We start from the raw sequence: 57671 nt of genomic DNA, 5'->3' as shown, positions 1-57671 counted from the left end.
GCGAGAATCTCGTTCTCAGCCATGACCAGCAGGTCTTCGCCGTCAACTTTCACAGTGTTGCTGCCGGAGTAAGGGCCGAATACAACCTTGTCACCGACTTTAACGGCCAGAGCACGCACTTCACCGTTTTCCAGGGTTTTGCCTGGACCCGCAGCGACGATCACACCGTGGTTGGCTTTTTCAGCAGCCGAACCTGGCAGAACGATACCGCCAGCGGTTTTCTTTTCTTCTTCGCTACGACGGATTACGACGCGGTCGTGCAGAGGACGAAGCTTCATTGTCGATCTCTCCTAATTGTGTTTTTCATCGGCCGGTATCAATTCCGGCGGGTTAAATTCCGGCGGTGCCGGTCGCGGCTTGCTGGGCAAGACGCGGAAGTCTGTCTGGTGTCGCCACCAGAAACCTTGCGGTGACCGTTACATAAGGGCGCATAAGCTTATTACAAGGGGCCGCGGCGTAAATTTTTTGCGTGTGCCGACGGCTGAAAGCAACACGGCACCCTGAGGTGCCGTGCCAACTAAGCGGTTATTTGCTGTCGCGATGTTCGAACTCGCCTTCGATCACATCACCTTCACGCCCCAACGGCTGGCGCGGGGCCGGGCCGCCACGGGGTTGCAGGTCGTCGGCGAACGCACGCTGACGAATCGCGGCCTCTTCGGCACGCTGGCGCATCTTGCCGGCCAGCAGTTTGCGGGTGAACGGCAGCAGCATGACCAGGCCGACCACGTCGCTGATAAAACCCGGGAGGATCAACAGGCCGCCGGCCAATGCCATCATCAGGCCTTCGAGCATGGTCTGGGCGGGCAGTTCGCCACGGTTCAGGCTTTCACGAGCACGCAGCGCCGTGGCCAGGCCGGCGACGCGCAGCACCAGGACGCCGAGCATCGAGCCGAGAATGATCAGCAAAAGGGCCGGAAAAAAGCCGATCGCACTGCTGACTTGAACGAATACGAACAGCTCCAACACCGGGAACAGCAGAAAGAGCAACAAAAAAGGGCGCATCAAATGGTTCCTCAACGCAAGAATGCCTTGCCAGTCCACCTTAGATGACGTCGCCGTTTCGTGAATTCAAGCGTCAGCGGCTTCTTTTTTCGGCCAGATCTCGGCATGAGCCAATGAAACCAGGGCTTCGCGTACTTGTGTCGGCGTGTTGCAAGACTCCGCAAACGGCAACCAATATAAGGATTGGCCTATACGCAAGTGCATGCCTTCGCTGTCGATGCCGGCCAACTGGGCAGGCTCGGAGGTCGGCAAACCGGTGAGGTCGACGTAATGGGCAATGGCCTTGGTGTGATCGCTGTTCATGTGTTCGATCATGCTGCGCTCGGCCTTGCCCGCAAACGGGTTGGCCAAGGTCAACTGATCGACCCAGTGAATCGCGCCAAAACCGCCGATGTAACGGTGACGCACCGGCTTGAGTACCCAGAAGTCGAAATCGTGGGCCTTGTGGTAGTTGGCTGAGTCGGGGAAGTAGCGGTAATAACGCTCAGCCGCCGCCTCGATGGCAGCGCCCTCCTCCAGTTTTTCGGCTTCAGCCAGGTAGGTCAGGCGACCGACGGCCTGCACGTCATCCGCCTCGCGCTCACCCACCAGCAGCGAGCACTTGGGGTCTTTCTGCAGGTTGTGGGTGTGCTGGGCAATGCGGCTGATCAGGATCAGCGGGCGGCCCTGCTCGTCGAGGCAATAGGGCACGACCGAACCAAAAGGGAAGCCGGGCATGGCTTTGGACAGTGTGGAGAGAGCCCCACGGTATTCCTTGAGCAACAGCTCTCGGGCGTTCTTGGCAACCTGTGCGCTCAACGTATGACTCCTCGGATAATCAGCCGCCCATGGCCTATGGTGCCTATGGGAATGAATCTCAACGCAAGGTAATCATTATCGGCAAAGGTTGCCAAGCAGGTTTTGTTCGGCCGTGTTACCAGGCCACGCCGAAGCCTGCGGTGTAGCGGGTCTTGCTCAGGCTGCTGTCGGAGTCGCCACTGATGATGTCGCGCTCGGCCTTGAGGTTGAGCGAAGCCCACTCGGTGACTTTGTAGCGCAGGCCCATTTCTGCATCCAACGAATACTCCGCCGGCCCGCCGATAGGCTTGCCCACTTCGCCGTTGGTGAAGAACTCGACGGTCTTGCCCACCAGGTAGCGGTTGTAATTCCACTTCATGGCCAGGGAATAGAAGTTGTCCTTGCCGCCGTCGGCGTATTCGTAGTCGGTGCGGTTGACCAGCGAGCCCAAGGAGAACGCGCCCAGCTCATCGTCCCAGAACTGATAGCCCGGGCCGGTACCGACGGTGCGCTGACGGGACAAGTCTTCAACCTTGTCGCGCTTGTAGGTCAAGCGGCCCTGCCAGAACCAGTGTTCGGTCAGGAAGCGGTCGAGGTCGTATTCCAGGGCCCAGTTGTCGGTGGTGGTGACATCGTCCTGGAACTCGCGGTTGTACTCGCCCTGCCCGGTGTGACGCCATTGGCCATGGCGGGCGGTGGTCTTGAAGTCGATGTCGTAGTCGTTGGTATCTTTGTCGGCGCGTTTATAGTCCAGCGCCATGTCCACGTTGCCTTTCCACACCAGGTCTTCAATCACAGGCTTGGGTTTGATGATCTGCTGGATGCTGGCCAATTCGACGGTCTTGGGCGCCTCGCCGTTGGCCAGCACCACCTTGCCGTCATCCGCCGCTTTCAGGGACTTGGCCTTCTCGCCGGTGTAGGCGTCCTGCTTGACCAGCAGCTCCTGGTCGCTCTCCAGGGTTTTCACCTGTTTCCAGTCCACCGGGATGGCGCCTGCATAATCGGTCTGGATCAGCAGCTTGCCACCGTCGAAGACCTTGATCTTGCCCGTCAGGCGGTCACCGTTCTTCAACCAGACGGTATCGGCGAGCAAGGGCGTGGAGGCGCTGAAAACAGCGAGGCACAGCAGGGTTCTGGACAACATAAGCGGATCGGGAGCTCAAGGTTGGCGAAAAAGGGCGATTATCGTGTTAGATAGCTAGGACTGACTCAAGGATTTATGTTGAGTTCAATTCTCATCAACACACTTACAGACCTTTCCTACAATTGTGCCGTCGGTATCAATGGATATGCCCACCGTGAATCAGCCCGCCGAAACCCCACAAAGCCCCGCCGAAATGCGCCGCACCGCGCTCTACCTGACCCTGGCCCAAGTGCCCGCAGGCTGCGTGGTGAGCTACGGCGAGCTGGCTCACTTGGCGGGCCTCGGCCGTGCCGCGCGTTGGGTGGGACGTACCCTGAGCCAGCTTCCCGAAGACACCAAGTTGCCCTGGCACCGCGTGCTGGGTGCCGGCGGTCGGATAAGTCTGCCGGTGGGCAGTGCCTCGGGTGACGAACAACGCGCGCGTTTGCGCGATGAAGGCGTCGCTGTCCGCAACAATCGCGTGGATATTCAGCGCCATGGCTGGCGCCCGGTAGAGCACAGCGGTTAGAGTGCGCGCTTTGTTTCCGCAAATCTGAGGCAGACTCCAGCCCATGCCCCGTAAAACCTGGCGCGCCGCGCTCGCCGCCTATGCCAGCCCCTCGACGTTAGTCCTGTTGTTGCTCGGCTTTGCCGCCGGCCTGCCTTACATGTTGGTGTTCTCGACGCTTTCAGTGTGGTTGCGTGAAGCCGGTGTGGCGCGCGAAACCATCGGCTATGCGAGCCTGATCGGTTTGGCATATGCCTTTAAATGGGTGTGGTCGCCGCTGCTCGATCAATGGCGCCTGCCGCTGCTCGGCAAACTCGGACGCCGTCGTTCCTGGCTGGTGCTGGCCCAGTCGCTGGTGATCCTCGGATTGATCGGCATGGGTTTTTGCGACCCGCAGAAACACTTGTCCTGGCTGATCGCTATCGCCGTCATCGTCGCCTTCGCGTCCGCGACCCAAGACATCGCGGTCGACGCCTATCGCCTGGAAATCGCCGACGACAGCCGCCAGGCTGCTCTGGCCGCCAGCTACATGTCCGGCTATCGCATTGCCGCCCTGCTGGCCACGGCGGGCGCACTGTTTTTTGCCGAAGGTTTCGGCTCCACCGGCTTCAACTATAAACACTCGGCCTGGACCGGCACCTATGTGCTATTCGGCGTACTGATGGTCCCGGCGCTGCTGACGACCCTGTTCATGCGCGAACCGAATGTGCCACTGCGCACCCAGTTGCAGGCCGGCCGCTACAGCTTCGTGCATCAACTTATGTCGGTGTTTGTGCTGATCGTGTTGCTGGTGTCGGTGCCGGCGATGTTCACCCAACTGTTCAACACCGATTTCGAAAGTGTGCTGTTCCATGGCATGAGCTTGTGGGACCTGCTGATGGAAGACCGCGCGTTCCTGCGTGCCATCCTCTATATCACCCTGACCTCCCTGTGCCTCTCGGCCATGGGTCGGCGTGGCCTGGCACCGGTGCTGACGCCGGTCAACGACTTTATCCTGCGCTACCGCTGGCAGGCGTTGCTGCTGCTGGGGCTGATCGCCACCTATCGCATGTCCGACACCGTGATGGGCGTGATGGCCAACGTGTTCTACATCGACCAGGGCTTCACCAAGGACCAGATCGCCGGGGTCAGCAAGATCTTCGGACTGATCATGACCCTGGTCGGCGCCGGCATGGGCGGCTTGCTGATCGTGCGTTTCGGCATCCTGCCGATCCTGTTCATCGGAGGCGTGGCCTCGGCCGGCACCAACCTGCTGTTCGTGATGCTCGCTGACATGGGCCCGGACCTGCAAATGCTGATCTTCACCATTTCCCTGGATAACTTCAGCTCAGGGCTGGCGACCTCGGCATTCGTGGCCTACCTTTCGAGCCTGACCAACCTGAAGTTCTCCGCCACCCAATATGCGTTGCTCAGCTCGATCATGCTGCTGTTGCCGCGCCTGATCGGTGGGTATTCGGGGGTGATGGTAGAGAAGTTCGGCTATCACAATTTCTTCCTGATCACCTGCATGCTGGGTGTGCCGACGCTGGTGCTCATTGCGTTGCATTGGTATCAGGAGAATCGGCGGGCTCGGTTGAATCCCTCCGAAGAAACGGATCCCTTGTAGGAGCGAGCTTGCTCGCGAAGAACTCACAGACGCCGCGTTCTCCCCGGTTTCCCACGTCATCGTTGACGATCTTCGCGAGCAAGCTCGCTCCTACAGCGCTCATGCCTGTACGCGAGCGACAACCGCCCGTACAATCCAGAGTCATTTCAAGTCCAAGCAACCGACAACGGCCTACCATGCGTACCAGTCAATATTTGCTCGCCACACAGAAAGAAACGCCTTCCGACGCGGTCGTGATCAGCCATCAGCTGATGCTGCGCGCCGGTATGATCCGCAAGCTGGCCTCCGGCCTGTACACCTGGCTGCCCATGGGCTTGAAGGTGATGCGCAAGGTCGAAGCCATCGTTCGTGAAGAAATGAACGCCGCCGGCTCTCTGGAAGTGTTGATGCCGAGCACCCAACCGGCTGAACTGTGGCAGGAATCCGGGCGCTGGGAAGAGTACGGCCCTGAGTTGCTGCGCTTCAAGGATCGTCATGGCCGCGATTTCTGCGCCGGCCCGACCCACGAAGAAGTGATCACCGACCTGATGCGCAACGAGCTGAGCAGCTACAAGCAGCTGCCGCTGAACCTGTATCAGATCCAGACCAAATTCCGTGACGAAATCCGCCCACGCTTCGGCTTGATGCGCGGCCGCGAATTCATCATGAAGGATGCGTACTCGTTCCACGCCGACCAGGCGTCGCTGCAGGTCACCTACGACCGTATGCACCAGGCCTACTGCAACGTGTTCACGCGCCTGGGCCTGAAATTCCGCCCGGTTGAAGCGGACAACGGCTCCATCGGCGGTGCCGGCTCCCACGAATTCCACGTACTGGCCGAGTCCGGCGAAGACGATATCGTGTTCAGCAACGGTTCCGACTACGCGGCGAACATCGAGAAAGCCGAAGCCGTGCCACGGGAAACTTCCCGCCCAGCGCCGGCTGAAGAGCTGCGCCTGGTGGATACGCCAGAGACCAAGACCATCGCGGCCCTGGTGGAAAAATTCAATCTGCCGATTGAGAAGACCATCAAGACCCTGATCGTGCGCGCCGAAGAAGAAGGCAAGCTGATGGCGCTGGTGATCCGTGGCGACCACGAACTCAACGAAATCAAGGCTGCCCAGCAACCTGGCGTGGCCAGCCCGCTGGTCATGGCCACCGACGCCGAACTGCGCGACGCCATTGGCGCCGGCGCCGGTTCGCTCGGCCCGCTGAACCTGCCGCTGCCGATCATCATCGACCGTTCGGTCGAGCTGATGAGCGACTTCGGCATCGGCGCGAACATCGACGACAAGCACTACTTCGGCGTGAACTGGGAGCGTGACCTGCCGGTTCCGACCGTGGCCGACCTGCGTAACGTGGTCGCCGGTGACCCGAGCCCGGATGGCAAGGGCACCCTGGAAATCAAGCGCGGCATCGAAGTCGGGCACATCTTCCAGCTGGGTAACAAGTACAGCCAGGCGATGAACTGCAAAGTACTGGGCGAGAACGGCAAGCCGGTAATCCTGGAAATGGGTTGCTACGGCATTGGCGTTTCCCGCGTGGTTGCCGCTGCCATCGAGCAGAACAACGACGCGAACGGCATCATCTGGAGCGACACTCTGGCGCCGTTCCAGATCGCCCTGGTGCCACTGCGTTATGAGACCGAGCAAGTACGCGAAGCCACCGACAAACTGTATGCCGACCTGACGGCCGCCGGTTTTGAAGTGTTGCTGGATGACCGGGACAAGAAAACCAGCCCGGGCATCAAGTTCGCCGACATGGAATTGATTGGCATCCCGCACCGGATCGTGGTCAGTGACCGCGGCCTGGCCGATGGCAATCTGGAATACAAGAGCCGGACCGAAGCCGAAGCCCAACCGTTGCCGGTGGCTGACGTGCTGTCTTTCCTTCAGGCGCGTATTCGTCGCTGAAAACCAGATCAAGAGAAGTCATGTTCAAGCGAAACACCAGAGCCCTGGGGGGCGCCGCCTTGTGCGGCGCCCTGCTGGTCAGCGGCTGCGCCAACCAGATGTCGCAACGCAGTGAGCACGAGGAGCGGGTCGAGCGTAAGTTGCTCGACCACAGCCTGCAGATCGACGTAGGCGAACCCAAAGTGCTGGAGCTGCCGCAACGCCGGGTGCGTATTCACGAACAGAAGACCTTCGAGGTCACCGAGTTCGAAGTCACCCGTCGTTACGATCGCTACACGCCCTATCAGCCCTGGCGCAAACTCTATGAGATGCCGTTGGGTGCCGTAGCCCTGGTGGCCGGCGCGGGCGCCAATGTGGTGAACGTATTCGCCCTTGGCAACCTGCCGACCAGTGTGACGCGTGACTGGCTGATCTATGGCGTGGACGGCCTCAATCCGTTCATGAACGTGCAGTCCCACGGCCGTGCGCAACAGAACCTGGCGGGTATCGATGAAGTCCAGCGCGACAAGCGCGTGGAGTATTCGAGCCTGCCCTGGAGCGAACGTCCGGTGCAGGTCACCGCCGGCAAGCAAGTCCACGAGTTGACCACCGACCGTAACGGCGTATTACGCCTGAACCTGTTGGACAGCCCGTTTGCCGAACAGGACCTGAACCGCGTCACGACCTTGAAGATCAGCGTGGAAGATGGCCAGGACGACGTGCATTCGGACTCCACGCTGGCGGTCAGCAGCACCTTGCGCAGCAAGTTGCTGGAAGCCCATGGCCTGATCTACGACGACCTGGAAGACGACGAAGTCAGCCAGTGGGTGCACCGGGTCAAGCGCTTGTCTGAACTGGGCCTGGAAGAGGAAGCCAGTGAGCTGGAGCAAAGCCTGATCGAACTGACCCGCAATGATCCCGAGTTGCAGCAGGAATTCCTGCAAGCGCTGACCAAGGATGCGGGGCGGTTGGTGGCGGATCCTGGAGCTCGCTGAACCTTGTAGGAGCGAGCTTGCTCGCGAAAAACGTCAACGATAACGCGAGCGTCCTGAATGAACGCGTTGCCGATGCGCTCTTCGCGAGCAAGCTCGCTCCTACAAAGGGGTAAATAACTCCAGCTGTTCATTGCCACCACTCAGGTCCAGCAACCGCACCCCAATCCCCAGCAACCGCACCGGCTTCCCACCCCGATTGAACGCCTGCGTCAGCAGTTGTTGATAACTCTCCAGATCCCGCCTTGCCCCCGCCTGCTCCAGGGTGGTCTGGGTAAAGTCATGAAATTTCACCTTAACGAATGGCTTGCCCGCCCGGTAACTGCTGTCGATGCGCGCCATGCGTCCGGCCAGGGTTTCCATCAGTTCGGGGAGTTTGGCCAGGCAACTTGAGAGATCCGGCAGGTCCACGTCGTAGGTATTTTCCACACTGATCGACTGCCGGCGACTGTCGTTCTGCACCACGCGGTCATCGATCCCACGAGCCAGGCTCCACAGTCGCTCGCCAAAACTGCCGAACTCGCGCACCAGCGCCAGCTTGTTCCACTCGCGCAACTGCAGGCAGTCTTCGATTCCCAGGCGCGCCAGTTTGTCGGCCGTCACTTTGCCCACACCGTGCAACTTGCTCACGCGCAGTTGCGAGACGAAGTCTTCAACCTGGTCCGGGGTGATCACAAACAATCCGTTGGGTTTTTTCCAATCGCTGGCGATCTTGGCCAGGAATTTGTTCGGCGCCACGCCGGCGGACACGGTGATGTGCAACTGGTTGGAGACACGCCGGCGAATATCCTGGGCAATGCGCGTGGCACTACCGCCGAAATGCGGGCTGTCGGACACGTCCAGATAGGCTTCATCCAGTGACAACGGCTCGATCAGATCGGTGTAGTCGCGAAAGATGGTCTGGATTTCCTTCGACGCTTCTTTATAAGCATCCATACGCGGCTTGACGATGGTCAGGTCCGGGCACAGCTTCAAGGCGTGGCGTGACGACATGGCCGAGCGCACGCCATAGGCCCGCGCCTCGTAGTTGCAGGTGGCGATCACCCCGCGCCGGTCCGCCGAGCCACCCACCGCCAGCGGTTTTTGCGCCAGGCTCGGGTCATCGCGCATCTCGATGGCGGCGTAGAAGCAATCACAGTCGACGTGGATGATTTTGCGCTGCGTCATATAAATGGGGGTGTGTACCTACGGGTGGCCAGTATCGCATTCACACCTGTATATAGCACCAGTAGTTTGATTCTTCCGCTTGAGCGGTAGGAAAAATCCCGGATGAATTTATTTTCTCAATCGAATTTGGCCTGCTGATAGAGCTGAAACCCTCGGCCAGACTGGGCTGGCGGGGTATCGAGAGGCCACCTTGGAGAGCTAACCGATTGAACCACAAGCGCTTTTCTTCGACTCACGGGTTGACACACCTGCGTTCCTCTGTAGAATGCCGACACACAGACGCGGGATGGAGCAGTCTGGTAGCTCGTCGGGCTCATAACCCGAAGGTCGTCGGTTCAAATCCGGCTCCCGCAACCAAACATCAAAAAAGGCTACTCGAAAGAGTGGCCTTTTTTGTGCGTGTCAGTTTTGTAGGGCTGGACCGAGTGAACTTCACTACGGGCTGCGGAGCAGCCCGGCGCGGGGCAAGCCCGCTCACTACAAAAACCTTTTCCAATCTGAAACTTAGGTTGCCTGAGCAGTTATTTGACCGATATATCTATTAACAGTTGACACCCCGCCGCTGGGCTGTAGAATGCCGCCCACAGACGCGGGATGGAGCAGTCTGGTAGCTCGTCGGGCTCATAACCCGAAGGTCGTCGGTTCAAATCCGGCTCCCGCAACCAAACATCAAAAAAGGCTACTCGAAAGAGTGGCCTTTTTTGTATCCGGTGAAAAAGTTCTTCTGAAACAATGGCATGGCATCTTTCATGAAACCGCTCGCGGTTTGTAGAGTCCATCTCATTGCAAGCTATGCTCAATGCTCAAGCGCTACCCTCTACGACCAATGGCCGCAGTCGCCGCACCCGGTGATACGCGTTAATATTTGTAATTATTTTGTCCATAGGGATTGGTAACTTGGCTGGATACCTCCATCCTGTCGCGCACAATCCACGAGGTGATTGATGCGCGCCAACTCGTCTGAACCACAAGACACTGTCACAGCAGAACAACCGATCACACCCACCCGTTTGCGTTGGCTGGATCTGGTGAGCAAGTACCGGCAACCCATCGGGCTGGCCGTCACTCTATTGTTGTTCGCCATCGCCCTGATCGCCTGCCGCCACCTGCTGTTGGAACTGGACCTCTACGCTCTCCACGATTCGATCCTGGAAGTGCCCAAGCCCGCCTTGCTGGGTGCGTTTGCGGCGGCCGTCGCCGGTTTCGTCATTCTATTGGGCTATGAATTTTCCGGCGCGCGCTACGCGGGCGTGAACCTGCCCGCCAAAACCCTGGCCCTCGGTGGCTTTACCGCCTTCGCCATCGGCAATGCGATTGGCCTGTCGATGCTCTCCGGTGGTTCGGTGCGTTACCGTTTATATGCACGCCATGGCATCGGGGCTTCGGAAGTCGCCCATATGACGGTGTTCGCCAGCCTGGCGCTCGGCACCGCACTGCCGCCACTGGCTGCATTGGCGACACTGAGCAACCTGCCCGCCGCATCGACCTACCTGCATTTGCCACAGGCGGTGCTGGGCGGTATTGCTGGCGCGGTGCTGCTGTTGTCGGCGGTGTTGTGCATCGGTATTTATCGCCGTCGCCTGCCGGAACAACCCTACCCGGATAACCTGCTGGTAAAAGCCGGTCGTCGTACCCTGCGCCTGCCGGGTCGCCGTCTGACCTTCCTGCAACTGATCATTACCGCGCTGGACGTGGCCGCTGCCGCCACTGTCCTTTATATGCTGCTGCCGGAAGCGCCGCCGTTCGGTCCCTTCCTGCTGGTATACCTGCTGGCCCTGGCCGCTGGCGTGCTCAGCCATGTGCCGGGCGGTGTGGGCGTATTCGAAGCGATCCTGCTGGCGGCCTTCGCCGACAAACTGGGGGCCGCGCCATTGGCCGCCGCCCTGCTGCTGTATCGCATGATCTACGTGGTGTTGCCGCTGCTGATCGCCTGCGTGTTCCTGCTGGTCAACGAAGCACAGCGCCTGTTCCAGACCCAGCAAAGCCTGCGGGTCGCCTCGGGGCTGGCCGCGCCAGTGCTGGCCGTGCTGGTTTTTTTGTCCGGCGTGGTCCTGCTGTTCTCTGGCGCCACGCCCGAAATCGACTCACGCCTGGAAAACATCGGCTTCCTGATTCCCCACCGCCTGATTGACGCGTCGCACTTTGGCGCCAGCCTGATCGGCGTGCTGTGCCTGTTGTTGGCCCAGGGCCTGCGCCGACGCTTGTCGGCGGCCTGGATGCTGACCATGGTGCTGCTGTTGGTCGGCGCCCTGCTTTCGCTGCTCAAGGGTTTCGACTGGGAAGAAGCCAGCCTGATGACCATGACCGCGATCCTGCTGGCGATCTTCCGACGCTCGTTTTATCGCGCCAGCCGCCTCACCGAACTGCCCTTCTCGCCGCTGTACCTGGTGGCCAGTGTCTGCGTGCTGGGTGCTTCGATCTGGTTATTGCTGTTCGCTTATCAAGACGTGCCTTACAGCCATCAGCTGTGGTGGCAGTTCACCCTGGACGCCAACGCCCCACGCGGCCTGCGTTCGCTGTTGGGTGCCGCTGTGGTGCTGGTGGTTGTGTCGCTGACCTGGCTGCTGCGCACCGCGCGCCCGGTGATCCACTTGCCAACGCCGGACGAACTGGAGCGCGCCAGCAAGATCCTGATGGCCTCGTCCCAGCCCGACGGAGGCCTGGCGCTTACCGGCGATAAAGCGCTGCTGTTCCACCCCAATGATGAAGCGTTCCTCATGTACGCCCGCCGCGGCCGCAGCCTGGTAGCCTTGTACGACCCGATTGGCCCGACCCAGCCACGGGCCGAGATGATCTGGCAGTTCCGTGACCTGTGCGACATTCACCATGCGCGCCCGGTGTTCTACCAGGTCCGCGCCGAGAACCTGCCGTACTACATGGACATCGGCCTCACCGCCATCAAGTTGGGCGAAGAAGCCCGTGTCGACCTGAAACGCTTTGACCTGGAAGCCAAGGGCAAAGAGATGAAGGACCTGCGCTACACCTGGAACCGCGGCTCGCGGGACGGCCTGTCCCTGGAGATCTGCGAGCCGGGCACCGCGCCGATGGACGAGCTCAAGGTAATCTCCGATGCCTGGCTGACCGGCAAGAATGTACGGGAAAAAGGCTTTTCCCTGGGACGTTTCAGCGACGACTACCTCAAGCACTTTCGCATTGCGATCATTCGCTTCGAAGGGCGCCCGGTGGCCTTCGCCAACCTACTCGAGACCTACAACCACGACCTGGCCAGTCTCGACCTGATGCGCGCCCACCCGGACGCGCCCAAGCTGACCATGGAGTTCATGATGGTCGGCCTGATTCAACACTATAAGAGTCACGGCTACGCCCGCTTCAGCCTCGGCATGGTGCCGTTGTCGGGCCTGCAACCACGACGCGGCGCCCCGTTGACCCAACGCCTGGGTTCGATGGTGTTCCGCCGTGGCGAGCAACTGTATAACTTCCAAGGTTTGCGCCGCTTCAAAGACAAGTTCCAGCCTGACTGGGAACCCCGTTACATGGCCGTGCCCGCAGGACTTGATCCGCTGGTGGCACTGGCCGATACCGCCGCCCTGATCGCGGGCGGCTTGACTGGATTGGTGAAACGCTGATGATTCGACGCTCCTGGCGGTATGTATTGGCCTTTGTAGTGCTGCTCGCCCTGGTCCTGGGTGGCGGCTATTGGTACTGGAACCGCCCTGCCCCGCAGCCGACCCTGGAGCAACTGCCCCAGGCCGATGGCTCGGTGATGACTCGGGTAACCCCGTACGGAACGCCGAAAGCCCGTGTGGCCGTGGCCGTGTTGCCCGATGAAATCCTGACCGACAGCCAACTGGTCGCCTTGAGCCAAGGCGGCAAGGCGCAGATTGTCCAGGTGATCCTGCCCAAGGACGACTGCAAGCTGCAGGAGCAAGCGCTGCAAAACGCCCTGGGCCAGCTCAAGGGCCCAACGACGCTGGTCAGCGGCATCGGCCCTGGCGCCGCCCTCGCCTGGCGCTGGTTGGCCACCCAGAACGACGACAAGGCCAACGCCATCTCCGTCGGCTTCGCCTTGGTGCAGGAAGGCTGCAAGGACCCGCTGCCGAAAACGGCCGCACACGGCAATTGGCTGGTGGCCTGGAATGACAACCCTGACGATGAAAGCGCCAGTTTCGTACGCGATACACCGCGCGCCACCACCAGCATCAGCGACTACGACATTCACTACCCGCAAGTGCTGAACAACGAGTTACGCAAGCAACTGGTGGGTTCGGACAACGGCGGCCTGGCGATTCCAGTGGTTGAGGTGCCGGCCGGCCAAGCGAAAGATACCGTCACCCTGTTCCTCTCCGGTGATGGTGGCTGGCGCGACCTGGACCGTGACGTGGCCGGCGAAATGGCCAAGATCGGCTATCCGGTGGTGGGTATCGATACCCTGCGTTACTACTGGCAGCACAAGACCCCGGAACAAAGCGCCAAGGACCTCACCGAGCTCATGCAGCACTACCGTCAGAAATGGGGCACCAAGCGCTTCGTACTGACCGGTTATTCGTTCGGTGCCGATGTATTGCCGGCGATCTACAACCGCCTGCCGGAAAACGAGCAGCAGCGCGTGGATGCGATCATCCTGTTGGCGTTCGCGCGCACCGGCAGCTTCGAAATCGAAGTGGAAGGCTGGTTGGGTAACGCTGGTAAAGAAGCCGCCACCGGCCCGGAAATGGCCAAGCTGCCACCTGAGAAAGTGGTGTGCATCTACGGAGCGGAAGAGGTCGACGAGAGCGGCTGCACGGATAAGACAGCCGTGGGTGAAGCGTTGAAGTTGCCAGGTGGGCATCACTTCGATGAGAACTACCCGGCGCTGGCCAAGCGGTTGGTGGATATCATCGTCAAACACCAAGCCAAAACCGAATAACCTGTAGGAGCGAGCTTGCTCGCGAAGAACGTCAACGATAACGCGGGCATCCTGGATGAACGCGTTGCCCTCAGGTTTTTCGCGAGCAAGCTCGCTCCTACTAGCGCACGGAGTTGATCGAGCCTAGCGCGGTTCGATGTGGGCAATCATCAGTTGCACCGTCTCATTCCCACGAAACTCGTTCACATCCAGCTTGTAGGCCAGCTCCACCCAACGCACGGTCGGGTTCGGCCAGACCTCACGATCCACTCCAAAGGCAATGCCATCGAGTTTCACTGACCCGCATTCAGTCTTGAGCACCACCTTCAGGTGCCGCTCACCCACCACGCGCTGCTCTACCAACTGGAATACACCGTGAAAGACCGGCTCGGGAAAGTGCTGCCCCCACGGCCCGGCATGTCGCAACGCGCGGGCCAGTTCCAGGTGAAACTCTTCCACCGCCAGGGTGCCGTCAGACAACAAGCGTCCCGTCAAATCTTCTTCACGCAGTTGTCGACGCACTTCAGCATCAAAGGCTTCGGCAAACAGCGGGAAGTTTTCTTCGGGTAATGTCAGCCCCGCCGCCATGGCGTGACCGCCGTATTTGGCGATCAGGTTGGGATGCTGGCTCGCAACCACTGCCAGCGCATCACGAATATGAAAACCCTGCACAGAGCGCCCTGAGCCCTTGAGCAAGCCATCCCCGGCGTCGGCAAAGGCGATGGTCGGGCGGAAGTAACGTTCTTTCATACGCGAAGCGAGAATCCCGATCACGCCCTGGTGCCATTCCGAGTCGAACAGGCACAAGCCGTAAGGCATCGACTCCACCGGCAAGTCCTTGAGCTGGGCCAGGGCCTCGCGCTGCATGCCTTGCTCGATGGATTTGCGATCCTGGTTCATGCCGTCCAGTTGCGCGGCCATTTCCCGCGCGGCGGCAACGTCGGTGGTGAGCAGGCATTCGATGCCCAGGCTCATATCATCCAGGCGACCCGCCGCGTTCAGGCGTGGCCCAAGGATAAATCCCAGATCGGTGGAGGTGATACGCGCGGCATCACGCTTGGCCACTTCCAGGATCGCCTTGATCCCTGGCCGCGCGCGACCGGCGCGGATACGCTCCAGGCCCTGATGCACCAGGATGCGGTTGTTGGCGTCCAGGGGCACTACGTCGGCGACGCTGCCCAGGGCAACCAGGTCGAGTAATTCACCAATGTTGGGTTGCGGCTTGTTGTCGTACCAGCCCAAGCTGCGCAGGCGCGCACGCAGTGCCATCAGCACGTAAAAGATCACACCCACGCCAGCCAGGGCCTTGCTCGGAAACTCACAGCCGGGCTGGTTCGGATTGACGATGGCATCCGCCGCCGGCAACTCATCACCAGGTAAGTGGTGGTCCGTCACCAGCACCTGCAACCCCGCCGCTTTCGCCGCCGCCACACCTTCGACGCTGGAAATGCCGTTGTCCACGGTGATCAGCAACTGCGGCTCGCGCTGCAGGGCGACAGCGACAATTTCCGGGGTCAGGCCGTAGCCGTACTCGAAACGGTTGGGCACGAGGTAATCGACATGGGCCGCACCGAGCAAACGCAGGCCCAGGGTGCCCACGGTGCTGGCGGTGGCGCCATCGGCGTCAAAGTCACCGACGATCAGGATGCGCTGGCGTTGCTCCAGGGCGGTCACCAGCAAGTCCACCGCCGCGTCGATTCCCTTGAGCTGCTGGTAGGGAATCAACCGCGCCAGGCTTTTATCCAGCTCAGCCTCGGACTGCACCCCGCGCGCGGCGTAGAGACGGGTCAACAGCGGTGGCAGTTCACCGAGAAACGGCAGGACGGCAGGTAACGGGCGAGGATCAATACGCATGGGAAGCAGGTGAATTCTCTTCAATAAACGGTAGGAGCGAGCTTGCTCGCGAAAATCGTTAACGATGACACGGATTGCCTGGATGAACGCGGCGCCCTCAGGTTCTTCGCGAGCGAGCTCGCTCCTACAGGTTCAACCGCGTTCGCCGACCAGCCATTGCAGTTGCACTTCATGCTGGCCACGGTCGTCGGTGACGAACATCGTGCCTTCGCTGATCATCACGTCCCACTTGATGACGCGGGGCATGTCCTTGGCCAGGGTCTCCAGGACTTCCTGGGGCACGGCGGCGATGTGTACGTTTTTCAGGTTATTCGCCACCGGCACCACCTTGCCTTCCCACACGCGCAAGCTGCCGTAGGCCAACAGGCTGGTGCGTTCGGTACGACGCGAGCACCAGGTGAGGCGGTCGGCATCGGGCTGGCCGACTTCGATCCAGTGCAAAACCCGATCATCCAGGCTTTTTTCCCACAGGGCTGGTTCGTCTACATCTGACAGGCCGCGCCCGAACGACAGCTGCTCGTTGTACCAGAGGGCATAGGCCAGCAGGCGCACAGTCATGCGCTCTTCCGTTTCCGACGGATGGCGGGCGATGGTCTGTTTAACGCTCTCGTACACCGAGCGATCGAGGTCGGTGAGGTTGAGTTCGAATTTGTAGGTCGTGGACGGCTGGGCCATGAACGGGCTTCTAGAGACAGGGAAAGGCGGCCAGTCTAACCGATGGCGAGGCTATTCAACGAATCCTGCGCTGCCCAGGGCTACTCGCCTATGTTAAAAGGCATCAAACCAATGCCCTGCGCAGACAAGGAACCTCATGTCGTTCAACGCCAAACCGCTTGCCGGACTGAAAGTCATCGAACTCGGCACCCTGATCGCCGGCCCGTTTGCCTCACGTATCTGCGCGGAGTTCGGCGCTGAGGTGATCAAGGTCGAATCGCCCGACGGCGGCGACCCGCTGCGCAAATGGCGCAAGTTGTACGAGGGCACATCGCTGTGGTGGTTCGTGCAGGCGCGTAACAAGCAGTCGCTGACACTGAACCTCAAGCACCCCGACGGCCTGGCCATCCTCAAGCAACTGCTGGCCGACGCTGACATCCTGATCGAGAATTTCCGCCCCGGCGTGCTGGAAAAACTCGGCCTGAGCTGGGACACCCTGCATGCCCTCAACCCCAAGCTGGTGATGGTACGTCTCTCCGGCTTTGGCCAGACCGGGCCGATGAAAGACCAGCCAGGGTTTGGCGCCGTGGGCGAATCCATGGGCGGCTTGCGCTACATCACCGGTTTTGAAGACCGCCCGCCGGTACGCACCGGCATTTCCATCGGCGACTCGATTGCCGCGTTGTGGGCAGTGATTGGTGCGTTGATGGCGCTGCGTCATCGCGAAGTCAACGGCGGGCAGGGCCAAGTGGTGGATGTGGCGCTGTACGAAGCCATCTTCGCCATGATGGAGAGCATGATCCCGGAATTCGACGTGTTCGGCTTTATTCGCGAACGCACCGGCAACATCATGCCCGGTATCACGCCGTCCTCGATCCACACCAGCGCCGACGGCAAGCATGTGCAGATCGGCGCCAACGGCGACGCGATCTTCAAGCGCTTCATGTCCGCCATCGGCCGCGAGGACCTGGCCAACGATCCTGCACTCGCCAGCAATGACGGTCGCGATAGCCGCCGTGATGAGCTGTACGGGGTGATTGATCGCTGGGTGAACTCGCTGCCGCTGGGTCAGGTGGTAGAGATCCTGAATAAGGCCGAAGTGCCCGCCAGCCGTATCTACAGTGCCGAAGACATGCTTGGCGACCCGCAATTCCTGGCCAGGGAGATGTTTCTCAAGGCCCAGCTTCCCGACGGCAAGGACTTCAAGATGCCGGGTATCGTGCCCAAGTTGTCGGACACACCGGGCAGCTGCGAATGGGTCGGACCGCAATTGGGTGAACATAACAGCGTGGTGCTGGGCGGACTGGGTTACGACGCTGCCGCCATTGTGCGTTTACGTGAGGAAGGCGCGATCTGATGGTTCGCAGGCTTGCTCAGCTTTGCCTCAGCGTCATGCTCGCCTGGGGCTCGACCGCCAACGCTGAAGACACGCTGGTCTGGTTATTGCGCGACTTGCCGCCACTGACCATTTTTGAAGGCCCAAGCAAAGGCCAGGGCGCGCTGGATCAATTGCTGCCGATACTCATTGAACGCCTGCCGGAATATCGGCACCAAGTGCTGCACGTCAATCGCGCACGCGGCATGCAAATGCTGCGTGAGCCTACGTTCACCTGTGACCCTTCATTGCTGTGGACGGCCGAACGGGCCAGGTACATCGCGTTTTCCAGCCAGGCATTTGTGGTCGCCAGCAATGGCGTGACGGTGCGGCGCAATCAGCAAGAAGCCATGGCGCCCTACATCACGCAAGGCCAGTTTGACCTGCAGGCGTTCCTCGATGCTCATAGGGCAAGGGTGGGTGCCGTCGCAGAGCGCAGCTACGGACCTGTCATCGATGAACGGCTCAAACATGCCGATGCGCACAAGCTCGCACTGCATTACGGCAATGATGCGCTGGGTAGCCTGTTGCAGATGCAGCGTCTGGGTAGATTGGAGGCGGTGCTGGGTTATTGGCCGGAAATCCGTTATCACGCGATGCAACAAGGCATCGCCTCGGACGATCTGGTCTTCTATCCCATCAAAGATTCGGCGCCCTATCAGCGCATCCATATTGGTTGCTCGGACACACCCCAAGGACGCCAGGCTATCGACCTAATCAATCAAGCACTGCACGATCTCCCCGTGGAGCAGGTACAGCAGTCGTATGCCTCATGGCTGGACCCGGTCATGCGCGAACAGTATCTGCGGGATAACCCAAGCTTTTTCCAGGATTCGCCGGAGCCGTGATAAATCGCGGGCAAAAAGAAACCCCGAAGAGTGGGGAGACACTTCGGGGTTAAACGTGGCCTACAAAGACCAGTACAACAAGGCACAAACACCGGAGCACAATGTTTGCTCTTGCTGTTACGAAATCTGACCGGCCACGTTGTAGGAAGTTTCCACAGTTAAACAATTCTTCATGCGGCGGTGGCGTTACGGGTCTGGGCTGCGTTGCGCAAGGCCGCGATGACCGAGGGCTCCAGGCGTCCTTCAGCGATTTTAATGTCGCGTAGCAGACAGTCCACCACATCCACCAGCACGCGTTTGTCCATCAATTGGGCGCGGTCGACTTCACGTTCGACCACGATGGCGCCAGCAGGATTCTTCACGGTTACCAGGCACTCGTCCTGCACACCAGAGGTGGTCAGCGTAACCTGATAAGGGCTCAGTGCTTCTTCGAGCAATAGGCTGATACTTTCCATCTCGATCACCACTCAATAGTTCGGGAACAATCGTTTCAACGGGAGCTGCATCTATCCTAAGTGACTGTTTGTGACGTAGGAAAGTTCGCTTTATCGTCTTTATGGGGCCGTCAGGGGGTGACGGATTCCAGCATGCGCTTGCAACATGACAGGGAAAAAACGGCGGCACATAACTGCTTACGCAATGGGCAGCTGCTTTAGGGTTGGCCGAGGGCTGAGGCCAGTGGTGAATCCTATACTCGGTGAGCGCCGATCACTCTGCCGTGTAGGCGGAGGCTCATGTCAAAAGGCCCTTATTGCTTGCAAAGGATGAAGATGATGGCGGAACACAATGAACAGCAAACATCGACAGACAGAATGCACGCCGAGGTCTCACGTATTTTTGCTGAAATCGCACGTATGAACGCAGAGCAGAACAAACTCAACAAAGAATCCCTGAAGATAACCTGTGAGACTTTCTGGTACCCAGTGGGTATCGCGACGGGGTTCTATGCCGCAGTCGGCACCGTCATAGTCGTCGCGCAGAAACTATTCTCGTAACACTAGACCGGGCCTGCCAGAAACAAAAAACGCCGCTAACCCAAGGAAGGGAAAGCGGCGTTTTTGTGCACCGTGCCCCCCTCACTTTCAACCTTCACTGGGTTAACAGGCTAGAATCCCCGAATTGTCCGGGGAATCCATCTTGAGAAGCGCACCTGAAAAACCCTTGCGCATCATCCTTGCCGACGACCACCCCATTTTCCTGATTGGTCTGCGAGCCGTCTTGGAACGCGATGAACAGCTGGAAATCGTCGGCGAAGCCAACTCACCCCAGTCCCTTACCCAATTGCTGCAACACTGTGCCTGCGACCTGCTGATCACCGATTTCATGATGCCCGCCGAACCCCAGGCAGACGGTTTACGACTGATCGAAAAACTGCGCCGGCATCACCCTAGGCTACCCATCGTCGTGGTGACCATGCTCAACAACGCTGGGTTGTTTCACGCCATTCTGGAGCTGGGTGTCATGGGCCTGCTGAGTAAAGCCAGCCTCGCGAATGAATTGCCTGAAGCCGTCCGGCGGGTACGCCAGCAGCAATGCTATGTGGCCCACACCATTCGCCAGTCGCTGAGCGCCATGGGCACTGGTCGATTGCAGTCGCACGAGCAACTGTCGCCCCGTGAGCTGGAAGTGATTCGCCTGTTGGCAAGAGGGCTGACCGTTGGTGAGATCGCGGCACATCTGCATCGCAGCAAGCAAACAGTCAGTGCGCAAAAAGTCGGCGCCATGCGCAAGCTCGGGCTCAGTACCGACGCTTCACTGTTTATCTACGTGCAGGAGCATGGGTTGGCCTAGCCTCATGGCCGAGCCACTCTTTCAGCGCCTGCACGTCCATCGGCGGGGCAATCAGACGGCCTTGTAACCAGGCAGGGCCCAGTGCACAGGCAGCATCACGATCGGCTGTCGTTTCAATGCCCGCCATTACCACGTTCATGCCCATACGGCTGGCCATGCTCATGGCACCTGCGGCGACGGCCACTTTGCGCTCATCGCCCGCCATTCCACAGGCAAAGGCCGGTGGTATTTTCAGCTCGGTGAAAGGCAACTCCAGCAAACGCTGCAAACTGGTGCCGCCGATGCCGAAGTCACCGATAGACAACTTGCAACCGATCATCCGCAAACGCAGCAAGCTGCTGACATGCGCACTGTCGGTGTTCAAGCGGGTGGTTTCGACCAGTTCCAGCGTCAGGCTATGGGCGGGCACGGCATAGCGTTGCAGCAGGCGCTGCAGCCTCTGGGGAAAATGCGCATGCTCCAGCATCCGCCCGGGAATGTTCACCGCCACTGGCAAGATCTCGCCCGTATCCCACGCTATCTGGCTGACAAGGCCTAGGGCCTCTTCCAACACATGCCAGGTAAATGCCTCCTCCATCCCGGCAAACTCCAGCACCGGCAGGAACTCATGCGGTAGCAACACTTCTCCCTCTGGTAGGTACCACCTCGCCAGCACCTCAACCCCTTGCAATACGCCTGCCTGGCAAACGATAGGCTGAAAGCTGGCGCTGGCGTAGCGCGAGATGGCTTCCTGACAGGCATCCACCGAAGGCGGCAATTTATCCTGTTCATTCACCCCCAACAGTTGGCGTACCCTCGCCCAGGACACTACCTGCGGCCCTGGCCGTAAGTGTTGCTGGCAAATCGTCAGCAGTTGCCCGATCAGCTGTGCCGAGGCGGGTTTGGGCAAACACCTAAGCACATTCAACCCGGCCTGACGCGCCATGCTGGCGACCCCTTCCAATACGTTGGGCTCAGCATTGCTTAACAGAATCAGCACCTGCGTTTGCCTCAGCTCACCCAATTCGCGAATCAGTTCAAGGGCATCGCCTTGCTCCAGATAGAGGTCGCAAATAGCAATGTCCACCGGTCCCTTGCACGCCAACGACTGCCGGGCGGCCTCTACTGTTTCGGCCGTCATTACATTGAATACACCATTGGCATTGAGCATCTGGTGCAGGGCCATCAGTTGGAACGGGTTATCTTCGAGGATCAAGACATTGAGGGAGCGCATGGCAAACTCTACGGCGTAAAAGCGAGGTGGCGCAGGCTACTCAAAAGGCCCTGCGCGCCCCATAGGACACGTCCTATTCTTGCGGATTCAAATGAGCCCCCAGCTCAACTCTAAACTCTGCCAACGCTTCATTCAGCACGAACCACAGGGGTTGAACCTCTTCAATACGCTGCTCACGCAGGCAGCTTTCAAGCCCCACACACGCCTTGGCAAGGGGCAGTGCATCCACCAGGCAGCAAATGCCCTTGAGACGATGCAGCGAGGCAATCACCCTAGGGAAAGCCTGTTCCGCCAACGCCGCCCTGATCGCGTCGTGCTCATGCTCAAGGTTCTTTGCCAACTCCTCCAGCATTCGCTGCAGCACCGGCCCATCGGCCTGGGTCATCGCATGCAAGGTCTGGATATTGAAGGTGCGCAACGGCGCCACGCGGGCGAGTACCCTGGCCCAGTGTTCAAGGGTAACCGGCTTGACCAACAGTTCATCCATGCCGACCTCAAGACAACGCCGGTGCTCATCCTCCATGGCATTGGCGGTACAACCCACCAACGCACAGCGCGGTCGTCGCTCCTGCGCTTCAATCCCGCGGACCGCTTCGCTCAAGGCGTAGCCGGACATACCCGGCATGTTGCAATCGGTCACCAGCACGTCAAAGGCGTCATCTCGCCAATGCTGCAAGGCCAACTCAGCCGAGTCGAGGGCCACCACCCGATGACCGAGGAACTGAAGCTGCTGAGCCAGCACCAGACGATTGGCGGGCAGGTCGTCCACGACCAGCACCGACAAACGGCGACCGACAGTCGGCAGGGCCAGCGCAGGCACAACAGGCATGTCGTCACCACTGACCCGTTCCAGATACAGGTCAATGCACACCGTCGTGCCCTCGCCCGCCGCGCTGCTCAGGGAGATCGTGCCGCCCATCAACTCCGCCAGTTGCTGACAAATGCTCAAGCCCAGTCCCGTCCCGCCATGCTGAGCCGCCGTCAGCGGGCTGACCTGGACAAAAGGCTTGAACACCCGAGCCTGTTGTTCGACGCCAATCCCCGGCCCACTGTCTGCAACACACACATGCAGGTATTCAGCGCCCGACTCATCGCACTGGGTGACGACGCTGAGGCGAACCTCACCCTGCTCGGTAAACTTCAACGCATTGCCCAGCAGGTTATGCATGACCTGCCGCAAGCGCAGCGGGTCGAACCAATAACTGCCTTGCGCCGCCGGGTCAAATGCTAGGGTCAAATGCAGGCCTTTTTTACGCGCGATGGCTTCGAACAGGCGCTGGATCCCCTCGAAAAAACTTTTCAGGTCAGTGGTCTGCGGCGCCAGTTGCAAATGGCCTGCTTCGATCTTGGCCAGGTCCAGGCTATCGCCCATCAACTCAATCAATTCTCGTGCCGAACGATGGGCCACCTGTAGCGCTTCGGAAACGCGCTTGCCCTCGGCCAGGGCGCGTTCTTGTTCCAATTCAAGCAAGCCGATGATGGCGGTCATCGGTGTACGAATTTCGTGGCTGAGCGTCGAGAGAAATGCACTTTTGGCGTAATTCGCTTCGTCAGCAGCCTGGCGTGCGTCCATCAACTGATGTTCCAGGACTTTGCGCTCATTGATGTCGATCCACCCCCCGAGCAATCCCTGCAATTGGCCGCGCGCGTCGAAAAACGGCACCGTCCATTGATAAACGTGGAAAGTGCCGCCGTTGAACTCCAACTGGCGATCAACAAATAACGATCGCTGCGTTGCCAACTGCTCCATGTGCCCTGCATGCAGGCGTGCGGCAGTAGCCTCTGGCATCAAACCACTCTCCATCAAGGTCAGGCCCTGGATCTGCTCCCGCCGGGTGGCCAACTGCTGCTCATAGCTGATGTTACAGGTCACCAACCGCCCAGCCAGGTCACGTACGAAAACCGGGTTGGGCATGCCGTCGAGCAAGGCACGCTTGAAGGCCAACTGATCGCTCAGTCGTTGCTCGGCCACCAAGCGCTGCTGGATCTGACGCTTGAGCCGGCTATTCCAGGCCAGCGATAGCAACACACACAACAGCGCCATGGCGACCGTCCAATAGGCCCATGGCGGCACACGCTGCCACGCCGATGTAGGGATGGGCACCGCGCCCAGCCAGCGCAAGCGCAGCGCGCTCAACTCGGCCACCGGCATCGCTTCCAAGGCCTTGTTCACAATACTCAGCAGCTCGGGCTGATCCTTGCGCACCACAAGGCTGTTGGACGACCACTTGCCCTCGACACTGCGCCCGATACGCAAGCCGTCGGACGGGTAACTCTGCACCTCCACCTCATTTTGGATAGTTGCCGCCGCATGCCCCTGAATCACTTGATCACGGGCCTGGGTATAGTTATCGACAGAGAGAATTTCGATGTCTGGGTGTTCACGACGAATAAAGTTTTCCAGTACATGGCGTGCCGGCAACGCCAATACTTTGCCGGACAGTTCACTCAAACTGACCAGTAATGGCGTGTCGCTGCGCTGGATAAACACCCACCCGGCGCCACCAAAACCATGACTGAAATCCAGGAATTGCCTGCGTTCCTGATTCTCGGCCAGCGTGGTGTTCATATCCGCCCTGCCCGCTGCCAGTAACTCCAGGGTCTGCGCGGTGGAAGACACCTCTTCCATCACGAACTGCAACCCCGTCATGCGTGAAATCCGGTTTAGCAGATCGACGTTCAGGCCGACCCATTGGTCATCCTTGTCTTTGAAGATGTACGGCGACTGTTGCTGGGACGCCACCACCACATGAGGATGGTGCAACAGCCACGCTTGCTCCTGGGCCGACAACACAATGCGGTCTGCGGCGATGCCCACCCCCAGGCCGGTGGTCCAGCGCGCCAGGATTTCACGCCGTATCGACTCGTCGATACTCGACAAGGCACGGTCCAGCATACCCCCCAACAAAGGGTCCGCCGCGCGGGAGGCAAAGGCAAAGCCAATCGGCGCCAGCCGGCTCTCCACTTTTATCTGTAAACCCAGGTAAGGACGCAGCGACTTGTAGGCACGCACGATCACTTCATTGCCGATAAAGGCATCGGCATCTCCTTGGTTCAACGCCTCCAAGCCACTGTAAAGGTTCGGAGCCAGCATGATATGACTGGCGGGATAGGCCCGATGCACATTGCCGACATTGGCATATCCCTCCAGCAAGACCACCTTCTTGTCCGCGAGGTCCTCGTTCTGCGTAGCGTCGTCGCGGCGCACGACAACCACCGAACGATCCGGCATGTAGTCGCGGGTAAACCGCAACCCAGGCACATCCCGCTCATAGCCATTGGCGCTGGTCAGAATATCAATCGCCCCACTGCGCAAGGCTTCCACCGCTTGCGCCCGCTCAGCGAAGCCCATCACCTGCATGGGCACATCGAGCCGCGCCCCGATCAGGCTCAGGTAGTCGGCGCTGATGCCCTGGTAGCGATTATGGTCGCGGGTAATATCAATCGGCTGGTAATCATCAATGGAGATACCGACCTTCAGCGTTCGATGGGTCGCCAGCCATTGCTGCTCGGCGGCCGTCAAAGGCAAGGGTGCCAGAGGCGTAAAAGCCGGGACCAGTTTGAAGGGCAGGCTAACGGCTGCCAGGCTCGTCGACAGATGACTGAACAAGAGCAGACACACCAGCCACATGCACCTTCGGCTTAATAAACGCACCGTATTGGTTTCCTTGTTTTTTGTTGTCGGTTGCCCGTTGGAGTATGGCTTGCCCCAATGAAAAAGCCCGTCACGAAGACGGGCTTGAGCAACCTCGCGAAGCCATTGAATCAGAGCGGCTTGCCACGATTTCCGTGCTGGCTCACAAACGCCTGCACAGCCTTCAAGTCATTGGCCAATACGGTGCAACGCTCTTCACGCTCGAACAGGTCTGCCAAGTGCACAGGCAGCTCCAACGCCTTGCCAACACCCGCCTTCTCCACCGCTTCCGGGAATTTGACCGGATGGGCGGTGCCCAGGATCACCATCGGGATGTCCAGGCTGCGACGGCATTCGCGGGCGGCCTTCACACCGATCGCGGTGTGCGGGTCGAGCAGCTCGCCGGTCTGGGCATAGACTTCGGCGATGGTTTCGCAGGTCTGCGCGTCGTCCACGGCCAGGGAATCAAACAGCTTGCGGGTTTCGGTCCAGCGCTCTTCGTCCACGCTGAAACCGCCACCGCTCTTGAAGGTGTCCATCAAGCCGGCAATCGCTGCGCCGTTGCGACCGTGCATGTCGAACAGCAGGCGCTCGAAGTTTGACGAGACCATGATGTCCATGGACGGCGACAAGGTAGCGTGCAGGGTTTCCTTGACGTACTGGTTGCCGCTCATGAAGCGGTGCAGGATGTCGTTGCGGTTGGTGGCGACGATCAACTGGTTGATCGGCAGGCCCATGTTGCGCGCCAGGTAACCGGCGAAGATGTCGCCGAAGTTGCCGGTCGGCACCGAGAACGATACCGAACGCGCCGGGCCGCCCAACTGCAGGGAAGCGTGGAAGTAGTAAACGATCTGGGCCATGATCCGCGCCCAGTTGATCGAGTTCACCGCCACCAGGCGCGTGCCCTTCAGGAAGCTCTGGTCAGCGAAGCTGTTCTTGACCATTTCCTGGCAGTCATCGAAGTTGCCTTCGATGGCGATGTTGTGGATGTTCTCACCAAAGATGGTAGTCATCTGGCGACGCTGCACTTCCGACACGCGCTGGTGCGGGTGCAGGATGAAGATGTCGACGTTTTCGCAGTGCTTGCACCCTTCGATGGCCGCCGAGCCGGTATCACCGGAGGTAGCGCCGATGATCACCACGCGCTCGCCGCGCTTCTGCAGCACGTAGTCGAGCAGGCGACCCAGCAGTTGCAGGGCGAAATCCTTGAACGCCAGGGTCGGGCCGTGGAACAGCTCCAGTACCCATTCGTTGCCGTTCAACTGGCGCAGAGGGGCGATGGCGTTGTGGGAAAACACGCCATATGTCTCTTCCAGAATCTTCTTGAAATCCGCATCCGGAATGCTGCCGGTGACGAACGGGCGCATCACGCGGAACGCCAGCTCGTGGTACGGCAGGCCAGCCCAGGAAGCGATCTCTTCCTGGGTAAAACGTGGCAGGTTTTCCGGCACGTACAGGCCGCCGTCAGTGGCAAGGCCTGCCAGCAGGACGTCTTCGAAATTCAGGGCCGGTGCCTGGCCGCGGGTGCTGATATAACGCATGACTGGCTCCTCTAGAGCATTCTTGAACAAGGGCCGCCGAACCTGCGGGGCCCTTGCAGCAAAACCATTAGTTCAGGTGTTCGACGCGGATCCGTACCACCGGGCCGACCACGCCTTGCAGGGCTTCCAGGGCAGCGATGGCATCATTGATGTGCTGTTCGAGCACGCGGTGAGTCAGCAGGATCATCGGCACCTGGCCGTTTTGCTCCTCGACTTCCTTCTGCATGATCGATTCGATGTTGATACCGCGCTCCGACAGGATGCTCGCAACCTGGGCCAACACGCCCGGATGGTCCTGGGCCTGAATGCGCAGGTAGTAGGCGCTTTCGCAGGCTTCGATCGGCAGGATCGGGTGGGCCGACAGCGAATCCGGCTGGAAGGCCAGGTGCGGCACACGGTTTTCCGGGTCGCTGGTCATGGCGCGGACCACGTCCACCAAGTCGGCGATCACCGACGAAGCGGTGGGCTCCATGCCGGCACCGGCGCCGTAGAACAGGGTCGAACCGGCCGCATCACCGTTGACCATCACGGCGTTCATCACGCCATTGACGTTGGCGATCAGGCGGTCGGCCGGGATCAGCGTCGGGTGCACACGCAGCTCGATACCGGCTGGGGTGCTGCGCGCAACGCCGAGGTGCTTGATGCGGTATCCCAGAGCTTCGGCATAGTTCACGTCGGCGGTGGTCAGCTTGGTGATGCCTTCGGTGTAGGCCTTGTCGAACTGCAGCGGGATACCAAAGGCGATGGACGCCAGGATGGTCAGCTTGTGAGCGGCGTCGATACCTTCCACGTCGAAAGTCGGGTCGGCTTCGGCGTAACCCAGGGCCTGGGCTTCGGCCAGCACGTCTTCGAAGGTACGGCCCTTCTCGCGCATTTCGGTAAGGATGAAGTTACCGGTGCCGTTGATGATGCCGGCCACCCAGTTGATGCGGTTGGCGGACAGGCCTTCACGGATCGCCTTGATCACCGGGATACCACCGGCCACGGCGGCTTCGAACGCCACGATCACGCCCTTCTCGCGGGCCTTGGCGAAGATCTCGTTACCGTGCACGGCGATCAGCGCCTTGTTGGCGGTAACCACGTGCTTGCCGTTCTCGATGGCCTTGAGCACCAGCTCACGGGCCACGGTGTAGCCGCCGACCAGCTCGATGACGATATCGATTTCAGGGTTGGTGGCAACGGCGAAGACATCGTTGGTAATCGCAATACCGGTCGTTTCGAACTGAGGCTTTGGCGAACGCGTGGCAATTTGCGCCACTTCAATCCCACGGCCTGCGCGGCGGGAAATTTCTTCAGCATTACGCTGAAGTACGTTGAAGGTGCCGCCACCGACGGTCCCTAACCCACAGATGCCTACTTTGACCGGTTTCACTGAAGAACTCCCCATGAAACGGCCGACGCTAGGTCGGCCGTGGAAAACAGCCGCACGACTGCGGCTTGCAATTAACGACTCGCCGACGTGTCAGCAAGCCTTGATCGTCGACGTTTCGACGATACTGATTTATTTGGCACTGAGCGCCAGTTTGGCAACTTGTGGTGCCGGCTGGTAGCCCGGAATCACTTGGCCGTCAGCCAAAACGATGGCCGGTGTACCGTTCACGCCGATGGATTGACCGAGGGCGAACTGCTTGGAAACCGGGTTGGCACATTTGGCCGCTTTGATTTCCTTGCCATCGACCATCTTGTCCATGGCGGCTTTCTTGTCGGCCGAGCACCACACGGCTTGCAACTGCTCGTCACCCGGCGAACCCAGGCCCTGGCGCGGGAACGCGACATAGCGCACTTCCACACCCAGCTTGTTCAATGCCGGCACTTCGGCGTGCAGCTTGTGGCAGTACGGGCAGGTGGTGTCGGTGAACACGGTGATATGGGTCTTGGTCTCGCCGATGGCCGGGTAAACCACGGTTTCTGCTACCGGAATGCCATTGATCAGCTTGGACACGCCCAGGCGCTCGGCTTTCTCGGTCAGGTTGACCGGCTTGCCGTCCTTCAATTGGAACAGATAACCCTGGACGATGTACTGGCCGTCGGCACTGGCGTACAGCACGCGGCTGCCCTTGAGCTTGACTTCATACAGGCCGGCCATCGGGCTGGCGCTGATGCTTTCGATCGGGGTATCGAGTTGCAGGTTGGCCAGGCTCTTGCGGATGGTCTGCTCGGCAGCGTCATCGGCAAACGCAAAGGTGGAAACCAACGCAATGGCTGCGGCGGCAATAATCTGGGTCAAGCGCATGGGAACTCCTGAAGGCAGATGCAGGGACGGGAGCAGTAGCACCGATGTGGAAACTCGGGTATGGGCCGTCCCCTTTGCTAACCGGCAAAGCCTACCACAGTTGGGCCGCAGGGCAGCCCGTGACGGGATAAATTGGCGGTTTTCAGCCTCGCGGGTGGTGCTTGGCGTGCATATCCTGCAAACGTGCACGGGCAACATGGGTGTAGATCTGGGTTGTGGATAAGTCGCTGTGGCCAAGCAGCATTTGTACGACGCGCAAATCCGCACCGTGGTTGAGCAAATGCGTGGCAAATGCATGGCGCAACGTGTGGGGTGACAAGGTCTTGCCGATACCCGCGACCTTGGCCTGGTGCTTGATACGATGCCAGAAGGTCTGCCGGGTCATCTGCTCGCCGCGCAGGCTGGGGAACAGCACGTCGCTGGGCCGCCCACCAAGCAGCTCACTGCGAGCATCACGCATATAGCGCTCGACCCACACAATCGCCTCCTCGCCCATGGGCACCAGCCTTTCCTTGCTGCCCTTGCCCATCACCCGCAGCACGCCCTGACGCAGGTTGACTTGCTCCAGGGTGAGGCTAATCAATTCGGTCACCCGCAGGCCGCAGGCATACAGCACCTCCAGCATGGCGCGGTCGCGCTGGCCGATGGCCTCACTTAAATCCGGCGCGGCAAGCAAGGCCTCCACGTCGGCTTCCGACAGGGATTTGGGCAATGGCCTACCGAGTTGTGGCATATCGACTTGCAGGGTTGGGTCGAGGGAGATCAGTTTTTCACGCAGCAGATAGCGATAGAAGCCACGCACGCCGGAAAGGAATCGTGCAGTAGAGCGTGGCTTGTAGTTCTGCTCCAGGCGCCAGGCGAGGTGATCGAGAATAAGTTCGCGACCGGCATTGATCAGCTCGAGGTTTTTTTCCTGTAGCCAGCCGTTGAACAGCGTCAGGTCGCTGCGGTAGGCCTGGCGAGTGTTGTCTGACAGGCCTTTTTCCAGCCACAGGGCGTCGAGGAAGCGATCAATCAGCGGATGGTCAATGGCGGGCATGGGGGCTCGGAGGCTGGGAAATTAGATAGATGCTACCTCATGTAGGAGCCGGCTTGCCGGCGATGGCGCCCTCCCAATGACACTGCAATACTTGAGGCCGCTATCGCCGGCAAGCCGGCTCCTACAGAGGGCGATGTCAGTCTTTGAAGCCAGGCAGTACGGGAACTGGGCGCTTGTCTGCGTCAATCGCCACAAAGCTGAACACACCCTGGATCGCCTTCTCGCGACCATCGGCACTCATGCTCTCGACGAACACTTCCACTTCAACCTTGAGGCTGGTGTTGCCGACCTTGATCACGCGGCCGATCAGCTCAACGATGGAGCCGGCCGGGATCGCGTGGTTGAAGTCGATGCGGTCGGTAGACACCGTCACCAACGGCAGGCGGCAAAAGCGCGTGGCCGTGATGAACGACACCTCATCCATCCAGGCCAAGGCGGTGCCGCCGAACAAGGTGTTGTGGTGGTTGGTGGTCGGCGGGAACACGGCCTTGGTGACGTGGGTCACGGACAGGTCGGTGCGGCGCTGGATTTCTTCGAGGCGGGTGGTCATGGACAAATACCGGCAAATGGACAAATTTCAGGCACAAAAAAGCAGCCCGTAGGCTGCTTTTTTCTGCATCGGGAAGCTGGACTTAAGCCAGTTTTTCCTTGATGCGAGCTGCTTTACCGGACAGGTCACGCAGGTAGTACAGCTTGGCTTTACGTACGTCACCGCGACGCTTGACGGCCATGCTGTCGATTTGCGGGCTGTAGGTCTGGAAAGTACGCTCTACGCCAACACCGTTGGAGATTTTACGAACAGTGAAAGCACTGTTCACACCACGGTTACGCTTGGCGATTACCACGCCTTCGAACGCTTGCAGACGCGAACGGTCGCCTTCCTTCACTTTCACCTGAACGACAATGGTGTCGCCCGGGGCAAAGGTAGGGATCTCTTTGGTCATCTGCTCTGCTTCGAGTGCAAGGATGATTTTGTTAGTCATGCTGTGCTCCTAAGGTAAGTCAATGGACCTACCATCGATACGTTGTTAACTATCGTCCCGCGCGAGGATGTATTCCTCGAGCAGCTTCTTCTCTTCTCCAGAAAGCGAGCGGCTTTCCAGAAGATCGGCGCGTCGTTCATAGGTCCGACCAAGGGACTGCTGTAAACGCCAACGCCGGATGTGTGCGTGATTGCCACTTAGCAATACGTCGGGAACACGCTGATCCGCATACACCTCCGGTCGGGTGTAGTGCGGGCAATCCAGCAAACCATCCGTGAAGGAATCTTCCTCCGCGGAGTCCGCATGCCCTAAAGCTCCAGGCAGCAGTCGTGTAACCGCATCTATCAGGACCATCGCCGGCAGCTCGCCGCCAGACAGGACATAGTCCCCAATCGACCACTCTTCATCGACATGAGCTTCAATAAAACGCTCGTCAATGCCTTCATAGCGACCGGCAATCAGGATCAGTGCTTCCTCATTCGCCAGTTCGCGGACCCCAGCCTGTTTCAGCTGACGGCCTTGAGGGGACAGGTAAATTACCTTCGCCTTCTCCCCGGCGGCGGCCTTGGCCTGAACCAACGCGTCTTCCAGGGGCTTGATCTTCATCACCATGCCCGGACCACCGCCAAATGGGCGATCGTCCACAGTGTGATGTCGATCCGTCGTGTAGTCTCGCGGGTTCCAACAGGTGAGCTGCAACAGCCCCTGTTTCACCGCCCGACTGGTGATGCCGTACTCGCTGATGGCGGAAAACATCTCGGGAAACAAACTGATCACTTCAATGCGCAAATTAGCCACGCTTAGAAGTCCGCGTCCCATTCCACCTTCATCTCGCCCGCGACCAGGTCGACGGCCAACACGCATTGCGCCGTATAGGGCAACAGGCGTTCGCGATCATCCAGGCTGCCAGCGCAAGGCTTGACCACCATTACATCATTGGCGCCGGTTTCCAGAAGATGATCGATTTTCCCGAACAATTGCCCGAGTTGATCAATAACCTTCAGACCTTCCAGCTGGTACCAGTAGTACTCGCCGTCGGTCAATTCAGGGAACAGGTTGCGCGGCACGCAGATCTCATAACCGGCCAGAAGACGAGCTTCTTCACGGTCATCAAGACCCTTGAGCTTTGCGACCAGGAACTTATCGCTCCCGCGTCCACTGACCAGCTCAACCTGCTTCACACTCCCTTCGCGCTTGAGCGTCCAGGTCTTGTACTGCAACAGGTTTTCAGTCGGATCAGTAAAGGAATACACCTTCACTTCGCCGCGAACGCCATGAACAGAGTAAATCTTGCCGATAACGATCAAATCATCAGCAACAGCTGGCGTCGCGTTCATATTGCTCAGGCTGCGGCCTTAGCCGAGTCCTTCAACAGTTTTGCAACGCGCTCGGATGGCTGTGCACCCACGCTCAGCCAGTAGGCTACGCGCTCTTGGTTCACGGACAGACGAACTTCTTGACCACGAGCAACAGGGTTGAAGAAACCAACCTGTTCCTTGTGCGAACCGTCGCGCGGGTTGCGGCTGTCGGTTACGGTCAAGTGGTAAAACGGGCGCTTTTTGGAGCCGCCAAGGGCAAGACGGATTGTTAGCATGTGAACATCGTTCCTGTAGTCGGTGCTGCAAATCTAAATGCACAGCGGGCATAGGTGCCCGAAAGGCCGCATATTCTAAGGAATATCCGGACTTTTGCAAATGTCTTTTTCTGGCGCCTATCAGCGTGCCACTCAGATCTGCTATAGAGCCGTCGGTTAAAACGGCGAGTCAGCGCCCGCCAACGGCGGGTTTGCTGGAGATCCCACGTCCCTGTGGGTCGGAGCAGGAGCTGGGCTCCCGCTCGAATACTTTACATTTTCGGCATGCCGCCGCCGGGCAACATACCGCCCATGCCGCGCATCATCTTGGCCATTCCGCCTTTTGCGGAGAATTTCTTCATCATCTTCTGCATCTGCTTGTGCTGCTTGATCAAGCGACCGATGTCCTGCACCTGGGTGCCGGAACCCATGGCGATCCGACGTTTGCGCGAACCGCTGATCAGCTCAGGGTCGCGGCGCTCGGCCGGGGTCATGGAGTTGATGATGGCTTCCATCTGCTTGAACTGCTTCTCTGCCGCGCCTTGGGCATTGCCCATCTGCGCCAGGTTCACACCGCCGATGTTCGGCAGCTTGTCCATCAGGCCGCCAAGGCCGCCCATATTCTTCATTTGTTGCAGCTGGTCACGGAAGTCTTCGAGGTCGAAGCCCTTGCCCTTCTTCAGCTTTTTAGCAAGCTTGTCGGCCTTGTCCTTGTCGAGCGTGGCTTCGGCCTGCTCGATCAGGCTGAGCACGTCGCCCATGCCGAGGATGCGCGAAGCGATACGCTCCGGATGGAACGGTTCGAGCGCTTCGCTTTTCTCGCCCATACCGATGAACTTGATCGGCTTGCCGGTGATGGCACGTACCGACAGCGCGGCACCGCCACGGGCGTCACCGTCGACCTTGGTCAGGATCACGCCGGTCAGCGGCAACGCGTCGCCGAAGGCCTTGGCGGTGTTGGCCGCATCCTGGCCGGTCATGGCGTCGACCACGAACAGCGTCTCGACCGGGTTGATCGCAGCATGCAGCGCCTTGATCTCGCCCATCATCTCTTCGTCGATGTGCAGGCGACCGGCGGTATCGACGATGACCACGTCGATGAATTTCAGCTTGGCTTCTTTAATAGCCGCGTTGGCGATGTCGACCGGCTTCTGGCTCAGGTCGGACGGGAAGAAGGTTACGCCCACTTCGCCGGCGAGCATTTCCAGCTGTTTGATAGCGGCCGGACGGTAAACGTCAGCCGACACCACCATCACGGACTTCTTCTTGCGCTCTTTAAGGAAGCGCGCCAGCTTGCCGGCGGTGGTGGTCTTACCCGCACCTTGCAGACCGGCCATCAGCACCACGGCCGGTGGCACGGCGCTGAGGTTCAAATCTTCGTTGGCCGCGCCCATCAGGCTTTCGAGTTCGGCCTGGACGATCTTCACAAACGCCTGGCCGGGGGTCAGGCTGCGGGACACTTCGGTGCCCACCGCGCGCTCTTTGACCGAGTTGACGAAGTCCTTCACCACCGGCAAGGCGACGTCGGCTTCCAGCAATGCCATGCGCACTTCACGCAGGGTGTCTTTAATATTGTCCTCGGTCAGCTTGGCCTTGCCGGTGACATGGCGCAGCGTCTGCGAGAGACGGTCAGTCAGATTTTCAAACATGCGCGATCCTTTCAGGCCCTACTCATCGAAATGCAGTGGTAGACCGAGGTAATGACGGCCCAGGCTGTGGTAAATCGCTATTAAAAACAGCGCTCGGCGAGCCTGCGGCGTGGGCAGGTCGCGGATTATAGCGAAGACTGCCGCCATGCACACCCGCTGTCTGGCTTGAGAGTCTTTCGTGTTACGCGGGGGTATGCCAAACTCAGCGCCTTTCGGGCTTGCCTAACAGGATTTATGCTCCCTTTGTCACCCAGTTTGCTACCCAGCCTCGCCGCCGCCCTTTTGTATGCCGCTGCGACTCTTTATCAGGGCACTCGTCTGGCCCAAGGCGCCAAGGCGGACAAACGCCTGCTCGTCGGCCTTGGCGTCCTCGCCCTGCTAGCCCATGCTGCCAGCCTGTTTACCCATTTGATGACGCCCGTCGGCCTGGGCCTGGATTTTTTCAGCGCCGCCAGCCTGATCGCGGCCGCTGTCATCGCATTGACACTGCTGGCCTGCTACCGGATTCCGGTCGAGAACCTGCTGGTGCTGCTGTTCCCGCTGGGCATGCTGACCGTGCTGATGGCGCAATTCGCTCCGACCGGCACGGTGCAGGTGATTGATGAAGAACCGGGCATCCTCGCGCATATCCTGCTGTCGATCCTGGCCTACGGCATGTTCACCATCGCGGTGTTCCAGGCCCTGCTCCTGCTGCTGCAGGACCACCAGCTCAAGCACAAGCACCCTTCGGGGCTGATCAAGAACTTCCCGCCGCTGCAAACCATGGAAAGCCTGCTCTTCGGCTTCCTGTGGGCCGGTTGGACGCTGCTGTCGCTGTCGCTGATCTCCGGCTGGCTGTTCGTCGAAAACCTGTTCGCCCAGCACCTGGTGCACAAAACCCTGCTGGCGTGCCTGGCCTGGGTGGTGTTCAGCGTGTTGCTGTGGGGCCGCAACCGCCTCGGATGGCGGGGGCACAAGGCGATCCGCTGGACCCTGGCCGGTTTCTGCCTGCTGATGCTGGCCTATTTCGGCAGCAAGCTGGTCCGCGAATACATCCTGCATATCTGACGGGCAGCCATCATGGACAACTTGCCCCTGGAGCCGATGCTCGCGGTAATCGCCCTGCTGGTCCTATGGGCCGCACTGTTCACCGCCATCGAAGCCGCGCAACAACACCTGCTGGCCCTGCGCCCCGGCACACGCCAGGGCGACAAGGCCGCCGCCCGTCTGAGCTTTCCGCGTAACAGCCTGATCCTGTGCAACAGCCTGTGTCGCGCCGCCGTGGTGATCCTCTGCACGCTGCTGGCTATCTATGCCTGGGCGCAGAATGGGCCTTGGCTGGGCTGGATGATTTCCTGCGCGATCCTGTTGATACTGGCCGATTACCTGCCCCGCGCCCTCGCCGTCCGCCATCCTCAGGCCGTGCTGGGCTTTGGTAATACGCTGCTGGGCGTGCCGCTGAAAATCCTCTACCCGCTGGCCTGGCTGCTCAATGGCATCAGCCTGTTGCTGCTGCGCCCGTTCGCACGCAAGTCCGGCATCGTGAAAAAGAGCGACGAACCGCTGCCCGACCATGACGACGAGCCGGAAGCCGAATCCGACGAAAGCCGCACCCCTGGCATGCCCGGAATCCACGCCCTGGACAACATCACCGTCAACGACATCCTGGTGCCGCGCAGTGAAGTGGACGGCATCAACCTGGATGACTCGATCGAAGAAATCATTGAGCAACTGCGCACCTCCCAGCGCACGCGCCTGCCGGTGTTTCACAGCGACATCAACCAGGTCCAGGCGGTGCTCAATACCCGGCAGATCCAACACCTGCTGCCCGACGCCAGCCTGACCAAAGAGGCCTTGCTCGCCGCCTGCCACGAGCCCTACTTCGTCCCCGAAAGCACACCCCTGCAACTGCAACTGCTGAACTTCCACAAGCAGCAGCGCCGCCTGGGCATGGTGGTGGATGAATACGGCGAAGTGCTGGGTATCGTGACCCTGGAAGATATCCTCGAAGAAATCGTCGGTGAATTCGAAAGCGAGCAGAGTGCCGACAACCCGCATATCGAGCCCCAGCCAGACGGCCGCTACATCATCGATGGCGCCGCCTCGATCCGCGAGCTGAATAAAAGCCTGAACTGGCACCTGCCCAGTGACGGCCCCAAGACCCTCAACGGCCTGGTCACCGAAGCGCTGGAGACCATTCCCGATTGCGCGGTGTGCCTGAAAATCGGGCGCTACCGCCTGGAAATCCTCGAGACCGAGGACAACCGCGTCAGCAAGGTGCTGATCTGGCACACCAGCCGGATGCCGGTCGCCGTTTAACCCCCTTGTTGGATCCGCAAACCCCTTCCTATAATCGGGACGGCTTACCAGAGCCGCGCCCGACCGCGTGCTACCCGCACCCAGCGTGTCCAGGCACCGCTTTATCGTGTCTGACCGGTGTTCGCTCCCATCCCGAGCCTGCCCGCGCACAACCCTGATCCATGGGTGTTCGACCAATAATAATCCGCGTCCAAACGCGCAATGACCATCAGGGACACCACCATGAGCACCACCTACAACGAGGCCGCGCCCGCCGCCGCCCCGACCAACTCGACTGCACGGGTCGCCACGGCGAGCATCGTCGGCACCGCCATCGAGTTCTACGACTTCTATATCTACGCCACGGCTGCTGCGCTGGTGATCGGCCCGGTGTTCTTCCCGCAGACCTCTGGCACCGCACAGATGCTGGCGTCATTCCTCACCTTCGGTATCGCCTTCATCGCCCGCCCGCTGGGCTCAGCGCTGTTCGGCCACTTCGGCGACCGCATTGGGCGCAAATCCACACTGGTGGCTTCGCTACTGCTGATGGGCGTATGTACCACACTGATTGGCTTGCTGCCCGGCTATGACAGCATCGGGGCCTGGGCGCCGATCTTGTTGTGTGTACTGCGCTTCGGCCAGGGCCTGGGCTTGGGCGGTGAATGGGGCGGCGCGGCGCTGCTGGCGACCGAGAACGCGCCCAAAGGCAAACGCGCCTGGTTCGGCATGTTCCCGCAGCTGGGCCCTTCGATCGGCTTCCTGGCCGCCAACGGCTTGTTCCTGATCCTGGCCATGAGCCTGAACGACGAACAATTCCGCAGCTGGGGCTGGCGCATCCCGTTCATCCTCAGCGCTGCGCTGGTGATGGTTGGCCTGTATGCACGGCTGAAACTGCACGAGACACCAGTGTTCGCCAACGCCGTCGCCAAGGAAGCGCCGGTCAAGGTGCCGCTGGTGGAATTGTTCAGCCAGCATTGGCTGCCGGTGTTGCTGGGCGCTGCATCGATGGTGGTGTGTTATGCGCTGTTCTACATCACCACTGCATTCTCCCTGAGTTACGGCGTTTCAACCTTGGGCTACAGCCGCGAGACCTTCCTCGGCCTGCTGTGCTTTGCGGTGCTGTTCATGGGCCTGGCGACGCCATTGGCGGCCTTGGCCAGCGACCGCTACGGGCGCAAGCCGGTGCTGATCGTCGGCGCGATCCTGGCAATCCTGTCGGGCTTCACCATGGAGCCGCTGTTGACCCACGGTTCGACCTGGGCCGTAGCGCTGTTCCTGGCCTTGGAGCTGTTCCTGATGGGCGTGACCTTCGCGCCGATGGGCGCCATGCTGCCGGAACTGTTCCCGACTCGTGTGCGTTATACCGGCGCTTCGGCGGCGTATAACCTGGGTGGGATTGTCGGCGCGTCGGCCGCACCGTTTTTCGCGACCAAGCTAGTGGCGATGGGTGGGCTGAGTTATGTCGGCGGGTATGTGTCGGCGGCAGCGTTGCTCAGCTTGATTGCTGTGCTGTGCCTGAAAGAGACGCGGGATAATGATTTGAACAAGGTCGCCTGATAGACCGCTATCGCCGGCAAGCCGGCTCCTACATTTGAGGGTATTCACAATTCAAATTGTAGGAGCTGGCTTGCCGGCGATAGACGCGACGCGGTTACAGCTCTACTACAACAGCCTTCGAAGCACGGGTCGCTTTAGCACGAGCCGCTTCAATCGACTCATCCCGCGCCAACGCCACACCCATCCGACGCTGGCCATTCACTTCCGGTTTACCAAACAGACGCAACGCCGTATCCGGCTCGCTCAGCGCAGCGCCGAGGTTGGCGAACGCAGTCTGGGTCGACTGGCCTTCTACCAGGATCACCGCCGAGGCCGAAGGCCCGAACTGACGGATCAACGGGATCGGCAAGCCCAAGATGGCGCGAGCGTGCAGGGCAAACTGCGACAGGTCCTGAGAAATCAAGGTCACCAAACCGGTGTCATGCGGGCGCGGCGAGACTTCGCTGAACCACACCTGATCACCCTTGATGAACAGCTCAACGCCAAACAGACCACGACCGCCCAGGGCCTCGGTCACCGCTTTGGCGACGCGCTCGGATTCGGCCAAGGCAATCGGGCTCATGGCCTGCGGCTGCCAGGATTCCTGGTAGTCGCCCTTCTCCTGACGGTGACCAACCGGCGCACAGAACGTGGTGCCGCCAATGTGGCGTACGGTCAACAGGGTGATTTCGTAGTCGAAATCGATAAAGCCTTCGATGATCACGCGGCCTTTACCGGCACGGCCACCTTCCTGGGCGTAATCCCAGGCTTTCTGCACGTCATCAGCGCTGCGTAGCAGGCTCTGGCCCTTGCCCGACGAACTCATCACCGGCTTGACCACGCACGGGAAGCCCAGGTCTTGCACGGCCTTGCTGTAGTCTTCGAAAGTATCGGCGAAGTGGTACGGCGAGGTCGGCAGGTCCAGCTCTTCAGCGGCCAGGCGGCGGATGCCTTCGCGGTTCATGGTCAGCGAAGTGGCGCGTGCGGTCGGGATCACGGTAAAGCCTTCGGCTTCCAGCTCGACCAGGGTGGCGGTGGCGATGGCTTCGATTTCCGGCACGATGAAGTGCGGTTTCTCGGCCTCGATCACCGCACGCAACGCAGCACCGTCGAGCATGTTGATTACGTGGCTACGGTGCGCCACCTGCATGGCCGGCGCGTTGGCGTAGCGATCCACGGCAATCACTTCAACGCCCAGGCGTTGCAGTTCGATTACCACTTCCTTGCCCAGCTCACCGCAGCCACACAGCAAAACGCGGGTCGCGGTTGGCGACAATGGAGTTCCGATTCGGGTCATCTCAGGTCCTCAGGGGAGCGGATCATTGGGAGAAAGGCCGGCATTTTACATGAACTGCAGCAATTGGCCTCAGTTGGCGACGGCGCGCTTGCGGATGCGCCAAGCCATGATCAACCACACCACCGTGACCCCGGCGAATTTCGACACCAGCGCGGTGCCGGCGACCGCAGGGGTCAACGCACCAATCAGGCCGAAGAAGATAAAGGTATCGAGGGGAATGCTCAGCGCCGAACTTATCCACAGGCGGTCGTGTAGCGGGCGCTTGGTGATGCTGAACACCAGCCAGTCGATGCACTCGGACACCGCGAACGCCGTGGCGCTGGCCAGGGCGATGGCTGGGTCGGACGTGACATACGACAGCACCAGCGCAGCCAGCATGGCGATGATCGCACCGTGGCCGAAGCGGGTTTGCACCATGTCGCGCAGGATAAAGACCAGGCCACCCCAAGCGGACCAGATGACATCCAAGTGCGGGGCGGTGGAGAAGGCGAAGTTGATCAGCACGACGCTGCTGATGTAGGCGATCAGGAAGAGCATGGGGCGAAAACCTGTAGGAGCGAGCGTGCTCGCGAAAAACATTAACGATTACGCGGGGTACCTGACTATACGCGGTGTCATCGAGTTTTTCGCGAGCAAGCTCGCTCCTACAGGGGATAGCACTCAGGCGCCGGATTTCCCCGAAACCATAAACACCAACCCACTCGCTTTCGCCCGCTCATGACACAACCCCAACACCATCCGGCGCTCGGCGTTATCCATGCGGCTCCAACGCGTGATCTCATCCACCGTGCGCTGGCAGCCAGTACAAATGTCGTCATCGTCCAGCGCACAAATGCTCACGCACGGCGAGGCGACGGGGCGTTCAATCGGGTTCATTCTTCCTGCTCGACCAGGTCACGCGCATAACGCTGAGAGTTGTGCACATAGTGCGCGGCGCTGGCTTCAAGCATGCGTTTCTGCGCGTCGGTCAATTCACGCACCACCTTGCCCGGCGAACCCATCACCAGCGAACCATCGGGAATTTCCTTGCCTTCGCCGATCAGCGAATTGGCGCCGATGATGCAGTGCTTGCCGATCTTGGCGCCGTTGAGGATCACTGCGTTGATGCCGATCAGGCTGTAATCATCCACCGTGCAACCGTGCAACATCGCGTTATGGCCAATGGTCACGCCGGTGCCCAGGGTCAGCGGGTAGCCCATGTCGGTGTGCATCACGCTACCGTCCTGCACGTTGCTGTTCTTGCCGATCAGGATCAGTTCGTTGTCGCCACGCAACACCGCGTTGAACCAGACATTGGCGCCCTCCTCCAGCTTGACCTTGCCCACCAGCGTGGCATTCGGCGCCACCCAGCTGTGTGGATGCGTCTCGACGCGGGCGTCGCCCAGGCGGTATTTCATGGTGTTTCCTCACGGCGTTGCCATTCAAGCGATGGCTTAGATGTTGATGAAACTCTTGGGTGGTTGGTGCAGGCTGATCTTGGCATCGTCATAGAGCAGGTTGATCAACTCGACGATCATGATCGCCGTCAGCCCCCAGATTTTGTATTCGCCGAATCGATAGCTGGGCACATACCAACTTCGGCCCTGGTAATCGATCCTGTGGGTATGTTCGCGCGGGTCCTGTCGGAAGAAGTCCAAAGGCACGCTGAAGACGGCGGCAATTTCGGCATCGTTGGCCAGGTATTCGACGTAATCGGGGATGACGCCGACATACGGCGTAACCCGAATGCCATGCAGGGAGATCAATGGGCTCAGTGGTCCGATGACTTCCACCAGGCCGGGTGGCAGGCCGATCTCTTCTTCCGCTTCACGTAGCGCGGTGAAAATCAGGTCCGGGTCTTCGGGGTCACGGCGCCCGCCGGGAAAGGCCACTTCGCCACCATGGGTCGACAGGCCACTGGCGCGCAGGGTCAGGATCAGCTCAGGTTCGTCACTGCGGGTGATCGGTACCAGCACCGCGGCCTCGGGGAAACGCCCGTCGGTCTCCAGGGTGTGGGGAGTGTGATTGCTTACCCGGCGAAGTAGCTCGTCCAGCATGAGTCATCTCGGTCTGTTGGCTACCTTGCATCATGCACCAAAGCTCGCGGGTGCCCAACCCCAAAACCCGCGCCGTGTCGCTAAACGACAACTTGTTGCAGCGCCCTGCCCGTCACGCCAAGATAGACGCACTTTCCAGGAACCCCAGCATGAATTTCTGCAGCCAGTGCGGTAAACCGGTTACCCAACGCATCCCCGAAGGCGACGGCCGCCTGCGTTTTGTGTGTGATCACTGCTCGACCATCCACTACCAGAACCCCAACATCGTCGCCGGCACCGTGCCAGTGTGGGGCGATAAAGTGCTGCTCTGCCGCCGCGCCATTGAGCCGCGCCTGGGTTACTGGACCCTGCCCGCCGGCTTCATGGAAAACGGTGAGACAGTGGAACAGGCCGCCATGCGCGAAACCCAGGAAGAAGCCTGCGCCCGCGTGCACAACTTGAATATCTATACGCTGATCGACGTGCCGCACATCAACCAGGTGCATATCTTCTACCGCGCCGACCTGCTCGACCTGGACTTTGCCGCTGGCCCCGAGAGCCTTGAGGTGCAACTGTTCGACGAAGCCGACATTCCTTGGTCCGAGCTGGCTTTCCGCACGGTCGGGCGTACCCTGGAATACTTTTTCGCTGACCGTCGGCAACAGGCGTTCCCGGTGCGCAGCGAAGCCGTGCCGCCGATGGGCAAGCCCGCGCCATGACACTGGGGATACCGTCTTTGATGCGTTGGGTGCTTGCTCTGCTCTGCCTATCATTCGCCACACTGGCGCCAGCCTCCACGGTGCAAACCCTGGGCGGCAAGCCTGTGGAAAAAGTCCTGGTGCTCAAGTCTGCCCATCAATTGCAGTTGATCAACGACGGCAAGCCGTTCAAGACCTACCGCATTTCCCTGGGCAAGAACCCCAAGGGCCACAAACTGATCGAGGGCGACCGCCGCACGCCAGAAGGGCTCTACTGGCTCGACTGGCGCAAGACCAGCGACCGCTTCAACCTGGCCATGCACATCTCCTACCCGAACATCAGCGACGCCGCCCGCGCCCGCCGTGAAGGCGTGAGCCCCGGCAGCATGATCATGATCCACGGCACCCCCGACACTGAGGATTACCCGGAACAGTGGTTCCACACCCTGGACTGGACCGACGGCTGCATCGGCATGCGCAATGTGGACATGCGTGAAGTGTGGAACCTGGTCAAAGACGGCACCCTCATCGAGATTCGTCCGTAATCGCGTACCGTTCGTAAAATAATTCGAAAAAATTTAATGCCTCAGGCAACGCCCGCCGGTGAATACCAGTTCACCCCCGCGGGCTGCGCAGTTCTGCGCGTGATAAAGACCTCTCTAATACCACTTGATACCAGGCCCCATTGCGGGGCCCTACAACCAATGCCTGCACCATTTTGACTGCATTGACATGGTATTTAAGTGGTATTAATTTCCGGCCCATACCGGGCGACAACACTCCAATAACCGCATCGGAAACCTGAACGATGAATCCCATCCTGGCCCTGCGCCCCGACGACAAACAATCCACGCCGCTGTACCTGCAATTGGCGCGCAAACTGGAAGCGGCGATCCATGCCGGCCAGTGGACGTCCGAGCAGGCACTGCCGTCAGAACGCGTACTCAGCGAGCAATTGAGCATTTCGCGCGTCACCGCACGCAAGGCGTTGGAAGTGTTGTTTGCCCAAGGGCTGATCCGCCGTAACCAAGGCTCCGGCACCTTTATTTCACCACGTTTGGAACAGCCGCTGTCGCGCCTGTCGGGGTTCAGCGAAATGCTGCGGCTCAAGGGTTTTGTGCCCAGCTCGCAATGGCTGGAGCGTGAACTGACCCAGCCGACCCACGAAGAGATGATCCGCCTGGGCCTGTCGCCCGCCGACAAAGTGGCTCGCCTCAAGCGCCTGCGCAAGGCGGATGACACGGTGATGGCAATTGAAATGACCACCATGCCCGCCTCGGTCCTGCCACAGCCACAAGCCATCGGCCACTCGCTGTACGAATACCTGGAAGGCATCGGCAAACCGGTGGTGCGCGCCCTGCAGCATATCCAGGCGATCAACGCCTCGGACGAGTTCGCCAAGCTGGTCGGCATCGCCCCCGGCACCGCCATGCTGCTGATGACCCGGGTCGGCTACACCGCCGACAACACGCCGATCGAAATCACCGACACCTACTGCCGCAACGACTACTACGACTTCGTCGCAGAACTGCGCCGCCACGACTATTCCGCTGAACTGCGAATTTAGAGAACTGCCCATGTCCGAAGACAACATCCTCACGCCCAACGGCTGGATTCGCGGCCGCCTGGTGCACGCGCACGGCAAGGTCGTCGCCATCGAAGGCACGCCCTGCGACCCGGCTGAAAACGAGTTGCCCTACCTGCTGCCGGGCTTTATCGACCTGCATGTGCACGGCGGTGGCGGCGCGGACATCATGGAAGGCCGCGATGCCTTCGAGACCATCACCCGCACCCACGTGCGCTTTGGCACCACCTCGTTGCTGGCCACCACCATGACGGCACCGGTGGAGGAAATTTCCCGCGTGCTCGACCAGCTCGGCACCTTCTGCGAGCAGCGTCCTACCGGCAGCGCCCGTGTACTCGGCGTACACCTGGAAGGGCCCTACATCAATCCCGGAAAACTCGGCGCCCAACCCAACTTCGCCCACACCGCATTGATGGCGGAAGTGGAGGCCTACCTGCGCCTGGCACCAATCCGCGTGATCACCATCGCACCGGAAATCGCCGGCCACGACGGCCTGATCCGCGCCCTCAGCGAACGCGGCGTGCGCATGCAGATCGGCCACACCCTGGGCAGCTACGAAGAAGGCGTCGCCGCCCTCGCCGCCGGCGCCACCAGCTTCACCCATTTGTACAACGCGATGAGCCCGTTGCATCACCGCGAGCCGGGCATCGTCGGCGCCGCGTTGGCCCACGCCAAATATGCCGAATTGATCCCGGATCTGCTCCACGTGCACCCCGGCGCCATGCGCGTGGCCTTGCGCTCGATCCCATGCCTGTATTGCGTCACCGATTCCACCGCCGCCGCCGGCATGCCCGACGGTGAATACAAGCTGGGCAGCCACACCGTGACTAAATGCCTGGGCGGCGTACGCCTGGCCGACGGCACCCTGGCCGGCAGCACGCTGACCATGGACCAGGCGCTGCGCAACCTGGTGAAGATCGGCCTGCCCATCAGCGAAGCCTCACAACGCCTGTCGCAATTTCCTGCGGACTACCTGGGCCTGGAAGAACGCGGCCGCCTGCAACCCGGCAGCTTTGCCGACTGTGTGCGCCTGAACCGCTCCCTGACACTCACCGACGTAATGGTCGAAGGAGAAACCATTGACTTCAAAAATGCTTGAAGAGGCCCTGGCCTCCTGCGACGCCGTCGCCGCCCAACTGCAACGCCTGGACCCGGCGCTGGAAGAAATCGCCGGCCGCCTGCGCCGTCAGCCGCCGCAAGTGGCAATGACGATTGCCCGTGGCAGCTCGGACCACGCCGCCAGCTATTTCGCCTACCTGACCATGCAGCACGTCGGCATCCCGGTGGCGTCGTTGCCGATGTCGGTGGTGACCCTGCTGCAAGCGCCGATGAAAGTCAGCGGCCAGGTCGCGTTTGGTTTCTCCCAGTCGGGCCAGAGCCCGGACCTGGTCAACAGCCTGCGTCTGCTGCGCAAACGTGGAGCCCTGAGCATTTCGCTGGTCAACGCCGAAGACTCGCCGCTGGAAGCCGCCTGCGAATTCCATGTGCCGCTGTGCGCCGGGCCGGAACACAGCGTGGCCGCCACCAAAAGCTTCATCGCCACCCTCAGCGCCAGCGCGCAGCTGATTGGCCACTGGAACCAGGAAACGGAATTGCTGCAAGCCTGCCGCGCCCTGCCCGATGACCTGCGTGCCGCCGCCAAACAGGATTGGTCGGTTGCCATTGAGGCCCTGCGCGACTGCCAGCAGTTGATGGTCATCGGTCGCGGCGCCGGTTTTGCCATCGCCCAGGAAGCTGCACTCAAGCTCAAGGAAACCTCGGCGATCCAGGCCGAAGCCTTCAGCAGCGCCGAAGTGCGCCACGGCCCGATGGCCCTGATTGGCGACAACTATCCCCTGCTGGTCTTCGCCCCGCGCGGCGCCGAGCAAGCCGGCCTGCTGAGCCTGGCCGCCGACATGCGCCAGCGCGACGCCCGTGTATTGCTGGCTGCGCCGGATGACATCGCCGAGCGCGACCTGACCCTGAGCCGCGCCGAACACCCGACCCTGGACCCGATCCTGGCGATCCAGAGTTTCTACGTGATGGCGGCAGGTTTGGCAGAGGCCCGGGGCATGGACCCGGACCAGCCGCGCCACCTGAGCAAAGTTACCCGCACTCACTGAGTCGCGTTTTCCTGATGAGTACCGTGCCCATGTCCTACAACAATAATGAATTGACCCTCAGCGCCCCGTTAAGCGGGCCCGTGCTGACCCTGGGCGACGTTCCTGATGAAGTGTTCGCCAGCCACGCCATGGGCGATGGTATTGCCATCGACCCCCTGAACGATTGCCTGCATGCGCCCTGTGACGGCGTGATCATCCATGTCGCACGCACCGGGCACGCCCTGACGATTCGCGCCGAGAACGGTGCCGAGGTGTTGATGCATGTGGGCATCGATACGGTGGAACTGAACGGCGAAGGCTTTGCGTTGCTGGTGAAGGAAGGCGCGAAGGTGAGCAAGGGGCAGGCATTGGTACAATTTGACCTGGACCGCATTGCGCGCCAGTGCAAAAGCCTGGTCAGCCTGATCATCCTGACCAATGGCGAGCGTTTCGAGTTGCGTTCGGTGGCCGGGCAATCGGTCAAGGTCGGTGAGCCGTTGTTGCAGGTCGTGGCGCGTTCGACGGCAGCGGCTCAAACCGCTGTGGATAACTCGGACGCTGAAGTCAGCGCCAGCGTGCGCATCACCCATCGCGGTGGTTTGCATGCGCGCCCGGCGGCGTTGATCCGCAAGACGGCCCAGGGATTCAGCAGCCAGGCGCGGCTGCATTTCGGTGAAAAATCCGCTTCGTGTGACAGCCTGATTGGCTTGATGGGCCTGGGTATTGGCGAAGGGGATGAGGTACGTGTGAGCTGTCGCGGCAAAGATGCCGACGCCGCGTTGCAGGCCTTGGTCGCGGCGTTGTCCGCCGCCATCAAGGAAGAACACCACGCCCCCGTCGTTGCCACCCCACGCCGAGCCAATACCGAAGCCGGCGTGTTGCAAGGTGTATGTGCTGCTCCGGGTCTCGTGTGCGGGCCGCTGTTCCGCCTGACCGGTATCGAACTGCCGGCAGACGCCGGCCACCATGCTGCCGATGAACAACTGCAACGCCTGGACACGGCCCTGGAACAGGTGCGCAGCGAAATTCGCCTCACTCTGGATCATGCCCGCCAGCGCAAGAACGTCGAGGAAGAGGACATCTTCGCCGCCCACCTGGCGCTGTTGGAAGACCCTAACCTGCTGGAAGCCGCGACCGGTTCCATTGAACAGGGCAGCGCGGCGACTCACGCCTGGCGCGATGCAATCCAGGCGCAATGCGCGGTATTGCTGGCCCTGGGCAAACCGCTGTTTGCCGAACGCGCCAACGATCTGCGCGATTTGCAACAACGGGTACTGCGCGCGCTGCTGGGTGAAGCCTGGCATTTCGAGTTGCCCGCCGGGTCGATTGTCAGCGCTCATGAACTGACCCCCTCAGACCTGCTGCAACTGAGTGCACAACAAGCCGTCGGCATTTGTATGGCCGAAGGCGGCGCCACCTCCCACGTGGCAATCCTGGCGCGCGGCAAAGGCTTGCCCTGTGTGGTGGCGTTGGGCGCCGAAGTCCTCGACGTGCCGCAAGGCCAACGCGTGGTGTTGGACGCCGCCAACGGTCGCCTGGAACTGGCGCCCAGCGACGCACGCCACGCCGAAGTGCACCAAATTCGCGACGCGCAGAAACTGCGGCGCCAGCAGCAACAGGCCCAGGCCCAACAGCCGGCGCGCACCACTGATGGCGTAACCATCGAAGTCGCCGCGAATGTCGCGTCCAGTGCCGAAGCCCAGGTAGCGTTTGAAAACGGCGCTGATGGCGTCGGCCTGCTGCGCACCGAATTCCTCTTTGTCGACCGCCGCACCGCGCCGGATGAGCAGGAACAACGCCACGCCTACCAAGCCGTGCTGGATGCCATGGGCGACAAATCCGTGATCATCCGCACGATCGACGTGGGTGGCGACAAGCAGCTTGAGTACCTGCCGCTGCCCGTCGAGGCGAACCCGGTGTTGGGCCTACGCGGCATACGCCTGGCCCAGGTGCGCCCCGACGTGCTCGACCAGCAACTGCGTGCACTGCTGCAAGTGTGCCCGCTGGAGCGCTGCCGCATCCTGCTGCCGATGGTCAGCGAAGTGGACGAATTGCTGCAGATCCGCCAACGCCTGGATGAGTTATGCGTGGCGCTGGAACTGACCCAGCGCCCCGAACTGGGCGTGATGATCGAAGTGCCCGCCGCCGCGCTGATGGCCGAGCAACTCGCTAAGCACGCGGACTTCCTGTCCATCGGCACCAATGACCTGTCCCAGTACACCCTGGCCATGGACCGCGACCACGCCGGCCTTGCCGCGCGCGTCGATGCGCTGCACCCGGCGCTGCTGCGGCTGATCGCCCAGACCTGCGCAGGCGCGGCGAAACATGGGCGATGGGTCGGCGTGTGCGGCGCCCTCGCTTCCGACCCACTGGCTACACCGGTACTGGTCGGCCTGGGGGTCAGCGAGCTGTCGGTGAGCCCGCCGCAGATCGGAGAAATCAAGGACCGCGTCCGTCACCTGGACGCGGCGCAATGCCGGCAACTGAGCCAAGGGCTGCTCGACCTGAGCAGCGCCAAAGCCGTTCGCCAAGCCTGTCAACACCACTGGCCGCTGAGCTGATAACAACAACAAAAGGAGACTCGCCATGTACCAACATTTCATCGAAGGCCTGCAACGCCTGGGCCGGGCACTGATGCTGCCGATCGCGATCCTGCCGATCGCCGGCCTGCTGCTGCGCCTGGGCGACACCGATCTTTTGAACATCGCGGTGATGCACGACGCGGGGCAGGCGATCTTCGCCAACCTGGCGCTGATCTTCGCCATCGGCATCGCCGTGGGGTTTGCCCGCGACAACAACGGCACCGCCGGGCTGGCCGGTGCGATTGGTTACCTGGTGATGGTCTCCACGCTCAAGGTGATGGACACGTCCATCAACATGGGCATGCTCGCCGGTATCGCCAGCGGACTTATGGCGGGGGGGCTGTACAACCGCTTCAAGGACATCAAGCTGCCGGAGTACCTGGCGTTCTTTGGTGGGCGACGGTTTGTGCCGATCGTCACCGGGTTCAGTGCGGTCGGATTGGGCGTGATCTTTGGTTTGATCTGGCCGCCGATCCAGCACGGCATCAATAGCTTCGGCGTGTTGTTGATGGAAAGCGGCAGCCTGGGTGCGTTTGTGTTTGGCGTGTTCAACCGCCTGCTGATCGTCACCGGCCTGCACCACATCCTCAACAATATGGCCTGGTTTGTGTTCGGCACCTTTACCGATCCCGTGACCGGCGCGGTGGTCACTGGCGACCTCACCCGTTATTTTGCCGGTGACCCGAAAGGCGGCCAGTTCATGACCGGCATGTTCCCGGTGATGCTGTTTGGCCTGCCTGCCGCGTGCCTGGCGATGTACCGCAATGCGTTGCCGGAGCGCCGCAAAGTGATGGGCGGGATTTTCCTGTCGATGGCGCTGACATCGTTCTTGACTGGAGTGACTGAGCCGATTGAGTTCGCGTTCATGTTCCTCGCGCCGTTCCTGTACCTGATCCATGCGGTGCTGACCGGCCTGTCGATGGCGGTCACCAATATGCTGAATATCCACCTGGGCTTTACCTTCTCCGGTGGGTTTATCGACATGGTGCTGGGTTGGGGCAAGTCCACCAATGGTTGGCTGGTGTTCCCGGTTGGCTTGGCGTACGCGGTGGTCTATTACAGCGTGTTCAACTACTGCATTCGCCGCTTCAACCTGAAAACGCCGGGGCGTGAAGATATCCAGGTGGTGCAGGCCGAGGTGATGACGGATAACCAGCGCGCCACGGCCTACATCCAGGCCTTGGGCGGCGCAGAGAACCTACTGAGCGTCGGTGCCTGCACCACCCGCCTGCGGTTGGACATGGTGGATCGCAATAAGGCGGTCGATGCGCAGCTGAAAGCACTGGGCGCCATGGCTGTTGTGCGACCGGGTAACGGCGGGAGTCTGCAGGTGGTGGTGGGGCCGATGGCCGATAGCATTGCTGATGAGATTCGCCTGGCCATGCCGTCGTTTGTTGCCAGTGCGCCGGTGAGCGTTGCGCCTGTGGATAAGCCGGCGGCGGTCAATGTGCAGGAAGCCGAGAAATGGCTGAGTGCATTGGGTGGCCGGGGGAATGTACGGCAGTTGGAAGCGGTGGCGATGACGCGGTTGCGGGTGGAGTTGGGGGATGATTCGGTGCTGTCCGAGGCTGACCTGACTGCGCTGGGTTGCCAGGGTGTGAGCCAGCTGGAAAGCGGTGTTTGGCATCTGTTGATTGGTGACAAGGCTTCCGGATTGGGTGAAGCGTTGGAGCGGTTGGTTACCCGCCCAATCAACGCATGACCTCTGTGGCGAGGGAGCTTGCTCCTTCGCCACAGGCACACAGCAAAAAACCGGCCTAAGCCGGGTTCTTTAATCGTAATCAGCGCCTAGGCAGACGCCCCACGTTGATCCGCTTCGTAATGGCGAGTCTGAAAAGGCATCAGCGCTTGAACCTTCAAACCCAACCCCTCACTCAGCCCCCAGGACACAGCCAGTTCATCACGGCGGCTGCGCAGTGCAACAACGCCCAAAGGCTTCACATCCTGTTTGGAAGCGGTCGCCGAAAACAGCTCAATCGCGTGCAACGCTTCTAAAACCCGGCTATCCGTTACACACGAAAAGCGTGTGAAGCGCTCCAGCAGATACCCCGCACGACGAATCTCCAATTCGCTGGAGTGAGCATCTAGAAAGTTTTTCACTTCACCGACAAGGTTCGCGTCCGAGTACCAGACAGCCTTCGCGGCACTCACCAGCGCATCGTCATCCGCCTGATTCAAAGGACTTTTAACCAACGTGTCCAACGCGGACGAGAGGACGGGAGCGTTAAAAGGCTTCGCCATCTGCTGTCTCCAGATAATCGTGCAAAATAGTGTTGAGAATGGATCTGGGTGGCTCTTAGTTGCCAACATACATATCAATCCCGACGGAGCTCAGCGGTCACGATGAAGCCCGACCTGAGCAGTGCCTTGATATCGCTTACATCCTGATCGGTAGCTCTAGCCAATTTGGAGATAGCAATATCGATAGGAGCTGCTATATGCAAGTGCAATGCGGATTGTGCAGGAAACTCGTCCAGGGGAAGACTTCGTTCCCAATAATCTTCGTGCAGCGGGCCAAAGCTAGTGTTGTATTGGAGGTCGTAGTTCAGTTCCATGACGCGCCCAGATCGCTCATCAAAAAACTGCCCTGGAAATTCCGCCAACAGTGTCTGAAGGCGCAGCTTATTTCGAAAACTCGCGCAATAAATCTCCGCATCAACATCCTTGGAAATACGGTGGTGCGTGTACAAATGAACAGCGCAACCGCCGAAGACGATGACCTTGACCGAGCCAGGTCCAGCCCCTTCAAGCATCAGTTCCACTTCGATGGATTTGAACATTGAAACCAAGGCTTTCCCTAGTGGGCTACTGGTATTTAGGCGTGGAGCGACGGTATCTTGCAATTCCATCATTGAATATCAAACCCGAGAGCAATGTTGCTGGACGGGCCTTGAAATCAGATCCCGATCACTGAGCCGACAGCGACCGAAGAAGGCTATTGAGCCAGGTTCCGAGGGACAACCTGAAAGGTTTGTCGGAAAGGTCTGCGGCGCCTGTACGGACGCCATCGCCGGCAAGCCGGCTCCTACAGTTGAACGCGCTCCCTCTGTAGGAGCCGGCTTGCCGGCGATGGGATTTCACAGCCAACAAAAAACCCGCTGACCAAACTGGCCCAGCGGGTTTCCTGTTTCTACAGCGAGCGAATCAAAAATCCGCCAACTGCCACACCTCATACGCCGGTGTCTCATACGGGTGACTGAGTTTGAGCGCAGCCACAACAGCCACAATCAATTCATCCGCCACCACCAACTCCACCTTCCACTCGTCAACCACTTCAACCTGGCCCATCTGCCCGATAAACGGCTGACTGCCGTCCAACGCGCGGAATTGGCCCTGGCCCAGCACTTGCCAGGCGCAGCTGTCGTAGTTGCCGATGCGCCCGCCGCCGGCTGCGAAGACGGCGGTTTTCACCGTCTCCACATGGCTTGCGGGTACAAAGAAGGCGAGCTTGTACACCGTCTTAGTTCACCCACACGCGGGCGTTGCGGAACATGCGCATCCAGGCGCCGTCTTCGTTCCACTCTTCCGGGCGCCATGAGTTCTGCACGGCGCGGAATACGCGCTCCGGGTGCGGCATCATGATGGTCACGCGACCGTCGCGGCTGGTGAGGCCGGTGATCCCGCGCGGCGAGCCGTTCGGGTTGGCTGGGTAGGTCTCGGTGACCTTGCCGTGGTTGTCGACAAAACGCAGGGCGACGGTGCCGGACAGGTCGGCTTCCAGCAACGCTTCTTCGCTTTCGAACTCGGCATGGCCTTCACCGTGAGCGATGGCGATTGGCATGCGCGAACCGGCCATGCCTTGCAGGAAGATCGAGTTGGATTCCTGCACCTGCACCATGGCGACACGGGCTTCGAACTGCTCGGAACGGTTACGCACGAAGTGCGGCCAGAACTCGCTGCCCGGGATCAGCTCGCTGAGGTTGGACATCATCTGGCAACCGTTGCACACACCCAGGGTGAAGCTGTCGTTGCGCTCGAAGAAGCCTTGGAACGCATCACGTGCACGGCTGTTGAAGAGGGCCGACTTGGCCCAGCCTTCACCGGCACCCAGCACGTCGCCGTAGGAGAAACCGCCGCAGGCTACCAGGCCTTTGAACTCGTTGAGGTCAACGCGACCGGCGAGGATGTCGCTCATGTGCACGTCGATCGCATTGAAGCCGGCGCGGTCGAACGCGGCCGCCATTTCCACCTGGCCATTGACGCCCTGCTCACGCAGTACGGCAACCTGTGGGCGGATGCCTTTCTTGATGTAAGGCGCGGCGATGTCCTGGTTGACGTCGAAGCTGAGCTTGGTGCTCAGGCCCGGATTGTCTTCTTCCAGGATAACGTCGAATTCCTGCTCGGCGCACTCAACGTTGTCGCGCAGGCGTTGGATCTGGTAGCTGGTCTCGGCCCACTGGCGTTGCAGCAGACGACGCTGGCCGGCAAACACCGTGTCACCGTTGAACGAGATGTTGATCTCGCCGTTGTTGATCGGCTGGCCGATCACGGCCACGCAGTCGTCCAGGCCAGCGGCGCTGAATTGGGCGAGCACGTCCGGGGTAGCGTCCTGGCGAACCTGGATCACCGCGCCCAACTCTTCGTTGAACAGGATGCCGTTGATCTCGGATGCATCCTCGGCAACGCTGTCGAGCACGATGTTCAGGCCGCAGTGACCGGCGAAGGCCATCTCGACAACGCTGGTCAGCAGACCACCGTCGGAACGGTCGTGGTAAGCCAGCAGGTGGCCGTCGGCGTTGAGGCCCTGGATCACGGCGAAGAAGGCTTTCAGGTCTTCGGCGTCATCGACGTCCGGTGCCTGGCTGCCGAGCTTGCCATGGGTTTGCGCCAGGATGGACGCGCCCATGCGGTTCTGGCCACGGCCCAGGTCGATCAGGATCAGGTCAGTGGTGCCCTTGTCCATGCGCAGTTGCGGGGTCAGGGTATGGCGGATGTCGGTGACCGGTGCGAAACCGGTGACGATCAGCGACAGCGGCGAGGTGACCGTCTTGTCGACGCCGTCTTCGTTCCAACGGGTGGCCATGGACATGGAGTCCTTGCCCACCGGAATGGTGATGCCCAGCTCCGGGCACAACTCCATGCCGACCGCTTTGACGGTGTCGTACAGGCGGGCGTCTTCACCCGGGTGACCGGCAGCGGACATCCAGTTGGCCGACAGTTTGATGTCAGACAATTTACCGATCCGCGAAGCAGCAATGTTGGTGAGGGTTTCACCAATGGCCATGCGGCCCGATGCCGGAGCATCGAGCAGGGCCAGCGGCGTGCGCTCGCCCATGGCCATGGCTTCACCGGTGTAGACGTCGAAGCTGGTGGCGGTGACGGCAACGTCGGCCACCGGAACCTGCCACGGGCCGACCATTTGGTCACGGGCCACCAGGCCAGTGATGGTGCGGTCGCCGATGGTGATCAGGAAGCTTTTGCTCGCCACGGCCGGGTGGTGCAGCACGCGTTCGATGCTGTCGGCCAGTTCCAGTTGGCTTGGGTCGAAATCATCGCCCAGCTCGGTTTCGCGCACGGCCGAACGGTGCATGCGCGGGGCTTTGCCCAGCAGCACTTCGAGAGGCATGTCCACCGGGCTGTTGCCGAAGTGGCTGTCGGTAACCGTCAGTTGCGGCTCGGCAGTGGCTTCGCCGACCACGGCAAACGGGCAACGCTCGCGTTCGCAGATGGCCTGGAAGCGTGCGAAGTCTTCAGCGCCGACTGCCAGAACATAGCGCTCCTGGGATTCATTGCTCCAGATTTCGTGCGGGGCCATGCCCGGCTCGTCGTTAGGAATGTTGCGCAGTTCGAAACGGCCACCACGGTCGCCATCGTTGACCAGTTCCGGGAAGGCGTTGGACAAACCACCGGCACCGACGTCGTGGATGAAGCTGATCGGGTTCTTGTCACCCAACTGCCAGCAACGGTCGATGACTTCCTGGCAGCGACGCTCCATCTCTGGGTTTTCGCGCTGTACGGAAGCGAAGTCCAGGTCTGCCGAGCTGGTGCCGGTGGCCATGGAAGAAGCGGCACCACCACCCAGACCGATCAACATCGCCGGGCCGCCGAGCACGATCAGCTTGGAGCCGACCAGGATCTCGCCTTTCTTGACGTGTTCTTCACGGATGTTGCCCATGCCGCCGGCCAACATGATCGGCTTGTGGTAGCCGCGCACTTCATCACCACGCGGGGTGGTGATGGATTGTTCGAAGGTACGGAAGTAACCGGTCAGCGCCGGACGGCCGAATTCGTTGTTGAACGCGGCGCCGCCCAGCGGGCCTTCGATCATGATGTCCAGCGCGGTAACGATGCGCTCAGGCTTGCCGTACGGCACTTCCCATGGCTGCTCGAAACCTGGGATCTGCAGGTTGGACACGGTGAAACCGGTCAGGCCCGCCTTTGGCTTGGCGCCACGGCCGGTTGCACCTTCGTCACGGATTTCGCCGCCGGAACCGGTGGCTGCGCCCGGGAACGGGGCAATCGCGGTCGGGTGGTTGTGGGTCTCAACCTTCATCAGGATGTGCACCGGCTCCTGCACCGCACCGTACTGGCGGGTTTCAGGGTCCGGGAAGAAACGGCCCGCGACGGAGCCGACGATCACCGAGGCGTTGTCCTTATAAGCAGAAAGGACCCCTTCGCTGTGCATCACGTAGGTGTTCTTGATCATGCCGAACAGGCTTTTTTCCTGGCTTTCGCCGTCGATGTCCCAACTGGCGTTGAAGATCTTGTGACGGCAGTGCTCGGAGTTGGCCTGGGCGAACATCATCAGTTCGATGTCGTGCGGGTTGCGCTTCAAGCCGTTGAAGGCGTTGACCAGGTAGTCGATTTCGTCTTCGGCCAGGGCCAGGCCCAGCTCGGTGTTGGCCTTCTCGAGGGCGGCGCGGCCACCGCCGAGCACGTCAATCGCGGTGAGCGGCTTGGGCTCGGCGTGGCTGAACAGGCCGGCAGCCTGTTCCAGCTGGCTGACGATGATCTGGGTCATGCGGTCGTGCAGGCTGCTGGCGATCAGCTCGGCTTCGGCATCGCTGAACTGGCCGGCGACGTAGAACGCGATACCACGCTCCAGGCGCTGGATTTTGTCCAGGCCACAGTTGCGGGCGATATCGCTGGCCTTGCTCGACCAGGGCGAGATGGTGCCGAACCGCGGCAGAACCAGGAACAAGCGGCCATTAGGCTCTTGAACCGGAACGCTTGGGCCGTACTTCAGAAGGCGTGCCAGCACTTGCTGTTCGTCGGCGGTCAACACGCCGGTAACGTCGGCGAAGTGAGCAAATTCAGCGTACAGGCCTGTAACAGCTGGAACCTTTTGGCTCAGTTGCTCAAGGAGTTTGCTGTGGCGAAAGGCAGAAAGGGCAGGAGCGCCGCGCAGGATCAACATCTTCGGGACAGCCTCGGGAAGGGGGTGTGCTTTGAGGCCGTGCATTCTAGCGTAAACCGCCGCCAACGGCACCCGAAACGCTACCGGTGGCTGCTGCCGGACGTCAGTTGGCCGGATTACCCCCCTTTCGAGGGGGGATGCCGGGCATCCGGCGCAGTTATTTTAACCGTCACAATCGCGCGCCAAGCCCCGTTTCTGCGGGCTGCAGCACAGTTTTACCGGCGCTAGCAGACAAGACCCGCGCTGTCGAGATATGGCGCCGTGGGCCGTTTGCGTATACTGCGCAGATGTTCTCCCCAACTGCTTTGCGCCCGCGATGCGCCAAATGGCTCATCGCCACCGGACTCTTCCTGATGCTCAGCGCCTGTGTTGATAAACCCAGCACGCTCGAGCGAATCAAGGAGGATGGCGTATTGCGGGTGGTCACCCGGAACAGCCCGGCGACCTATTTCCAGGACCGCAACGGTGAAACCGGTTTCGAATACGAACTGGTCAAGCGCTTCGCGGATGACCTGGGCGTGAAGCTGGAGATCGAGACCGCCGACAACCTCGACGACCTGTTCGGCCAACTGGGCAAACCCAATGGCCCGGTTCTCGCAGCGGCCGGCCTGGTCAGCAGCGAGCAGCGCCAGACGCAGGTGCGTTTCTCCCACCCTTATTTAGAAGTCACCCCGCAGATCATCTACCGCAACGGCCAGTCGCGTCCGACCAACGCGGCCGATCTGGTGGGCAAGAAGATCATGGTGCTCAAGGGCAGCACCCACGCCGAACAGTTGGCGGCGCTGAAAAAGCAGAATCCAGCGATTGAATACGAAGAATCCGACGCCGTTGAGGTGGTCGACCTGCTGCGCATGGTGGACGAAGGGCAAATCGACCTGACCCTGGTGGACTCCAACGAAGTGGCGATGAACCAGGTGTACTTCCCCAACGTGCGCGTGGCGTTCGACCTGGGCAACGCCAGCAACCAGAGCTGGGCGGTGGCCGCCGGCGAAGACAACAGCCTGCTTAACGAGATCAACAGTTACCTGGATAAAGTCGAGAAGAATGGCACGTTGCAGCGTCTGAAAGACCGCTACTACGGCCATGTCGACGTGCTCGGTTATGTGGGCGCCTACACCTTTGCCCAGCACCTGCAGCAGCGTTTGCCCAAGTACGAGAAACACTTCCGCGCCTATGCCAAGGAAGAAAAGGTCGATTGGCGTTTGCTGGCTGCCATCGGCTATCAGGAATCGCTGTGGCAGCCGACCGTTACCTCCAAGACCGGCGTGCGCGGCCTGATGATGCTGACCCAGAACACCGCCCAGGCAATGGGCGTGTCCAACCGCCTGGACCCCAAGCAAAGCATCATGGGTGGCGCCAAGTACCTGGCCAAGATCAAGGATGAATTGGACGACAGTATTGCCGAGCCGGATCGCACCTGGTTTGCCCTCGCCGCCTACAACGTCGGCACCGGCCACCTGGAAGATGCGCGCACCTTGGCCAAACGTGAAGGCCTGAACCCGAACAAGTGGCTGGACGTGAAGAAGATGCTGCCGCGCCTGTCGCAGAAGCAGTGGTACAGCAAGACCCGCTACGGTTACGCCCGTGGCGGTGAGCCGGTGCACTTCGTGGCGAACATCCGGCGTTACTACGACATTCTCACCTGGGTGACCCAGCCGCAGTTGGAAGGCAACCAGGTGGTCGAAGGCAACTTGCATGTGCCGGGTGTGGACAAGACCAAGCCGCCGGAAGATAACCCGAAACTCTGAACCTCTACCTCGCTCTTGTAGGAGCCCGGCTTGCCGGCGATGCGATCTCAAGTGCCCCATCGCCGGCAAGCCGGTCTCCTACAGGTGTCGGGACAGGCCAGTGATCAGGTGTACTACGCCGCCTGCGAGCACCATCACTGCCGGAACACCCGCTACTTTCAACGCCGTGGCATCCACCTTCGCCACATCCTGCAACTGCACCCTCACCCGCGTCAG

At 60.5% G+C, this 57671-nt stretch carries 51 protein-coding genes and 2 tRNA genes (2 of these 53 cut by a window edge); 23 read left to right on the top strand and 30 right to left on the bottom strand.

Annotation, left to right across the window (positions count from 1 at the left end):
- From HX868_RS25165 to HX868_RS25150, 4 genes are all read right to left on the bottom strand, one after another.
- Positions 1-278: the 5' portion of a co-chaperone GroES gene (locus tag HX868_RS25165; protein ID WP_060754253.1), read on the bottom strand. It extends 16 nt beyond the left edge of the window; only the first 278 of its 294 coding nucleotides appear in the window; it begins with the start codon at positions 276-278; the stop codon falls past the left edge of the window.
- 247 nt (positions 279-525) lie between these two features.
- Positions 526-1002: an FxsA family protein gene (locus tag HX868_RS25160; RefSeq protein ID WP_016975517.1), complete on the bottom strand. Its 477-nt coding sequence runs from the start codon at positions 1000-1002 to the stop codon at positions 526-528.
- A 66-nt stretch (positions 1003-1068) separates the two neighbouring features.
- Positions 1069-1800, bottom strand: coding sequence for a HugZ family pyridoxamine 5'-phosphate oxidase (locus tag HX868_RS25155; RefSeq protein WP_095017478.1), 732 nt, complete (start codon positions 1798-1800; stop codon positions 1069-1071).
- 115 nt (positions 1801-1915) lie between these two features.
- Positions 1916-2923, bottom strand: coding sequence for a DUF481 domain-containing protein (locus tag HX868_RS25150; RefSeq protein ID WP_016975519.1), 1008 nt, complete (start codon positions 2921-2923; stop codon positions 1916-1918).
- Between the two features lie 145 nt (positions 2924-3068).
- Here HX868_RS25150 and HX868_RS25145 point away from each other — a divergent pair, with 145 nt between their 5' ends.
- From HX868_RS25145 to HX868_RS25130, 4 genes are all read left to right on the top strand, one after another.
- The gene (locus HX868_RS25145) at positions 3069-3431 is read left to right on the top strand and encodes an MGMT family protein (RefSeq protein WP_177004730.1); all 363 of its coding nucleotides are present in this window, start codon (positions 3069-3071) and stop codon (positions 3429-3431) included.
- A 43-nt stretch (positions 3432-3474) separates the two neighbouring features.
- Positions 3475-5016 carry an AmpG family muropeptide MFS transporter gene (locus HX868_RS25140; RefSeq protein WP_177004729.1) on the top strand — a complete coding sequence of 514 codons (1542 nt, stop codon included), beginning with the start codon at positions 3475-3477 and terminating at the stop codon, positions 5014-5016.
- 176 nt (positions 5017-5192) lie between these two features.
- A complete protein-coding gene (locus tag HX868_RS25135) occupies positions 5193-6908 on the top strand; it encodes a proline--tRNA ligase (RefSeq protein ID WP_177004728.1) in 1716 nt (571 codons plus the stop codon).
- A gap of 20 nt (positions 6909-6928) precedes the next feature.
- A complete protein-coding gene (locus tag HX868_RS25130) occupies positions 6929-7882 on the top strand; it encodes a hypothetical protein (RefSeq protein ID WP_016975523.1) in 954 nt (317 codons plus the stop codon).
- Between the two features lie 99 nt (positions 7883-7981).
- On the opposite strand, the gene dinB is transcribed toward HX868_RS25130, so the two are convergent.
- Positions 7982-9046 (bottom strand): DNA polymerase IV, encoded by a 1065-nt coding sequence (dinB, locus tag HX868_RS25125; protein ID WP_177004727.1) that lies wholly within the window; start codon positions 9044-9046, stop codon positions 7982-7984.
- A 280-nt stretch (positions 9047-9326) separates the two neighbouring features.
- On the opposite strand from dinB, the gene HX868_RS25120 reads away from it, so the two are divergent.
- The 4 genes from HX868_RS25120 (at position 9327) to HX868_RS25105 (ending at position 13913) form a co-directional block, all read left to right on the top strand.
- Positions 9327-9403: transfer RNA gene (locus tag HX868_RS25120), tRNA-Met, on the top strand.
- 231 nt (positions 9404-9634) lie between these two features.
- Positions 9635-9711: transfer RNA gene (locus HX868_RS25115), tRNA-Met, on the top strand.
- A gap of 279 nt (positions 9712-9990) precedes the next feature.
- Positions 9991-12633, top strand: a complete 2643-nt coding sequence (gene mprF / locus HX868_RS25110; protein WP_016977730.1) for a bifunctional lysylphosphatidylglycerol flippase/synthetase MprF — start codon at positions 9991-9993, stop codon at positions 12631-12633.
- A complete protein-coding gene (locus HX868_RS25105) occupies positions 12633-13913 on the top strand; it encodes a virulence factor family protein (RefSeq protein WP_177004726.1) in 1281 nt (426 codons plus the stop codon). The genes mprF and HX868_RS25105 overlap by 1 nt, the downstream gene beginning before the upstream one ends.
- A gap of 123 nt (positions 13914-14036) precedes the next feature.
- Here HX868_RS25105 and recJ read toward each other — a convergent pair whose 3' ends face one another.
- On the bottom strand, positions 14037-15746 hold the full coding sequence (recJ, locus tag HX868_RS25100; RefSeq protein ID WP_177004725.1) for a single-stranded-DNA-specific exonuclease RecJ: 1710 nt from the start codon (positions 15744-15746) through the stop codon (positions 14037-14039).
- 132 nt (positions 15747-15878) lie between these two features.
- A complete protein-coding gene (locus HX868_RS25095; RefSeq protein ID WP_016977727.1) occupies positions 15879-16421 on the bottom strand; it encodes a YaeQ family protein in 543 nt (180 codons plus the stop codon).
- A gap of 136 nt (positions 16422-16557) precedes the next feature.
- On the opposite strand from HX868_RS25095, the gene HX868_RS25090 reads away from it, so the two are divergent.
- Positions 16558-17757, top strand: coding sequence for a CaiB/BaiF CoA transferase family protein (locus HX868_RS25090; RefSeq protein WP_177004724.1), 1200 nt, complete (start codon positions 16558-16560; stop codon positions 17755-17757).
- Positions 17757-18623 carry a TIGR02285 family protein gene (locus HX868_RS25085; protein WP_177004723.1) on the top strand — a complete coding sequence of 289 codons (867 nt, stop codon included), beginning with the start codon at positions 17757-17759 and terminating at the stop codon, positions 18621-18623. Before HX868_RS25090 ends, HX868_RS25085 begins: the two co-directional genes overlap by 1 nt.
- A gap of 170 nt (positions 18624-18793) precedes the next feature.
- Here the strand turns inward: HX868_RS25085 and HX868_RS25080 are convergent, their stop codons facing one another.
- Positions 18794-19078 (bottom strand): DUF3509 domain-containing protein, encoded by a 285-nt coding sequence (locus HX868_RS25080; protein ID WP_020372646.1) that lies wholly within the window; start codon positions 19076-19078, stop codon positions 18794-18796.
- A 318-nt stretch (positions 19079-19396) separates the two neighbouring features.
- Here HX868_RS25080 and HX868_RS25075 point away from each other — a divergent pair, with 318 nt between their 5' ends.
- Together HX868_RS25075 and HX868_RS25070 are read left to right on the top strand one after the other, a co-directional pair.
- A complete protein-coding gene (locus HX868_RS25075) occupies positions 19397-19618 on the top strand; it encodes a hypothetical protein (RefSeq protein ID WP_049711681.1) in 222 nt (73 codons plus the stop codon).
- Between the two features lie 142 nt (positions 19619-19760).
- Positions 19761-20414: a response regulator gene (locus tag HX868_RS25070; protein ID WP_177004722.1), complete on the top strand. Its 654-nt coding sequence runs from the start codon at positions 19761-19763 to the stop codon at positions 20412-20414.
- On the opposite strand, the gene HX868_RS25065 is transcribed toward HX868_RS25070, so the two are convergent.
- From HX868_RS25065 to ffh, 12 genes are all read right to left on the bottom strand, one after another.
- Positions 20383-21627, bottom strand: coding sequence for an EAL domain-containing response regulator (locus HX868_RS25065; RefSeq protein WP_177004721.1), 1245 nt, complete (start codon positions 21625-21627; stop codon positions 20383-20385). The two genes, HX868_RS25070 and HX868_RS25065, sit on opposite strands and share 32 nt — an antisense overlap.
- 73 nt (positions 21628-21700) lie before the next feature.
- A complete protein-coding gene (locus HX868_RS25060) occupies positions 21701-25258 on the bottom strand; it encodes a transporter substrate-binding domain-containing protein (RefSeq protein WP_218168804.1) in 3558 nt (1185 codons plus the stop codon).
- A 134-nt stretch (positions 25259-25392) separates the two neighbouring features.
- The gene (thrC, locus tag HX868_RS25055) at positions 25393-26802 is read right to left on the bottom strand and encodes a threonine synthase (protein WP_177004719.1); all 1410 of its coding nucleotides are present in this window, start codon (positions 26800-26802) and stop codon (positions 25393-25395) included.
- Between the two features lie 67 nt (positions 26803-26869).
- Positions 26870-28174 (bottom strand): homoserine dehydrogenase, encoded by a 1305-nt coding sequence (locus HX868_RS25050; RefSeq protein WP_010207988.1) that lies wholly within the window; start codon positions 28172-28174, stop codon positions 26870-26872.
- 129 nt (positions 28175-28303) lie between these two features.
- Positions 28304-29035, bottom strand: a complete 732-nt coding sequence (locus HX868_RS25045; protein ID WP_010207987.1) for a thioredoxin fold domain-containing protein — start codon at positions 29033-29035, stop codon at positions 28304-28306.
- A 142-nt stretch (positions 29036-29177) separates the two neighbouring features.
- The gene (gene xerD / locus HX868_RS25040; protein ID WP_177004718.1) at positions 29178-30074 is read right to left on the bottom strand and encodes a site-specific tyrosine recombinase XerD; all 897 of its coding nucleotides are present in this window, start codon (positions 30072-30074) and stop codon (positions 29178-29180) included.
- Between the two features lie 136 nt (positions 30075-30210).
- Complete coding sequence (locus HX868_RS25035; RefSeq protein WP_177004717.1) at positions 30211-30624, bottom strand: acyl-CoA thioesterase; 414 nt, start codon at positions 30622-30624, stop codon at positions 30211-30213.
- Between the two features lie 82 nt (positions 30625-30706).
- Entirely contained in the window at positions 30707-31057 is a 351-nt protein-coding gene (gene rplS, locus HX868_RS25030; RefSeq protein WP_003175895.1) for a 50S ribosomal protein L19, read from the bottom strand.
- Between the two features lie 45 nt (positions 31058-31102).
- Positions 31103-31876 (bottom strand): tRNA (guanosine(37)-N1)-methyltransferase TrmD, encoded by a 774-nt coding sequence (gene trmD, locus HX868_RS25025; RefSeq protein WP_016977714.1) that lies wholly within the window; start codon positions 31874-31876, stop codon positions 31103-31105.
- A complete protein-coding gene (rimM, locus tag HX868_RS25020; RefSeq protein ID WP_016977713.1) occupies positions 31858-32394 on the bottom strand; it encodes a ribosome maturation factor RimM in 537 nt (178 codons plus the stop codon). Before rimM ends, trmD begins: the two co-directional genes overlap by 19 nt.
- Positions 32395-32399: 5 nt before the next feature.
- Positions 32400-32651 (bottom strand): 30S ribosomal protein S16, encoded by a 252-nt coding sequence (gene rpsP / locus HX868_RS25015; RefSeq protein ID WP_003175899.1) that lies wholly within the window; start codon positions 32649-32651, stop codon positions 32400-32402.
- A gap of 251 nt (positions 32652-32902) precedes the next feature.
- A complete protein-coding gene (ffh, locus tag HX868_RS25010) occupies positions 32903-34279 on the bottom strand; it encodes a signal recognition particle protein (RefSeq protein WP_003193965.1) in 1377 nt (458 codons plus the stop codon).
- 234 nt (positions 34280-34513) lie between these two features.
- On the opposite strand from ffh, the gene HX868_RS25005 reads away from it, so the two are divergent.
- The 3 genes from HX868_RS25005 (at position 34514) to HX868_RS24995 (ending at position 38113) form a co-directional block, all read left to right on the top strand.
- The gene (locus tag HX868_RS25005; protein WP_425504243.1) at positions 34514-35326 is read left to right on the top strand and encodes a cytochrome C assembly family protein; all 813 of its coding nucleotides are present in this window, start codon (positions 34514-34516) and stop codon (positions 35324-35326) included.
- A gap of 12 nt (positions 35327-35338) precedes the next feature.
- A complete protein-coding gene (locus HX868_RS25000; protein ID WP_177004715.1) occupies positions 35339-36577 on the top strand; it encodes a transporter associated domain-containing protein in 1239 nt (412 codons plus the stop codon).
- 222 nt (positions 36578-36799) lie between these two features.
- Entirely contained in the window at positions 36800-38113 is a 1314-nt protein-coding gene (locus HX868_RS24995; RefSeq protein WP_061433966.1) for an MFS transporter, read from the top strand.
- A 94-nt stretch (positions 38114-38207) separates the two neighbouring features.
- On the opposite strand, the gene purT is transcribed toward HX868_RS24995, so the two are convergent.
- The 5 genes from purT to HX868_RS24970 form a co-directional block, all read right to left on the bottom strand.
- Positions 38208-39389 (bottom strand): formate-dependent phosphoribosylglycinamide formyltransferase, encoded by a 1182-nt coding sequence (purT, locus tag HX868_RS24990; protein ID WP_017139720.1) that lies wholly within the window; start codon positions 39387-39389, stop codon positions 38208-38210.
- A 69-nt stretch (positions 39390-39458) separates the two neighbouring features.
- Entirely contained in the window at positions 39459-39926 is a 468-nt protein-coding gene (locus HX868_RS24985) for a VUT family protein (protein WP_015885703.1), read from the bottom strand.
- A gap of 123 nt (positions 39927-40049) precedes the next feature.
- Entirely contained in the window at positions 40050-40265 is a 216-nt protein-coding gene (locus HX868_RS24980) for a DUF1289 domain-containing protein (RefSeq protein ID WP_177004714.1), read from the bottom strand.
- Complete coding sequence (locus HX868_RS24975; protein WP_028617818.1) at positions 40262-40786, bottom strand: gamma carbonic anhydrase family protein; 525 nt, start codon at positions 40784-40786, stop codon at positions 40262-40264. Before HX868_RS24975 ends, HX868_RS24980 begins: the two co-directional genes overlap by 4 nt.
- A 36-nt stretch (positions 40787-40822) precedes the next feature.
- Positions 40823-41425, bottom strand: a complete 603-nt coding sequence (locus HX868_RS24970; RefSeq protein ID WP_016971944.1) for a CoA pyrophosphatase — start codon at positions 41423-41425, stop codon at positions 40823-40825.
- 149 nt (positions 41426-41574) lie between these two features.
- On the opposite strand from HX868_RS24970, the gene HX868_RS24965 reads away from it, so the two are divergent.
- The 7 genes from HX868_RS24965 to nagE all read left to right on the top strand — a co-directional run bounded on the left by HX868_RS24965 (position 41575) and on the right by nagE (position 50052).
- Positions 41575-42123: an NUDIX hydrolase gene (locus tag HX868_RS24965; RefSeq protein WP_177004713.1), complete on the top strand. Its 549-nt coding sequence runs from the start codon at positions 41575-41577 to the stop codon at positions 42121-42123.
- Positions 42124-42143: 20 nt separating this feature from the next.
- On the top strand, positions 42144-42647 hold the full coding sequence (locus HX868_RS24960; RefSeq protein WP_177004712.1) for a L,D-transpeptidase family protein: 504 nt from the start codon (positions 42144-42146) through the stop codon (positions 42645-42647).
- Between the two features lie 263 nt (positions 42648-42910).
- Positions 42911-43669: a GntR family transcriptional regulator gene (locus HX868_RS24955; protein WP_177004711.1), complete on the top strand. Its 759-nt coding sequence runs from the start codon at positions 42911-42913 to the stop codon at positions 43667-43669.
- A gap of 10 nt (positions 43670-43679) precedes the next feature.
- Positions 43680-44786 (top strand): N-acetylglucosamine-6-phosphate deacetylase, encoded by a 1107-nt coding sequence (nagA, locus tag HX868_RS24950; protein WP_177004710.1) that lies wholly within the window; start codon positions 43680-43682, stop codon positions 44784-44786.
- Positions 44767-45789 (top strand): SIS domain-containing protein, encoded by a 1023-nt coding sequence (locus HX868_RS24945; protein WP_177004709.1) that lies wholly within the window; start codon positions 44767-44769, stop codon positions 45787-45789. Before nagA ends, HX868_RS24945 begins: the two co-directional genes overlap by 20 nt.
- A gap of 29 nt (positions 45790-45818) precedes the next feature.
- On the top strand, positions 45819-48329 hold the full coding sequence (gene ptsP, locus HX868_RS24940; RefSeq protein WP_177004708.1) for a phosphoenolpyruvate--protein phosphotransferase: 2511 nt from the start codon (positions 45819-45821) through the stop codon (positions 48327-48329).
- 25 nt (positions 48330-48354) lie between these two features.
- Positions 48355-50052 (top strand): N-acetylglucosamine-specific PTS transporter subunit IIBC, encoded by a 1698-nt coding sequence (gene nagE, locus HX868_RS24935; RefSeq protein ID WP_177004707.1) that lies wholly within the window; start codon positions 48355-48357, stop codon positions 50050-50052.
- 86 nt (positions 50053-50138) lie between these two features.
- Here the strand turns inward: nagE and HX868_RS24930 are convergent, their stop codons facing one another.
- The 4 genes from HX868_RS24930 to purL form a co-directional block, all read right to left on the bottom strand.
- Positions 50139-50591: a hypothetical protein gene (locus HX868_RS24930; RefSeq protein WP_177004706.1), complete on the bottom strand. Its 453-nt coding sequence runs from the start codon at positions 50589-50591 to the stop codon at positions 50139-50141.
- A 74-nt stretch (positions 50592-50665) separates the two neighbouring features.
- Positions 50666-51199, bottom strand: a complete 534-nt coding sequence (locus HX868_RS24925; RefSeq protein ID WP_246355587.1) for a DUF6036 family nucleotidyltransferase — start codon at positions 51197-51199, stop codon at positions 50666-50668.
- A gap of 295 nt (positions 51200-51494) precedes the next feature.
- Positions 51495-51806 (bottom strand): YqfO family protein, encoded by a 312-nt coding sequence (locus HX868_RS24920; RefSeq protein WP_177004705.1) that lies wholly within the window; start codon positions 51804-51806, stop codon positions 51495-51497.
- A 4-nt stretch (positions 51807-51810) separates the two neighbouring features.
- Complete coding sequence (gene purL, locus HX868_RS24915) at positions 51811-55707, bottom strand: phosphoribosylformylglycinamidine synthase (protein ID WP_177004704.1); 3897 nt, start codon at positions 55705-55707, stop codon at positions 51811-51813.
- A gap of 287 nt (positions 55708-55994) precedes the next feature.
- On the opposite strand from purL, the gene mltF reads away from it, so the two are divergent.
- On the top strand, positions 55995-57455 hold the full coding sequence (mltF, locus tag HX868_RS24910) for a membrane-bound lytic murein transglycosylase MltF (RefSeq protein ID WP_177004703.1): 1461 nt from the start codon (positions 55995-55997) through the stop codon (positions 57453-57455).
- 78 nt (positions 57456-57533) lie between these two features.
- On the opposite strand, the gene HX868_RS24905 is transcribed toward mltF, so the two are convergent.
- Positions 57534-57671: the 3' end of a PTS sugar transporter subunit IIB gene (locus HX868_RS24905; RefSeq protein WP_177004702.1), read on the bottom strand. Its footprint extends 153 nt past the window's final position; 138 of the gene's 291 nt are visible here — the last part of the coding sequence; the start codon falls outside the window, past its right edge — the gene reads right to left on this strand; the stop codon is at positions 57534-57536.

The organism is Pseudomonas reactans (assembly GCF_013385825.1).
Taxonomy (GTDB): Bacteria; Pseudomonadota; Gammaproteobacteria; order Pseudomonadales; family Pseudomonadaceae; genus Aquipseudomonas; species Aquipseudomonas reactans.
Note: the sequence above shows the minus strand (reverse complement) of the source record. Positions and strands in the feature narration are given on the sequence as shown.

Excerpts from the sequence above, each read along its gene's own strand:
- purT (WP_017139720.1), bottom strand. The coding sequence starts at position 39,389 with ATGACCCGAATCGGAACTCCATTGTCGCCAACCGCGACCCGCGTTTTG.
- HX868_RS24955 (WP_177004711.1), top strand. The coding sequence starts at position 42,911 with ATGAATCCCATCCTGGCCCTGCGCCCCGACGACAAACAATCCACGCCG.
- purL (WP_177004704.1), bottom strand. The coding sequence starts at position 55,707 with ATGTTGATCCTGCGCGGCGCTCCTGCCCTTTCTGCCTTTCGCCACAGC.
- HX868_RS25135 (WP_177004728.1), top strand. The coding sequence starts at position 5,193 with ATGCGTACCAGTCAATATTTGCTCGCCACACAGAAAGAAACGCCTTCC.
- mltF (WP_177004703.1), top strand. The coding sequence starts at position 55,995 with ATGTTCTCCCCAACTGCTTTGCGCCCGCGATGCGCCAAATGGCTCATC.
- rplS (WP_003175895.1), bottom strand. The coding sequence starts at position 31,057 with ATGACTAACAAAATCATCCTTGCACTCGAAGCAGAGCAGATGACCAAA.
- HX868_RS25160 (WP_016975517.1), bottom strand. The coding sequence starts at position 1,002 with ATGCGCCCTTTTTTGTTGCTCTTTCTGCTGTTCCCGGTGTTGGAGCTG.
- HX868_RS25095 (WP_016977727.1), bottom strand. The coding sequence starts at position 16,421 with ATGGCCCAGCCGTCCACGACCTACAAATTCGAACTCAACCTCACCGAC.
- nagE (WP_177004707.1), top strand. The coding sequence starts at position 48,355 with ATGTACCAACATTTCATCGAAGGCCTGCAACGCCTGGGCCGGGCACTG.
- HX868_RS25085 (WP_177004723.1), top strand. The coding sequence starts at position 17,757 with ATGGTTCGCAGGCTTGCTCAGCTTTGCCTCAGCGTCATGCTCGCCTGG.
- HX868_RS25065 (WP_177004721.1), bottom strand. The coding sequence starts at position 21,627 with ATGCGCTCCCTCAATGTCTTGATCCTCGAAGATAACCCGTTCCAACTG.
- rpsP (WP_003175899.1), bottom strand. The coding sequence starts at position 32,651 with ATGCTAACAATCCGTCTTGCCCTTGGCGGCTCCAAAAAGCGCCCGTTT.
- HX868_RS24970 (WP_016971944.1), bottom strand. The coding sequence starts at position 41,425 with ATGCTGGACGAGCTACTTCGCCGGGTAAGCAATCACACTCCCCACACC.
- mprF (WP_016977730.1), top strand. The coding sequence starts at position 9,991 with ATGCGCGCCAACTCGTCTGAACCACAAGACACTGTCACAGCAGAACAA.
- recJ (WP_177004725.1), bottom strand. The coding sequence starts at position 15,746 with ATGCGTATTGATCCTCGCCCGTTACCTGCCGTCCTGCCGTTTCTCGGT.
- HX868_RS25075 (WP_049711681.1), top strand. The coding sequence starts at position 19,397 with ATGGCGGAACACAATGAACAGCAAACATCGACAGACAGAATGCACGCC.
- thrC (WP_177004719.1), bottom strand. The coding sequence starts at position 26,802 with ATGCGTTATATCAGCACCCGCGGCCAGGCACCGGCCCTGAATTTCGAA.
- HX868_RS25140 (WP_177004729.1), top strand. The coding sequence starts at position 3,475 with ATGCCCCGTAAAACCTGGCGCGCCGCGCTCGCCGCCTATGCCAGCCCC.
- HX868_RS25000 (WP_177004715.1), top strand. The coding sequence starts at position 35,339 with ATGGACAACTTGCCCCTGGAGCCGATGCTCGCGGTAATCGCCCTGCTG.
- HX868_RS25045 (WP_010207987.1), bottom strand. The coding sequence starts at position 29,035 with ATGCGCTTGACCCAGATTATTGCCGCCGCAGCCATTGCGTTGGTTTCC.
- HX868_RS25105 (WP_177004726.1), top strand. The coding sequence starts at position 12,633 with ATGATTCGACGCTCCTGGCGGTATGTATTGGCCTTTGTAGTGCTGCTC.
- HX868_RS24960 (WP_177004712.1), top strand. The coding sequence starts at position 42,144 with ATGCGTTGGGTGCTTGCTCTGCTCTGCCTATCATTCGCCACACTGGCG.
- trmD (WP_016977714.1), bottom strand. The coding sequence starts at position 31,876 with ATGGGACGCGGACTTCTAAGCGTGGCTAATTTGCGCATTGAAGTGATC.
- HX868_RS24995 (WP_061433966.1), top strand. The coding sequence starts at position 36,800 with ATGAGCACCACCTACAACGAGGCCGCGCCCGCCGCCGCCCCGACCAAC.
- HX868_RS25090 (WP_177004724.1), top strand. The coding sequence starts at position 16,558 with ATGTCGTTCAACGCCAAACCGCTTGCCGGACTGAAAGTCATCGAACTC.
- HX868_RS25080 (WP_020372646.1), bottom strand. The coding sequence starts at position 19,078 with ATGGAAAGTATCAGCCTATTGCTCGAAGAAGCACTGAGCCCTTATCAG.
- rimM (WP_016977713.1), bottom strand. The coding sequence starts at position 32,394 with ATGAACGCGACGCCAGCTGTTGCTGATGATTTGATCGTTATCGGCAAG.
- HX868_RS25130 (WP_016975523.1), top strand. The coding sequence starts at position 6,929 with ATGTTCAAGCGAAACACCAGAGCCCTGGGGGGCGCCGCCTTGTGCGGC.
- HX868_RS24930 (WP_177004706.1), bottom strand. The coding sequence starts at position 50,591 with ATGGCGAAGCCTTTTAACGCTCCCGTCCTCTCGTCCGCGTTGGACACG.
- HX868_RS25060 (WP_218168804.1), bottom strand. The coding sequence starts at position 25,258 with ATGTGGCTGGTGTGTCTGCTCTTGTTCAGTCATCTGTCGACGAGCCTG.
- ffh (WP_003193965.1), bottom strand. The coding sequence starts at position 34,279 with ATGTTTGAAAATCTGACTGACCGTCTCTCGCAGACGCTGCGCCATGTC.
- HX868_RS24980 (WP_177004714.1), bottom strand. The coding sequence starts at position 40,265 with ATGAACCCGATTGAACGCCCCGTCGCCTCGCCGTGCGTGAGCATTTGT.
- HX868_RS24985 (WP_015885703.1), bottom strand. The coding sequence starts at position 39,926 with ATGCTCTTCCTGATCGCCTACATCAGCAGCGTCGTGCTGATCAACTTC.
- HX868_RS24965 (WP_177004713.1), top strand. The coding sequence starts at position 41,575 with ATGAATTTCTGCAGCCAGTGCGGTAAACCGGTTACCCAACGCATCCCC.
- HX868_RS25150 (WP_016975519.1), bottom strand. The coding sequence starts at position 2,923 with ATGTTGTCCAGAACCCTGCTGTGCCTCGCTGTTTTCAGCGCCTCCACG.
- HX868_RS25145 (WP_177004730.1), top strand. The coding sequence starts at position 3,069 with ATGCCCACCGTGAATCAGCCCGCCGAAACCCCACAAAGCCCCGCCGAA.
- HX868_RS24975 (WP_028617818.1), bottom strand. The coding sequence starts at position 40,786 with ATGAAATACCGCCTGGGCGACGCCCGCGTCGAGACGCATCCACACAGC.
- HX868_RS25035 (WP_177004717.1), bottom strand. The coding sequence starts at position 30,624 with ATGACCACCCGCCTCGAAGAAATCCAGCGCCGCACCGACCTGTCCGTG.
- ptsP (WP_177004708.1), top strand. The coding sequence starts at position 45,819 with ATGTCCTACAACAATAATGAATTGACCCTCAGCGCCCCGTTAAGCGGG.
- dinB (WP_177004727.1), bottom strand. The coding sequence starts at position 9,046 with ATGACGCAGCGCAAAATCATCCACGTCGACTGTGATTGCTTCTACGCC.
- xerD (WP_177004718.1), bottom strand. The coding sequence starts at position 30,074 with ATGCCCGCCATTGACCATCCGCTGATTGATCGCTTCCTCGACGCCCTG.
- nagA (WP_177004710.1), top strand. The coding sequence starts at position 43,680 with ATGTCCGAAGACAACATCCTCACGCCCAACGGCTGGATTCGCGGCCGC.
- HX868_RS25005 (WP_425504243.1), top strand. The coding sequence starts at position 34,514 with ATGCTCCCTTTGTCACCCAGTTTGCTACCCAGCCTCGCCGCCGCCCTT.
- HX868_RS24925 (WP_246355587.1), bottom strand. The coding sequence starts at position 51,199 with ATGGAATTGCAAGATACCGTCGCTCCACGCCTAAATACCAGTAGCCCA.